We start from the raw sequence: 57,671 nt of genomic DNA, 5'->3' as shown, positions 1-57,671 counted from the left end.
GACCGCGCTCACCCTGGCCCTGTGTCTCGCGCTGCGCGACAAATACAGCCTCGGCGTGGTGACCAACGACATCTACACTGCCGAAGACGCGAAGTTCCTGGTGCACCACGCGGCGCTGCCGCAGGCGCGCATTCTCGGCGTCGAGACCGGCGGCTGCCCGCATACCGCGATTCGCGAGGACGCGTCGATCAATCTCGAGGCGGTGGCCCGCCTGACGGCGGCCTTTCCGGACATCGAGATCGTCTTCGTCGAGTCCGGCGGCGACAATCTGGCGGCGACCTTCAGCCCCGAACTCTCCGACCTGACGATCTACGTCATCGACGTCGCCGCTGGCGAAAAGATCCCGCGCAAGGGCGGTCCGGGGATTACCAAGTCCGACCTGCTGGTGATCAACAAGACCGATCTGGCTGCGCTGGTCGGTGCCTCGCTGGAAGTCATGGACCGCGACAGCCGGCGCATGCGCGGTGCGCGGCCGTTCGTTTTCAGCAACATGAAGACCGGCGCGGGGCTGGCGGAGATCATCGCCTTCATCGAGTCGCGGGGCTTGCTGGGCGCGGCCTGAAGCGCGCCGCCGTGCGAGCGTTCACTCCGGCTTGCGGTAGATCGTCGGTCTGATTGCCGACAGCTGGTCGGTGATGCCGTGCAGCGATTCGGAATGGCCGACGATGAAATGGCCGCCCGGGAGTAGCCGCGGCAGGAGGTTGGCAACGACCTTGCGCTTGGTCGCGGTATCGAAGTAGATCATCACGTTGCGCACGAGAATGACGTCGAAGCTGCCGACAGCGGGGCTGATCGGCAGGGTCAGGTTGACCTGTGCGAAGCGTACCTGCTGGCGGATGCGCGGAGCGATGCGGAAAGTCGCCTCGTCGCCGCCTTCGCCGGGCAGGCAGTACTTGCGCCGACAGGCTTCGGGGATGCCCTCGTTGCGGTTGACCGGGTAACAGGCATTGCGCGCCCTGGCCAGCACCTGCGTACTGATGTCCGACCCGAAGACCTCCCAGGGGGTGTTGGGGAGCGCTTCGGCCAGCAGCATGGCGACGCTGTAGGCCTCTTCGCCGCTCGAACTGGCGGCGCTCCAGACGCGAAAGCTGCGTCTCTGTTGGCTGGCGAGAATTTCGTCGCGCAGGAAGTCGAAGTGGCGAGCTTCGCGGAAGAAGTAGGTTTCGTTGGTGGTCAGCAGGTCGACCATCGTCTGCTGCTCGTCCGGGTGCTGGCCGCTGCTGACCAGGCGATAGTAGTCGCCGAAGCTGCCGAGCTGGCGCTCGCGGAGACGCCGCTGCAAACGACCCACGAGAAGAATCTTCTTGCTGTCGGCCAGGTTGATGCCGGCGAGTCTGTAAATGAGTCGCTGGAAAAGGGCAAACTCCTGGTCGGTGATCGACGCCTGGTCCATCCATACCTCGTTAAGCTTTCGCCGTCAGGCGGCTGGGTCGCCGCTGGCGTTGATCGACGGTCGCCGGGCGGCGGTTGCCGGCCCGGTTCGCCCTGTCGGCTCGTCGGCAGCGCTCATCTGCGCCACATGCTCCACCATGACGACGGTTGTGGCAAGTCCTGCCGGTCATCGCAGCGCGTGTGCGGGCCGGGGGCGAAAGTCATGGTGCGATTCTTTGTCGAGCTATATCAGCGTGTTATAGAATGCGCGGTGTTTTCTTTTGCGATGGCCCTAAAGAAATGCCGTGAATTGTGCGTTATTCCTCTTGCTGGGCGCATTGCAGCAAGTATTCTCGTTTCATTCACAGCGGCTTGGCGACGATCAGCTGGCGGGGTGACGCTTGGCGTCAAGAGCCGCGGCCCTGTCGCCGTGGTTACGATCTGAGCATGGGTTGCGACGCCGGCAAGCGCGAGGGTTTCGTGGCCAGTGTCAATTCAACTATACTGTGGCGCGCTTTACGATACCCGTCAGCGCAGTGTCTTGGGGATTCGCCGCATTCCGTTTCCAGGCCGGCGGCTACAAAGGAGAGGGTCATGGTTTCACGCTTGCATCATCTTATCGGCGCCGCTTTGCGTTGGCTTGCGTTGGGCGCTGTCGGCGCACTTGTCGTGGGTTGCGCGGCCAATTTTCCGCCTGCTCCGGAGGTTGCCGCTTCACCGGATTATCGCTACCTTATCGGGCCTGGCGACAACGTGAATATCATCGTCTGGCGCAACCCCGAGCTTTCCCTGTCGGTTCCCGTACGTCCGGATGGAATGATTGCCGGTCCCTTGATCGAGGACATGCCGGCAATGGGCAAGACGCCGACGATGCTGGCGCGCGATATGGAGAAGGCTTTGGGGGTCTTCATCCGCGATCCGGTGGTGACCGTTGTGGTGACCGGTTTTGTCGGCAGCCAGAGCGAGCAGATTCGCGTTATCGGCGAGGCGTCCAAGCCGCAGGCCCTTCCGTACCGCCAGAAGATGACCCTGCTTGACGTGATGATTGCGGTTGGCGGCTTGACCGATTTTGCCGATGGCAACGGCGCGACGCTGCTGCGCGCTTCCGACGACAACAAACAGTACAGCGTTCGCCTGCACGATCTGATTCGCCGTGGCGATATTTCGGCCAATGTGGATGTCAAGCCCGGCGATGTGCTGATCATTCCGCAGAGCTGGTTCTGATGGTCGCCCGACGTTTCGCTTGTTTTCTGCTTTGACATTTTTCCTCGCCTGCCGATGACCGTGCACGATGCCGTCGGCAATCCTCAAACCGATACCGATAAAGTCTGAATCCCATGGATGAACTGCTTCGACAAGCGACAACGATATTGCTCGGCATGTGGAAGCGTCGCTGGCTGGGGATCATCGTCGCCTGGGTTGTTGGTCTGGCGAGTGTGGCGGCGGTGCTGGCAATACCTGACAAATACGAGGCTTCGGCACGAATCTTTGTCGACACGCAGTCGATCCTGCGGCCGCTGATGTCCGGCTTGGTGACGCAACCCAATATCGACCAGCAGGTGATGATGCTGAGCCGCACGCTGATTACGCGACCAAACGTGGAAAAGCTGATCCGCATGGCCGATCTCGACCTCGGCATCCAGTCGAAGGGCGAGCGCGATGCGCTGGCCGAGAACCTGATGTCGTCACTCAAGATCGCCAATACCTCGCGCGATAATATCTACACCATCAACTATCGCGACACCCAGCCAGAGCATGCGAAGCGGGTGGTGCAGTCGCTGGTTTCAATATTTGTCGAATCGAACCTCGGTGACGCGCGCAAGGACTCGGAGTCGGCGCGCAAGTTCATCGACGAACAGATCACCACCTACGAGAAGAAACTCGAGGAGGCGGAGGCCAGGCTGAAGGAGTTCAAGTTGCGCAACCTGGCAACGCAGAGTGCGGAGGGCAAGGACCACTTTGCCCAGATGAGCGAGACCGGTGCGCTCCTCGAACAGAGCAAACTCGCCTTGCGCGAGGCCGAGCAGTCGCACGAGGCGCTCAAGCGTCACATCCTCGGCGACGAGCCGGCCCTCCTGCCGGCGCCGGTGCAGGAGAATATTTCCGGCGTCTCGATTCCTGAGATCGACAGCCGACTCGACATCATGCAGCGCAACCTGGACGCCATGCTGCAGCGGTTCACGGAAAAGCATCCCGATGTGGTCAGTGCCCGCCGTCTGATCAAGGATCTCGAAGAGCAGAAGCGCGAAGAGATCAAGGCGCGGAGGAAGGTGGCGCAGGCCAGCCCCGCGACTTCGATGTCGACCAATCCGGTGCACCAGCAACTGGCCATTTCCGTATCCGAGGCGGAGGCGAATATTGCCGCCCTGCAGACCCGTGTCGCGGAGTATCAGGCGCGTTACGACCGCATGAAAGAGGCGGTCAAGTTGATGCCGCAGATCGAAGCCGAGTTCGCCCAGCTCAATCGTGATTACGAGATCAACAAGAATAACTACGAGCAACTGGTCAAGCGGCGTGAATCGGCCAACATGGGCAGCGAGATCAACAACACCGTTGGCGTCGATTTCCGTCTGATCGACCCGCCGCGTGTCTCGCCCAAGCCGGTCGCCCCGAACCGCACCCTGTTCCTGCCGCTGACTCTGCTGCTGGCCCTGGGTGCCGGCATCGCCGTGACCTTCGCCGCCAGTCAGGTTCGGCCGGTGTTCTTCGATTCGCGCTCGCTGCGGGAAACCTGTGGTCTGCCCCTTCTGGGAACCGTGTCCATGCTCACCAACGACGCGACGAAACGTAGCCAGCGCCGCGACTTGATCCGCTTTGCTGCGGCCTGCATCTCGCTGGTCGGCGCCTACGGTGCGGGGCTTCTCGCCTTGTTTCTTTTTTCCGTCCGTACTGCCTGAGGAAAAGCGATGAGCCTCATTGAACAAGCGGCCAAGCGTCTTGCACAGTTGCGCAGCGCGGGTGTGGAAGTCGGCGCCCCCGTCGCCGACGTCGAGCCAGCGCCTCCCGAAGCCGAGGCTGCCGCGCGTGTCGAGGCGGTTGCCGACCTCAAGCGCCAACGTGCCGAGATGTCGGCAAGCACGGCGCCGGTAGCCAACGCGCCGGCTTCGCGGCGTATCGAGCTCGACCTGCAGGCGCTGGCCACCAGCGGTCTGATCAGCCCGGATGCGCCACGCTCGCAGATCGCCGATCAGTATCGGGTGATCAAGCGGCCCTTGATTGCCAACGCCATGGGCAAGGGTGCGGCGCCGGTCAAGCGCGGCAACCTGATCATGGTCACCAGCGCGATTTCCGGAGAGGGAAAGAGCTTCTCGGCGATCAATCTGGCGATGAGCATCGCCATGGAGATGGACAACACCGTGATGCTGGTCGACGCCGACTTGCCGAAGCCCTCGGTGCTCAAGATGCTTGGTTTGCCGCCGTCGCGCGGCCTGCTCGACGTTCTGACCGACGACTCGGTCGAGTTCTCGCAGGTGTTGATGAAGACCAACGTCGAAACACTGACCATTCTGCCGAGCGGTACGCAGCACGCGCGGGCGACCGAACTCCTGGCCAGTGACGCGATGGTCGATCTGCTCGAGGAGATGGCCACACGCTATCCGGATCGGATCATCATCTTCGACTCGCCGCCGCTGTTGATGACGACAGAATCGCGCGTGCTGGCCACGCACATGGGACAGGTAGTGGTCGTGGTGAAGGCGGAAAGCACGGTTCGCAGTGACGTCAAGCACGCCCTGGCGGCGATTGAATCGTGCCCGGTAAAAATGATGCTGCTCAACCAGGCGCGCGGCAGCAGTCAGGATGGTTATGGCTACGGCTATGGCTACGGTTATGGCTACGGTTACGGCTACGGTTATGGTTCAGACGGTGCTTGAGGGCAAGGGGGGGGCTCCGCGCGGGCGGCGGCGCCTGGCTGTCGGCGATGGCCAGCTGCGCCAGGCCCGCGTGGTCGCACTGTTGCCGGTCGTCCTGGCCTGTGCCGCGACTCCCCTGCACGCCGAGAACTGGACAATCGTGCCGTCGATCGCGGTCAGCGAGACGCTGACCGACAATGTTTTCCTCTCCTCGTCGTCGAACAAGCAGGGCGATCTGGTGACCGGCATCACGCCGTCCATCTCGGTCAACGGACAGGGTGCGCGCGCCAACCTGCGTCTCGACTATGGTTATACCGAGCAACTCTATCTGCGCGAGAAGAGCCAGAGGAATCACCAGAACGCGCTGAACGCGGTCGGCACGCTCGAGGCCATCGAGGACTTCTTCTTCATCGACGCCACGGGACGGATTTCGCAGCAGTATCTCTCGGCATTCGGCGCCGTTTCACCGAGCAACGCCAACGTTGATAGAAACCGAACCGAGACGTCGAGTTACTCTCTCTCGCCCTACCTCAGGGGCAAGTTGCTGGGCTGGGCCGATTACCGCTTGCGTTACCAGGCGACAACGACCAGCTCGCAGTCAAACCTGGCGCCGGGGCTGAATTCCTATCAGTGGAGCGGTGGGCTGAACGGATCGACGCGCTGGAATCACATCACCTGGGCGCTGGATGCGAGCAGCCTGAAGAACGACTACGAGTTTGGTCGCGACTACGACGCCACCCGCTATGACGTGACCGTCGCCTACCGTTTCAATCCCCAGTTTCAGGTATCCCTGCTCGGCGGGCGCGAATCGAATGACTACGTTAGCCTGGACCAGCAGACGAATTTTACGCGCGGTGTCGGTTTTGACTGGACGCCGAGCACTCGTACGCGGCTCAACGCGATCGTGCGCAACCGCTTTTTCGGAACCGGCTGGGATATCAACTTCAGCCATCGGCGGCCACGGTCGATGCTCACTTTCCGTTCCAGCAAGGACGTGTCGCTGCAGCCACAAGGGGTGGGCAACACCGGCCAAGGCAATAACTACGATGCCTTCTATGCGATCATCGCCGCCACCAATCCGACGTTCACCCCGGCGCAGATCGGTGCGCAGACCGCGCAATTGCTGGTTGATCGAGGTATTCCGGCCGACAGCACGGTGGTCAATGGCTACCTCAACGATCGCCCCCAGGTGCAGAACCTGCAGCAGCTGACGGCAGCCCTGATGGGTTCCCGCAACACCGTTACCTTCACGGCGACGCGCAGCGAGCAGCAGGGTCTGAGTGTCATCAATGGCCTGACCGACGATTATTCAACGCGAGATCGCATTCTGCAGGTCGGCTACGGCATCATCTGGGCGCACCAATTGTCGGGCCTGTCGTCGCTCTCGCTGTCATTCAATCAGCAGCGGAGCAGCTCGTTCATCACCAGCTCGCCGGAAACCACCACCACCGGTGGATATCTGTTGCTGTCGACGCGCATCACGCCGAAGACCAGCGCCAACATCGGCGCCCGCCGGGTCATTTCCAGTGGCGTCACCAGCTATTCCGAGAACGCGCTGACCGGCGCACTTTCCCACAGTTTTTGATCGCTCTTCATGTACGAATCCTTCTACGGTTTGACCAGCAAGCCCTTCCAGCTCAACCCCGACCCAAGCTTTTATTACGCTTCCAAGCAGCATCGGCGGGCGATGGCCTACCTTGAATATGGCCTGAATCAGAACGAGGGCTTCATCGTTGTCACGGGCGAGATCGGTGCCGGAAAGACAACGATCGTACGCGGTCTGCTCAACGACCTGGATTCGGACAAGGTCGTTGCAGCGCAGCTGGTGAGCACTCAACTCGACGCCGAGGACACGCTGCGCATGGTCGCCGCGGCGTTTGGCGTTGGCGGCAAGAATGTCGGCAAATCGGAGCTGCTGCTGGCTCTGGAAGCTTTTCTGGTCGAGGTGACGGGCCAGGGGAAACGCTGTCTGCTGATCGTTGATGAAGCGCAGAACCTGACCCCGCGTGCGGTCGAGGAGCTGCGCATGCTGTCGAATTTCCAGTTTGGCACGCAGGCCCTGCTGCAGAGCTTCCTGATCGGGCAGCCGGAGTTTCGCAAGGTCATGCAGAGCCCGGAAATGAAGCAGTTGCGTCAGCGCGTGATCGCCGCCTGCCACATTGGGCCGATGGCTCAGGACGAAACGCAGGCGTACATCGAGCACCGCCTGAAGTGCGCCGGATCGCAAGGCTCACCGCATTTTGACGCGGGCGCCTTCGAGGCCATTTTCGTGGCCAGCGGCGGCATTCCGAGACGCATCAACGCGCACTGTGATCGCCTGCTGTTGTCCGGCTTCCTGGCCGGCAAGAGCGAGTTTAACCGTGCCGATGTCGAAGAGGTGGCCAAGGAACTCAAGGAAGAAACGCAATCGCAATCGGTCATCATGCCGAACAGCCCCGGCGAAGGCGGCGAGAGCGCGGCCCATCCGCCACTGACGGAGAGCGGCATTCTGGATATCGACCTGTCGCGCCTCGATCTCGACGCCAGTACCGCAGAACGTGCGTCGCGCGCCATTGCCGAGCTGAAGAGCGGCCAGGCCGAGCAGCGGATGATACGTATAGAGCGCAGCATGGTTCGTCTCGAACGCAGCAATGCAGCGGTTATTTCGCTGATTCAGCAACTGGTTGACGCGCTGCGGGTGAAACCATGAAGGAGAGTGATCTTGGCTGACCAGCAGTGGCCTGCCGATCTCGGCCCGGTCGTCTGCGTCGTTGGCGCGCGGCCCAATTTCATGAAGATGGCGCCGATCCTGCGTGCCTTGCGCGCTCACCAGCCGGCCGTTCCGGCCCTGCTCGTGCATACCGGCCAGCACTACGACAAGGACATGAACGACCGTCTGTTCGTCGACCTGCGCCTGCCGCATCCGGATATCAACCTGGAAGTCGGTTCGGGGACGCACGCCCTGCAGACGGCCGAAGTCATGAAACGTTTCGAGCCGGTACTGGACAGCCATCGGCCGGCGTGCGTTCTGGTGGTCGGCGACGTGAATTCGACGCTCGCCTGCTCGCTGGTCGCGGTCAAGAAAGACGTGCCGGTGGTGCATGTCGAAGCCGGCCTGCGCAGCCACGATCGCGCGATGCCCGAGGAAATCAATCGCCTGCTCACCGACCAGATTGCCGATCGCCTGTACACCACCGAGCGCAGCGCGCTGGCCAACCTGACACGCGAAGGGGTGGCCGAGGAGCGCGTACGCTTCGTCGGCAACGTGATGATCGACTCGCTGCTCTCGAATCTCGAGCTGGCGCACCCGCCAGCGCGAACGCTGGAAACGGCGGGCATCGACGCGGCGCTGCTCGACGACGCGAACGGCTACGGGGTAGTGACCCTGCACCGGCCCTCCAACGTCGACCGGGTCGACACGCTGCAGCCCCTGCTGGCGGTCCTGCGCGAGGTTTCCGAGCAGCTGCCGCTGGTTTTTGCCCTGCATCCGCGGACGCGCGCGAACATCGAACGTTTCGGCCTGGGCGAGCTGCTGCGTAGCCCGCGCATCGCCCTGCTACCCGCGCAGGGCTACCTGGAAATGCTCGGCCTGATGGCCGGAGCCAAGCTCGTCCTTTCCGATTCCGGTGGGCTGCAGGAGGAAAGCACCGCACTCGGCGTCCCCTGCCTGACGATCCGCGAAAACACCGAGCGTCCGATCACCATCGAGCAGGGCACCAATACCCTGGTCGGTTGCGATGCGCAGGCGATTCGCAAGGGGGTTGCCGAGATTCTTGCCGGCGCCGGCAAGCGCGGTCGCATCCCCGAGTTCTGGGATGGCCAGGCAGCGCCGAGAATCGTCGCAGACCTCGCCGCCTGGCTGCTCGCGCGGCACGCGTTGCGCGCCGCGTAACCAGGAGACAGGCACAAGATGCCCGGCCAGCCGATCACCAACGCGCTGACGATCGACGTCGAAGACTACTTTCAGGTCTCCGCGCTCGCCCCGTACATCCCGCGCGAGCTTTGGGATTCGCGCGAGTGCCGCGTCGAACGGAACGTCGAGCGAATTCTTCTGATGCTCGACGAAGGGCAGACGCGGGCGACCTTCTTCACCCTTGGCTGGGTCGCCGAGCGTTACCCGCAGCTGGTCCGTCGCATCGTCGCCGGCGGGCACGAGCTGGCCAGTCACGGTTACGGCCATCAGCGCGCCAGCGATCTCAGCGAAGCCGAGTTCTCGGCCGATATCGGCGCCGCCAAGAAGTTGCTGGAGGACATCTCCGGAGAAGAGGTCAAGGGCTATCGGGCGCCGAGTTTTTCCATCGGCGAAGCGAATCTCTGGGCCTTCGATTGCCTCGAACGTGCCGGCTATCGCTACAGTTCGAGCATCTATCCGATTCGCCACGACCACTACGGCATGCCCGATGCACCACGCTTCGCGCACCGCGTGCGCGCCGGACTGCTGGAACTGCCGGTGACCACGCTGCGCTACTTCGACCGTAACTGGCCGGCCAGTGGTGGCGGCTACTTCCGCCTGCTGCCGTATCCACTGTCGCGCTGGCTGCTGGCGAAAGTCAATCAACGCGATCGTCAGCCGGCGATCTTCTACTTTCATCCCTGGGAAATCGACGCCGACCAACCGCGCGTTACCGGTATCAGTGCGAAGACCCGCTTTCGTCATTACGTCAACCTGCGGCACACCGAAGGTCGGATCAAGCGCCTGCTCGGCGACTTCCGCTGGGGGCGAATGGACGAGATCTTTCTGGGCCCGGCCGCGCCGCCGCTGACAGTGAACTGATGGACACGAGAATCGAGGAAATCGCCAGGCTGGTCGCGGCCAGCGCGCCGCTGGTCGTCAAGACGCTGGATCCTGCCGACCGCGTCGCGGTTCGCCAGTGGGATGCTTTCGTCGCCGCCTGTCCGGAAGCCACCTTCTTTCACAAGTCGGGCTGGCAGCAGGTCCTCAAGGAGGTTTTCGCGCATCGTACGCATTTCCTCTACGCCGAGCGTTCCGGCGTGATCGAGGGCGTATTGCCGCTGGCCCAGGTCAAGAGCGTGCTTTTCGGCAATACCCTGGTCTCGCTGCCCTTTGCCGTCTATGGCGGCGTCGCAGCGAACAGCGTGGCGGCGGTCGAGGCGCTGGAAGGCGAAGCGCAGGCGATCGCCACGCGTCTCGGTGTCGACCACCTGGAACTGCGCAACCTGCGCCACCGTCATCCGGACTGGCCGCTGCAGGATCTCTACGTGCGCTTCCGCAAGCCACTCGAACCCGCGGTCGACGACAACCTGCTGGCCATCCCGCGCAAGCAGCGGGCGATGGTTCGCAAGGGGATCAAGAACGGCTTGCGCAGCGAGATCGACCAGGATCTGGGGCGCTTCTTCGCGCTCTACGCCGACAACGTTCATCGCCACGGGACGCCGGCACTCCCCCGGCGCTACTTCGAGACCTTGCAGCGCGTCTTCGCTGCCGACTGCGAGGCGCTCACCGTGGTGGACGACAACGGTCGGCCGCTGAGTGTCGTGTTGAGTTTCTATTTTCGCGACGAAGTCCTGCCGTACTACGCCGGCGACGACGTCTCGGCGCGCCAGCTGGCGGCCAACGATTTCAAGTACTGGGAGTTGATGCGCCGCTCCTGCGAGCGCGGGCTGAAGATTTTCGACTATGGCCGTAGCAAGCAGGGTACCGGCTCGTATTCCTTCAAGAAGAACTGGGGCTTCGAGCCGCAACCGCTGTTTTATGAGCATCGCCTGTACCGCCGCGATTCCATCCCGCAAAACAACCCCTCCAACGCCAAGTACCAAATGCTGATCAAGACCTGGCGGCGCATGCCGATTGGCCTCGCCAACTGGCTTGGGCCATTCATCGTGCGCAACCTGGGTTAGCCGTTCCGGGGAAGCGGTGCTGCGCTGCGTACGCGCCGCGACGACCGCTGACCTCGACGCCTTCGATGCCTTCGATGACTCCTGAGTGTTCCTGCCTGTTGAAAGCCACTCCATGAACCAAGCCGAACCGCGTCCGACCTCCCCTGCAGCAGATCCGGCCTGGCGCGTTGCTCTCCCCGCCCTGATTCTGACCCTGCTCGTGATTCTGCTGCTCTTTCGCGAGACGGCGCTGGCCATGGCCGCTATCTGGGAGCGTTCGGATACCTATGCGCACGGTTTCATCGTGCCGCCGATCACCTTGTGGCTGATCTGGCGGATACGTTCCAGTCTCGCCGTCTTGGTGCCCAGGTACAGCTTTCTGGCGGTGCTCCTGTTTGCCGGCGCCGGCTTTGTCTGGCTGCTGGGAGAGGTGGCTGCAGTCAATGCGCTTTCCCAGTTTGCGTTGGTGGCGATGCTGATTCTGGCCGTACCTGCGGTCCTCGGCTGGGGAGTCGCACGGCGGGTTGCCTTTCCGCTGCTCTACCTCTTCTTCGCGGTGCCCTTTGGCGACTTTGCGATGCCCATGCTTATGGAATGGACGGCGCACTTCACCATTCTCGGCTTGCGCGTCTCGGGCATTCCCGTGCATGCCGAAGGCCTGCGCTTCGTCATCCCCAGCGGCAGCTGGTCGGTGGTCGAGGCCTGTAGTGGCGTTCGCTATCTGATCGCTTCGGTGACCGTCGGGACGCTGTTCGCCTACCTCACCTATCGCTCGCTGGCGCGGCGCCTGGTTTTCGTTCTGGTTTCCTTCCTGGTTCCGATCGTCGCCAACTGGATGCGGGCCTACATGATCGTCATGATCGGCCATCTGTCGGGGAACAAGCTGGCGGTCGGCGTCGACCATCTGATCTACGGCTGGGCGTTCTTCGGTATCGTCATTCTGGCCATGTTCTGGATCGGCGCGCGCTGGCGTGAGGATGAGTTGGAGGTTCAGCCACCGGCGACGCCACTGTCCACGGCGCCCGCCGTCGCGGCGACGTCGGCGTCGCTGGCCGCCGCGCTGGCTACCGTCCTGGTGGCGGGCTTGTGGACCTTCGCGCAATGGCAGATCGACGGGCGTCGTGCGCCGCAGATCGGCCAGACCGCAGCGCTCGGCGCGATCGCTGGCTGGCAGGTGACGGACCCCGGTGTGCACGCCTGGCAGCCGAGCTTCGAGAACTACGCGGCGAGCACACTTGCCACCTTCGCCAAGGACGGTCGCGAGGTCGGCGTCTTCCTCGCCTATTACCGCAACCAGGACGAGCAGCGCAAACTGGTCAGTTCCAACAACGCACTGGTCAGAAGCGACGATTCGCAATGGGTCGTGGTGGGCCACGGGACGCGGGAGGTCTCGTTCAACGGGCAGGACATAAAGGTGCGCACAGCCTTGTTGCGCGGACACCCGCCGGCACGGATGATCGTCTGGCAATGGTACTGGGTCAACGGGCGCTGGACGGCCAGCGACGCCATGGCCAAGGCCTACCTTGCCCTGTCGCGCCTGACCGGCAATGGCGATGACTCCGCGCTGATCGTCCTGTACACGCCGCTCGACGGCGCCGGAGCCGGGGCCGGCGAGGCCTCGCTCGATGACTTCGTGCGCAGCGCCGGACCGGCAGTCGATGCCGCACTTCGGCAGACCATGGACGCTCAGTGAGGCACGCCGCGGACCCGCGTCCGCTGGTCGCGCATGTGGTCTTCCGTTTCGACGTCGGTGGTCTCGAGAATGGTGTCGTCAATCTGATCAACCACATGCCGAGCGAGGCGTATCGTCACGCGGTGATTTCCCTGACCGAGATCACCGATTTCAAGCGGCGCATCGTTCGCGACGATGTCAGCTTCATTGCCCTGGCCAAACCGCCCGGTCACACGCTGTGGATCTACCCGCAGCTGTGGCGGCTGTTGCGCCGTTTGCGTCCGGCCATCGTGCACAGTCGCAACCTCGCGGCGCTGGAGGTGAGCGTCCCGGCCTGGGCGGCAGGCGTGCCGGTGCGCATCCATGGCGAGCACGGCCGCGATATCGGCGACCTCGACGGTTTGAACCGGAAAAACCAGTGGCTGCGCCGCTTTTATCGCCCATTCGTGAGCCATTACATAGCGCTGTCGCGTGATCTCGAGGATTATCTGACTTTGCGGGTCGGCATGCCGCCGGCCCGCGTTGCGCAGATATACAACGGCGTCGACGTGCAGCGGTTTCATCCGCTCGCTCAGCGCCAGGCGATTGCCGGCTGCCCGTTTACCGACCCGGGATGCTGGCTGGTCGGTAGCGTGGGGCGTATGCAGCAGGTCAAGGATCAGACGACATTGGCGCAGGCTTTCATCCGGGTGCTGGCCACCTTTCCCGAGCTGAGGAAGCGTCTGCGCCTGGTGATGATCGGCGAGGGCCCGTTGCGCGCGCAGGCGCAGGCGATGCTCGAAGAGGCCGGCGTGGCAGAGCTGGCGTGGTTGCCCGGGCAACGTGACGATATTGCGGAAATCCTGCGCGGCCTGGACTGCTTCGTCCTGCCCTCACTGGCCGAAGGGATCTCGAATACCATCCTCGAAGCGATGGCCAGCGGCCTGCCGGTGATCGCCACTGATGTCGGCGGCAACGCCGAGCTGATCGAAGCGGGCCGTTCCGGCGAACTGGTCGCGGTTTCCGATCCGCAGGCGATGGCCGAGCAGATCGCCCGCTACGCGCAGGATGCGCCGCAGGCACGTGCCGCCGGCGTGGCGGGGCGGGCCAGGGTGGAAAATGAATTCAGCCTGCAGGCGATGAGCCGAAGTTACCAGAATCTCTACGACCGGCTGCTGAGCGCGCGTGCCGGTCAGGTGGGCGGCAAGGCTTTGCTGCACCCCTAGGCGAAAACCCCAATAAGAGCGACAAGGAAACTGACCCAAGAATATGTGCGGAATAACCGGAATTTTTGATACCCGTGGCCGGCGTGACATCGATCGCCGCGTGCTCTCGCGAATGAACGAGTCGCAACACCATCGTGGCCCCGACGAGGGTGGCCTGCACGTGGAGCCGGGCGTCGGCCTGGGCCATCGCCGGCTGTCGATCATCGACCTGTCCACCGGGCAGCAGCCGCTCTACAACGAGGATCAGAGCGTCTGCGTGGTGTTCAACGGCGAAATCTACAACTACCAGGAACTGATCCCCGAACTGCAGGCACTGGGCCACGTCTTCCACACGCGCAGCGATACCGAGGTCATTGTCCACGCCTGGGAAGCCTGGGGCGAAGACTGCGTGCACCGCTTTCGCGGCATGTTTGCCTTTGCGCTCTGGGATCGCAATCGCGAGACGCTGTTCCTGGCGCGCGACCGGCTGGCCGTCAAGCCGCTCTTCTACGCCTTGCTCGCCGACGGCAGCTTCCTCTTCGGCTCCGAGCTCAAGTCGCTGCTCGCGCACGGTGGACTGGCGCGCGATATCGATCCGCTGGCCGTCGAGGAGTACTTCGCCCTCGGCTACGTCGCCGAACCCCGGACGATCTTTCGTCAGGCCCGGAAGCTGCCGCCGGCGCACATGCTCAGCGTCCGCCGCGGGCAGCCGCTGGCCGAGCCGAAAGCCTACTGGGACGTGCGCTTCAGCCTCGATCAGCCGGTGGACGTCGAGGACGCCTGCGCGCAACTCAACGACAGGCTGCGCGAGTCGATTCGCCTGCGCATGATCTCGGAAGTGCCGCTTGGCGCTTTCCTGTCCGGCGGCGTCGATTCGAGTGCCGTCGTCGCGGTGATGGCCGGGCTGTCGGCCGAGCCGGTCAATACCTGCTCGATTGCCTTCGACGACCCGGCCTTCAACGAAGCCGCCTTCGCCCAGCAGGTGGCCGACCGCTACCGCACCAACCACCACTGCGAGATGGTCGCCAGCGACGATTTCGATCTCATCGACACCCTGGCCCGGCTGTACGACGAACCCTATGCCGACAGCTCGGCGATCCCCACCTACCGCGTTTGCCAGTTGGCGCGCAAGCACGTGACGGTGGCGCTTTCGGGCGACGGCGGCGACGAGACCTTCGGCGGTTACCGGCGTTACCGAATGCACCTGATGGAAGAGCGGCTGCGTGCGGCGCTGCCGCACGGCGTGCGCCGGCGCATCTTTGGCCTCCTCGGGCGGGTCTATCCGAAAGCCGACTGGGCGCCGCGCATGTTCCGCGCCAAGACCACTTTCGAAGGCATGGCCCGAACTTCGGTCGAAGCCTATTTTCATTCCGTGTCGATCCTGCGCGGGCCGATGCGCACGCAGCTGTTCAGCGCCGCCTTCCGGCGCGAACTGGCCGGCTACAGTGCCGAGGAAGTCTTTCGCACCCATGCCGGAAAGGCCGGCACCGACGATCCGCTGGCGCTGATCCAGTACCTCGACCTGAAGACCTACCTGGTCGGCGACATCAACACCAAGGTCGACCGCGCCAGCATGGCGCACTCGCTCGAGGTGCGCGAGCCGCTGATGGATCACGAACTGGTCGAATGGATGGCGACACAGTCCTCTTCACTCAAGGTGCGCGGGCAGGAAGGCAAGTTCCTGCTCAAGAAGGCGCTCGAGCCCAGCCTGCCGCAGGACATCCTCTATCGCCCGAAAATGGGCTTTGCCGTTCCCCTGGCACGCTGGTTCCGCGGTCCATTGCGCGAACGCGTCCGCGAGGCGGTGCTCGGTGCGCGCCTGGCCGAAACCGGCTGGTTCAACCAGGACTATCTGCGCCATCTCGTCGATGCCCACCAGTCGGGAGTGCGCGACTACAGCTCGCCGCTGTGGACGGTGCTGATGTTCGAAGCCTTCCTGCGCAATGTGCTCGACGCGCCGGTGAGCGATCCGGCGCTGGTCACGGGTCTGCAGGCACCGGCATGAGCTTGCGCATCCTGCACGTCTTCGACCATTCGCTGCCACTGCACAGCGGCTACAGCTTTCGCTCGCTGGCCATCCTGCGCGAACAGCGCGCGCTCGGCTGGCAGACCGTCCATCTCACGACACCCAAGCAGGGCGCCGGCCCGGCGCTGCACGAGGAGGTCGACGGCTGGTCTTTCCAGCGCACGCCGAGCGTCGAGGGCGCTGGCCTGCTGGCCCAGATGCGCCTGACCGCAGCCCGCCTCGATCAGCTCATCGGGGAGACCCGGCCGGACCTGATCCACGCCCATTCGCCGGTGCTCAACGCCTTGCCGAGTCTCTGGGTCGGACGTCGTCGGCGGCTGCCGGTGGTCTATGAAATGCGCGCCTCGTGGGAGGATGCGGCGGTCGATCACGGCACGACGGTGGAGGGCAGTCTGCGTTATCGTGCGTCGCGTGCCCTGGAGAGCCTGGCCCTGCGCCGCGCCGATCAGGTAACGACGATCTGCGAAGGGCTGCGCCGCGACATCGCCGGGCGCGGTATCGCGGCCGAGCGCATCACGGTGATCCCCAATGCGGTCGATGTTGGCCTGTTTCAGTTCGCTGTCCAGGCCGATGCCACGCTACGCCACTCGCTGGGACTCGACGGCGCGACGGTGCTCGGCTTTGCCGGCTCGTTCTACGGCTATGAAGGTCTCGATCTGCTGATCGAGGCGGCCCGCCAGATGCTTCCCCGGCATCCGCAGCTGCGTCTGCTGCTCGTCGGTGGCGGCCCGCAGGAGGCCAATCTGAAGGCGCAGGCGCTGGCCGCCGGGCTGCACGATCGCGTCATCTTTACCGGCCGCGTCGCGCATGCCGACGTGCAACGCTATTATGAGCTGATCGACGTGCTCGCCTATCCGCGCCTGCCGATCCGGCTGACCGAGCTGGTCACCCCGCTGAAGCCCCTGGAGGCGATGGCGCAGGGACGGATGTTCGTCGCTTCCGACGTCGGCGGTCACCGCGAGCTGGTGCGCCACGGCGAGACCGGCTTCCTCTTTCCGGCCGGCGATCCCGCGGCGCTGGCGGCGGCGCTCGATGACCTTCTCGCCAAACGCTCGCAGTGGCCGCAGATTGCCGCCCAGGCGCGCCGCTTTGTCGAGGTCGAACGGACCTGGGCGAGCAGCGTTGCCCGCTATCGGGAGGTCTACCGCCGGGCGCTGGCCGGCGCTGGACGCGCTCAGTCCGCTCCAGCCATCTGACTCGGAGTCGCCATAGTGTGTGGTATTCACGGTATCTATCGTTTTGACGGCCTGAGTGTCGAGCCGCGCATGCTGTCGAGCATGGGCGATCGTATCCGGCACCGCGGTCCCGACGACGAAGGCAGTCACGTCGATGGCCCCTGCGGGATCGGCATGCGCCGCTTGTCGATCATCGACCTGGCGGGTGGTCACCAGCCGCTGTCGAATGCCGACGGCACCCTGTGGCTGGTGTGCAACGGCGAAATCTACAACTTCCGCGAGTTGCGCAGCGAGCTGCAGGGCAAGGGCTATCGCTTCAAGACCGGATCCGATTCCGAGGTCCTCCTGCACCTCTACGATGCGGAGGGCGACGACTTCGTTCTCCGCCTCAACGGGATGTTCGACTTCGCGCTCTGGGATGCGCGCCGGCGGCGCTTGCTGATCGGTCGTGACCGGCTCGGCGTGAAGCCGCTGTACGTCCTGCAGGACTGGCAGCGCCTGGCCTTCGCCAGTGAAGCCAAGGCGCTGCTGGCCTTGCCCGGGGTGAGCGCCGAACTCAACCGCGAGGTCGTCGCCGATTACCTGCATCTGGGCTACGTCGCGGCGCCCGGCTGCATCTTCAAGGGAATCCGCAAGCTGCCGCCGGCCACCCTGCTCGCCGTCGAGGACGGTGAAGTGCGCGAGTGGCGCTACTGGCGTCTGCCCGAGGAGATCGTCAGCGACCTTTCCGAGAGCCAGTGGATCGAGCGCGTCCAGGTCCAGCTCGACGAGTCGGTGCGCATGCAGATGGTCAGCGACGTGCCGATCGGTGCCTTTCTCTCCGGCGGCGTCGACTCGAGCGCCGTGGTCGGCTTGATGGCTCGCCATTCCGAGCAACCGATCCGCACCTACGCCATCGGTTTTTCCGGCGGCGAAGCCGAGGCGCTGTACAACGAGCTGCCCTATGCGCGCCAGGTGGCCAAGCTGTTCGCCACCAACCATCGCGAGATCGTCGTCCAGCCCGACGTCGTTGCCCTCTTGCCCAAGCTGCTCTGGCACATGGACGAACCGCTGTCGGATACCGCTTTCATCACCACCTATCTGGTTTCCGCGTTTGCCCGCGAGGACGTCAAGGTGATCCTCTCGGGCGTCGGCGGCGACGAGCTCTTTGGCGGTTACCGACGCTATCTCGGTGGCCACTACGCGAGGCGCTATCGCCGCTGGCCGGGCTGGTTGCGGCGCATGGCGAGCTACGCTGCGCGGCGCCTGCCGACCGACCGGCATTCCGGCCTGCTGAACAATCTGCGCCTGGCCAAGGGTTTCATGGCCAGCGCCGAAATGAGTTCCGACGAACGCTATCGGAGCTACCTGCAGGTCCTCAGTCGCCGTCACGTTTCCGCCTTGTTGCTCGAGGAGTCGGCGGCCGGTCCCTCGGACAGCCTGGCGCGCGCTTTCGCGGCGGCCGGCAACGAGGACGAGCTGAACCGGATGTTTGCCGTCGATGCCGAGACGCAGCTCCCCGACGACCTCCTGCTGCTGACCGACAAGATGAGCATGGCGGTCTCGCTCGAATGCCGGGTGCCGCTGCTCGACCATCAACTGGTCGAGCTGGCGGCGGCCATGCCGGCTGCGATCAAGGTTCGTGACGGTCGCCTCAAACACCTGCTCAAGGCGTCGCTCGCCGACCTGCTGCCGGACGAGATCCTCAACCGCAAGAAGCGTGGCTTCGGCACGCCGATGGGCGCCTGGCTGAAGCGTGAGCTGGCTCCCCTGCTGAAGCGGCTGCTCGCCGCCGACGTGGTGCAGGCGCGCGGCCTGTTCAATCAGGGGGTGGTCAATCGGCTGATCGCCGATCATCAGGCCAACCGCATCGATGGTACCGACATCCTGCTGGCGATGATGAATCTGGAAATCTGGAGCCGGATATTCCTCGATCGTCGCGATCCCGCCGATGTCGCCGAAGAACTCAAGAGCTACGTTGCATGAACATCCTCTATATCTGTCACCGCTTTCCGTTTCCGCCCAAGCGTGGCGGCAAGATCCGACCCTTCAACATGATTCGCCACCTGTCGGCGAGTGGCCACCGCGTCACCGTCTGCTCGCTCGCGCGCTCGCCGGAGGAGGCTGCGGAAGGGCAGGGGATCGCCGCCCATTGCGCGGCTTTCGAAGTGGCGCAGGTGTCCGGTCCGCTGCAGGCGCTGCGCATGGTCGCCCGGTTGCCGCTGGCGACGCCTTCGTCGATGGGTTTCTTTTTCTCGCCGTCCCTGCAGGCGAGCGTGCAGCGACTGCTCGGCGCGCAGAAATGGGATCTGATTTTCGTTCATTGCTCGTCCGTCGCCCAGTATGTGGAGCAGGTTCGCGACGTGCCGAAGATTCTCGACTTCGGCGACATGGACTCGCAGAAGTGGCTCGAGTACGCCAATTACAAGCCTTTCCCGCTGTCGCTTGGCTATCGCCTCGAGGGCACCAAGATGCTCGCTGCCGAGAAGCGTCTGGCGCAGCGCTTCGACCTGTGTACGGCGACCACGCGTGCCGAGTGGGAGACCCTCGAAAGCTATCGCACCGGTGTGCCTACGGACTGGTTTCCGAACGGCGTTGACGCCGATTTCTTCTGCCCGACCGACGAGGCCTACGACGCCGACACGCTGAGCTTCATCGGGCGCATGGACTACTACCCGAATCAGGAGTGCATGGCGCGCTTCTGCACGCAGATCTGGCCAGCACTGAAGTCGCGCCGGCCGCAGCTCAAGCTGCTCATCGTCGGCGCCGATCCGTCTCCCGAGATGCGCAAGCTCGGCGACCTGCCCGGGGTCACGGTCACCGGCTCGGTGCCGGACGTGCGTCCCTTCGTGCGGCGCTCGGCGTTGATGGTCGCGCCGCTGAACATCGCCCGCGGCACGCAGAACAAGATTCTCGAGGCCATGGCCATGGGCGTGCCGGTGGTCACCAGCCGCGTCGCTGCCGGTGGTGTCGATGCCGAGTCCGTGACACACTTCCTTGTCGCGGATACTCCCCAGGAATATTCTGACGCCATCCTGCGGATCCTGGATGATCCGGCGGAACGGCAGCGATTGGCGCTCGCCGGGCGGCAGCGCATGCTGAGCAATCATGCCTGGCCGCACTCGATGGAGAGGCTCGATCGGATCATCGATCGCGGCGTCGGGAACTTTTGGGAAAGCAAAGGAAAACTCGCATGAAGATCAGCATTTTCGGTTTGGGCTACGTTGGGGCTGTCTCGCTGGCGTGTCTGACGCGCGACGGCCATGAGGTGATCGGCGTCGATATCGACGCCACCAAGCTCGATCTGATCATGGCCGGAAAAACGCCGGTGGTCGAAGAGGGGATGGTCGACCTGATGGCCGCCGCCGCGGCCAGCGGCCGCGTCGCGGTGACCACAGACGCCCAGCGCGCAGTGCTCGAGAGCGAGATTTCCCTGGTCTGCGTCGGTACGCCTTCGGCCGCCAACGGCAGCCAGGATCAGGGCGCAATCCTGCGCCTGGCGGAAGAAATGGGGCGGGCGATTGCCGGCAAGAGCGCGCCGCACATCGTCGTCCTGCGTTCGACGCTGGTCCCGGGTACGGTCGAGGATGTCCTGCGTCCGATCATCGAGAAGCATTCGGGCAAGAAGGACGGTGAAGGCTTCTTCCTCTGCTTCCAGCCCGAGTTCCTGCGTGAGGGGTCGTCGATTCGCGACTACGACAAGCCGCCGTTCACCGTCGTCGGCGCCAATCATGCCTACCCCGTCGAGCGCCTGCGCGAGCTCTTCGGCAAGCTGCCGTGCCGCTTCATCGAGACCTCGGTGCGCTCGGCGGAGATGATGAAGTATTGCTGCAACAACTTTCACGCCCTCAAGATCACCTTCGCCAACGAAACCGCGCGGCTCTGCGAAGCCCTGGGCGTCGATCCTTTCGAGGTCATGGACCTGATCTGCCAGGACCACCAGCTCAATATCTCGCCGGCCTATCTGAAGCCCGGATTCGCTTTCGGCGGTTCGTGTCTGCCGAAGGACCTGCGCGCCACCACCTATCTGGCGAAGATGCACGACGTCGAGATTCCCATGCTGGCCGGCATCATGCAGTCGAATCGCAATCACCTCGACCTGGCGCTGCGCAAGCTGCTGGCGCTCGGCAAGCGCAGGATCGGTTTCGTCGGCCTGTCGTTCAAGACCGGCACCGACGACCTGCGCGAGAGCCCGCTGGTGACGCTGGCCGAACAGCTGATCGGCAAGGGAATGCAACTCACGATCTACGATCCCGAAGTCCACCTGGCCAGCCTCCTGGGCGCCAACCGCAGCTTCATCGAGCGTCACCTGCCGCACATCGGCGAGATGATGCGCGCCGATCTGGAAGGGGTCATCGCCGAGTCCGAGGTGTTGGTCGTCGGGCTGTCGACGCCCGAAGTCGCCGCGACGCTGGCTCGATTGTGCCGTCCCGAGCAGGTGTTGCTCGATCTGGTCAATCTGCCCCGGGGCGAAGCGATCGCCGCCCGGGTCGATGGCCTCTGCTGGTAGGAGCCGCGAGCGTGTCGGACGCTGTTCGCTTCTGGCGGCGCGGGGTGTGGGTCAGCCTGGCCGCCTTGCTGCTGGCCTTGCTGTCGCTGGCCCCCTACTTCACCAGTTCGACCGAAATGGTGCGCATGCGGCACGCCCTCCTGCTCGCCGATTCCGGCGCTCGTGGCCATGGCGGTGAAAGCGACTTCAACTGGACGCCGGCGAACGTTCCGGCCGACTTCATGCTCGAGCGCGGGGCACCCTACCCGGAGTTTGCCGACGTCGTCGATCGTCTTGGTCTGAAGGAGATGTCTTCGGACTGGGAGCGGGTGCTGGCCATCAGCCGGCACCTGCTCGGCTCGAGCCCGGTCCTGTCGGGCGGCGCGATTCAGGCGGACCTGCGGCAAACCCACCGCAGCATCGTCACCCAGGGACAAGGCTACTGCGGCGATTTCGTGCGCGCTTTCGTCGGGCTGGCCATCGCTGCCGGCCTTCCGGTACGCGCCTGGGCCTTTTCCTTCGACGGTTTCGGTGGCCATGGCCACATCTGGCCGGAGATCTGGAACCGGCAACTGGGTCGCTGGCAACTGGTGGGCATCTTCAACAACAACTACTTCCTTGGCCCGGAGGGCGTGCCGCTGTCGGCGCTCGAATTTCGCCGGGCGCTGCGCGAAGACCCCTCGTCATTGCGCATTGCGCGACTGGACCCCGCCGCACGACCCGGCTTCGTCATCGAGGAGAAAGCCTGGGACTACTATCGGCAAGGCCTCGGCCAGTGGTACATGGTATGGGGCAACAACGTCTTCTCGTACGACCGCGCGCCGCTGGTGCGCACCTTCGGAAGCGTCTCGCGATCGCTCGAGCAACTCGGTGGCATCGCGCAGGGGGTGTATCCGCCGATCAGAGTCCTCGAGGAGCCGGGCAATCGTCTGCTCGTCGAGGCTTTGCAGCGTGTGCGCGTGCACCTGTGGATCGTTGGCGGTCTGGTGATCGCTGCGCTGCTGGCGCTGCTCGTCTCGCTGCTCGGTTGCCGCCAGGCCCGCCGTTCCTCGTTGCCGGCGCCACGCGGGAGCGTGACGGGAAGCGGCGAAAGCCGGCCCGCTGGCGAGGCCGGTCAGCGGCGGACGTCCACCGCGCTGCCTGGTGCGCTGCAGCCACACCTGGTGGTGTTGACCAACCTCTTTCCCCACAGTGGCACCCCCGGCGCGGGCATGTTCATCCGGGCGCGCATGTTTCGTGTCGCCGCCGAGCTGCCGATGACCGTCGTCGTCCCGGTTCCGTGGTTCCCGCTGCAGGGGCTGATTCGCTGCTTCGTTCCGAACTACCGCCCACCGGCACCGCGAGCCGAGGTGCAGGAGGGTGTCCGCATCCTGCTGCCACGCTATTTTTCGCTGCCTGGCCTGTTCCGCGGGCTGGATAGTTTCTTTATCGCGCTCGGCTGCCTGCGGCTCGTGCAGCGGCTCACGCGAGAGTCTCCCGTGAACATCATCGATGCCCATTTCGCCTACCCTTGCGGGCACGCCGCGGTGCTTCTCGGTCGATGGCTCGGCCTGCCGGTGACGATTACCATGCGCGGCAGCGAAGTCTCGCTTTCGGCGGATCCGGTACGGCGCCGGAAAATCGTCGCCGCGCTGAATGGCGCGTCGCGCGTGTTCTCGGTGTCCGACTCGCTGCGTCGGCATGCCGGAGAGCTGGGGGCCGACACGAACCGCATCCGCGTCGTCGGCAATGGCGTCGACCTGGCCTGCTTCTTCCCCGAAGAGCAAGCCGCCGCGCGCAGCCGGCTGGGTCTTCCGCTCGATGCGCCGGTGCTGGTATCGGCCGGAGGCCTGGTTGAACGCAAGGGTTTTCACCGCGTGATCGACTGCCTGCCTGCCTTGCGCGAGCGCTTTCCCGGCTTGCGCTACCTGGTGGTTGGCGGGCCGAGCCCGGAAGGCGATATCGGTGCGCGCCTGAAACAACAGGTGGCGTCGCTCGGCCTGGACGGCGTCGTCCATTTCCTCGGTGCCTTGCCGGCGGCCGAATTGCGCTGGCCGCTATCGGCGGCCGATGTCTTCGTGCTCGCCACGAGCAACGAGGGCTGGGCCAACGTCTTCCTCGAGGCGATGGCCTGCGGCTTGCCGGTGGTGACCACCGACGTCGGCGGCAACGCGGAAGTGGTGAGCGCTCCGCATCTGGGAAGCATCGTGCCCTTCGCCGACGCCGGGGCGCTGACGCAGGCACTGGCGGAGGCGCTGGATCGCGATTGGGACCGTCAGCGGATTCGTGACTATGCAGCGGCGAATACATGGGACAGTCGCGTCGCCGTCCTGGTGACGGAGTTTCGCGCCCTGGCGCGCTCCGTGCCGGCCGCCGTCGGGGCGAGCAGCCGACGGCTGGAAACGAATGGCTGAGCCTTGCCGTCGCTGCGCATCCTGCCTGTGGCTGGCGATGGCGTGCCGCAGGGTGCACGACACCGTCGTCGTCAGGAGGCGAGCTTGAGCTTGTATACGGCAATCTGTTCGCGCTTCCTGTTTCCGCTGCACGAGCGGATCAAGGGACACGCGTCGCTGGCCCTGCGCGTGCGCCTGGAAGAAAGCCAGTGGTGGTCTGCGGAGCAGCTCGCCGACCAACGCGACCGGCGCCTGCGCGAGTTCCTGGTCGACATTGGGCAGCGCGTTCCCTATTACCGCGAGATCTTCCGGCAACGCGGCTTCGACCCGCAGTCGCTACGCTCAAGCGACGCCCTGACCGCGTTGCCGTTACTCGACAAGCCGGACATCCGGGCCAACGTCGAGCGCCTCAAGGCCGACGGGCACGGCCCGCTGACGCGCTACAACACCGGCGGGTCGTCGGGCGAGCCGCTGATCTTCTTCATGGGCAAGGGGCGCAAGAGTCACGACGTGGCGGCCAAGTGGCGGGCAACCCGCTGGTGGGACGTGGACATCGGTGACAGCGAGCTGGTGGTCTGGGGTAGCCCGGTCGAACTGGGCGCGCAGGACCGCATCCGTCGCCTGCGCGACGGGCTCATGCGCAGCCACCTGTTACCCGCCTTCGAAATGTCCCCGGCCAACCTCGATCGTTTCGTGGCTACCATCCGTGCGACTCGTCCGGCGATGCTTTTCGGTTACCCGTCGAGCCTTTCGCTGATTGCCATGCACGCTCGTGAGAAGAAGGTCGACATGAGCAGCCTGGGAATCAAGGTCGCTTTCGTGACCTCCGAAAAACTCTACGACGAGCAGCGGGCGGTGATCAGCGAGGTCTTTGGCTGTCCCGTGGCCAACGGCTACGGCGCCCGCGACGCGGGTTTCATCGCCCACGAGTGCCCGTCGGGCAGCTTGCACATCAGCGCCGAGGACATCATCGTCGAGACTGTTCGTCCGGACGGCACGCGCAGCGCGCGCGGCGAGGCTGGCGAAATCGTCGTCACCCACCTCGGGACGGCCGATTTCCCCTTTGTTCGCTACCGCACCGGCGACGTCGGTATCGTCGGCGACAGGCCTTGTCCCTGTGGCCGCGGGCTGCCGGTGCTCGAAGAGGTGCAGGGCCGGACCACCGACTTCGTCGTCGCCCAGGACGGCACGGTGATGCACGGCCTGGCTCTGATCTACACCGTCCGCGACCTGCCCGGCGTCGAACGTTTCCGCATCGAGCAGATATCGATCGACCAGACGGTCGTCAAGCTGGTCACCGGGCCCGCTTTTGACCCTGCCGGCGAGGAGCGGATCATCCGGGATTTCAAGGGACGCCTGGGCGCCAGGGTCGATGTCCGGGTCGAGCGAGTCGCCGCGATCGCCAACGAGTCGTCCGGGAAGTTCCGCTACGTCATCAGCCGGGTCAAGGCCGGCATGCCAGTGCAGGAGGCGAGTCGTGCGTGACCTCGTGATCACGGCAATCGTCATTGGCCTGCTGCCATTCATTCTGCGCAGTCCCCGTCTCGGCGCCTATGTCTGGGCGTGGATTTCAATGATGATTCCGCACCGCGCCGCCTACGGCTTTGCACGCACGATGCCCTTCGGCCAGATGGTGGCGATCGCCACGCTGGTCGCCTTCCTCTTTTCGAAGGAGCGCCGTCCGTTCCCGGTGAACGCCGTGACGGTGGTCTACCTGGCCTTGATTTTCTGGATGACCATCACCAGCTTCTTCGCCATCAACGCGCCGCAGGTGGTTCTCGACCGCTGGGTTTTCGTGGTCAAGATCCACGTCATGCTGTTCGTGACCCTGATGCTGATCCGTGGGCGCGAGCAGATCGAGCGTCTGATCTGGGTCATCGCGCTGTCGATCGGCTTCTACGGCGTCAAGGGTGGTATATGGACCGTGCTCACCGGTGGCGGCGGGCGCGTCTATGGGCCCGACGGCGGCATGGCGGCAGACAACAATGCGCTTGGCCTGGCGCTGGTGATGCTGCTTCCCTTCTTCCACTACCTGTACAAGATGGCCACTCGCCGTGTGGTTCGTCTCGGTCTTCTGTTCTGCTTCGTGACCATCACCCTGAGCATCCTGGGCTCGCAATCGCGCGGCGCCCTGCTTGCCCTGCTGGCCATGGCGACCTTCCTTGGCCTGAAAAGCAGCCGCCCGGTTCTGACCACCTTCGTGCTCGCCCTGACGGTGGCGATGGCGGTCATGTTCATGCCCGATTCGTGGTCCGGGCGGATGAAGAGCATCGAGAACTACGAGGACGATGGCTCGGCGATGTCGCGCATCTACACCTGGAAAACGCTGTGGGCGTTGGCCCTCGACCGGCCGCTGGTGGGCGGCGGATTCGTCGTCGACACGCCGCAGGTGTTTGCCATCTATGCGCCCGCGGAAGGCCTTGGCCACAATCTCGATGGCAACGTCTATGTCGCCCACAGCATCTATTTCCAGATGCTCGGGGAGCATGGCTTCCCCGGGTTGGCGCTCTATCTGCTGCTCGGCATCACTGCCTGGAAGATGGCCGGGAGGCTGGCCCGGGAAAGCAAGGAAGATCCCGAGTATGCGAACTGGCTACCACTGCTGATGCGCATGGTGCAGGTCAGTATCGCCGGTTACAGCGTCGGGGGAGCTTTTCTGAGTCTGGCCCATTTCGATGTCAGCTATTACATTGTTGGTATCGCGGTGCTTGCCGACGCTACGGTGCGTGAGCGGAAAGGCGGGCAGGCCGCCGCGGCAACCAGCGCAACGGGTCCGCCACCGTTGCCCCTTACTGCGAGCAGGCAGTGATCTGCCATTGTGCGTGCCCGGTATGCCTCCCCCTTCCCTCAGGCAGCGGCCTTGGCGGCGGGCGATGGGGCTCGCGTCGCTGACCCGCTTTTCACGGTAAACCTGAAGCCAAAACCAAAATGACCAAACTAGCCGACACCCTGCACCGCAAGTACTACGCCGACAGCGTCCACCCGTATCGCGTCTATGAGGAGCATGTCGAGAAACTCCTGACCCCCGACGCGACTCTCCTTGACGCGGGCTGCGGGCGCACGGTTCCCGTCCTGAGAAAGTTCCTTGGCCGGGCGAAGACGCTGATTGGCGTCGAGCTGGTCAGTTTTACCGATGTCCCGCCGGGGATAGAAACGCACAATGCCGACTTGGCCAAGATCCCCGTGCCCGATGCCAGCGTCGATCTGATCATGTCGCGCAGTGTTTTCGAGCATCTCACCGACCCGGCGTCGGTGTACCGGGAGTTCGCGCGTATCCTGCGTCCGGGTGGGGAGGTGGTTTTCCTGACCGCCAACATGTGGGATTACGGAACCGTGGTCGCGCGCCTGGTTCCCAACCGCTTTCACGCTCGCATCGTCAAGATGGTCGAGGGGCGCGAGGAGGAGGACACCTTCCCGACCGCGTACCGGACCAATACCAGGGGCGATGTCGAACGCCTGGCGGCGGAGGCAGGGCTGGAGATCGCGTCTTTCGAGTACTTGAGCCAGTACCCGAACTATCTGATGTTCAACGGCGTTCTTTTCTTCGTCGGTACGTGCTACGAGAAACTGATCAGCCGCTTCGAGGCCCTGCGCTTTCTGCGCGGCTGGATTCTGGTCACCCTGCGCAAGCCCGGGCGGCCCCGTTGACACCTGCCAAACCTGCTGGAAGTGCCGTGGACACACTGATCGCTGGCGCCACCCGGAGCGCGTTCGGACTCTTGCATCGCCTGACGACACCGCGTCTGTCGATCCTTATCTTTCATCGCGTCCACGCCCACACCGACGAGCTTTTTCCGCAAGAGATCGATGCCTCGCAATTTGAACGCCTGATGCGTTTTGTCGCCCGCAGCTTCCGTGTTCTTTCGCTTGCCGACGCCGTCGCCGGTCTGGAACAGGGCACATTGCCGCCGCGCGCGCTGGTCATCACTTTCGACGATGGCTACGCGGACAATGCGCAGGTGGCTTTGCCGATTCTGCAGCGCTGCGGCCTGGTGGCCAGTTTTTTCGTCTCCAGCGGCTTCCTCGACGGCGGTCGGATGTGGAACGATTCCGTGATCGAAATCGTTCGCGCCTGCACCAAGAGCGAGCTTGATCTGGCTTTTCTCGGGCAGGGACGCTGTTCGCTGGCCGGCCCGCAAGAGCGGACGGCGGCGATTCTGACGCTGCTGTCGGCGATCAAGTACCTTACCCTCGGTGAGCGCGAAGAGGCGATTTCACGGCTCCTGGCGGCGAGCGGCGTCCCGGATCTCCCCGGGGATTTGATGATGCGTTCCGAGCAGGTTCGCGAACTGCATCGTGCAGGGATGGAAATCGGCGCGCATACGGTGAACCACCCGATCCTGACCACCCTGACGCCGGCGCAGGCCGAGGGCGAGATCAGTAGCGGGCGCGATCGCCTGCAGGAGATCATCGACGCTCCGGTCGAGCTCTTTGCCTACCCCAACGGGAAGCCGATGCGCGACTACGACCAGAGCCACGTCGCCTTGCTGCGCCGCCTCGGTTTTCGCGCCGCGGTGAGCACCGCGCCGGGCGTTGCCCGCGTTGGCGACGGCCTTTTCGAGTTGCCGAGGTTTACCCCCTGGGGGCGTTCCCTGGGGACCTGGGCGACGCGCCTGCTGATGCATCAGAGCCACACCCGCTATGAACTTGCGGGGTCCACCTGAAGCCAGTGCCCGGAAAGGGCCGGGCGGGGGTCACGCCGCGAGCGACGGCGAATGCCAACACCATGGAGAGAAAACGATAATGATCAGCTATTCGAAGTTCTGGAATCCCCTTTCCCGCTTCCTCGTCGGCAGCCTGTCGTCTGTTCTGGTGCTCGCGTCCACGGCGACTTACGCCATGCAGCCGATGAATGAAACGCAGGCGGAAATGGCTCTCGCGCCAAGCTATTGCCGGGATACGCAGGGCTACGGGAACAGCGGCACACCGGATGCTCCCTCGCCAGCGGCGCAACGCTGGGTGGGGATGATGGGCAAGACCTTCTGGGCCATGCACCATTACTGCTGGGGACAGATCAACATGCAGCGCGCCATGCGCAGCGGCACCGCCCCGCAAATGCGCCAACATCTGCTGGGGAGCGTCCTCGACGACTACAATTTCGTGCTCAGGTACGCCTCCGCCAATTTCGTCCTGCTGCCGGAAATCCACACCCGCGTCGGAGAGGTCGAGTTGCTCCTCTCGCGCCCCCGCGACGCCGAAAAATCGTTCGCCAAGGCGAGAGCGCTCAAGCGTGATTACTGGCCGGCCTATTCGCATTGGGCCGAGTATCTGATCAAGGTCGGCAAGACGGCGGAAGCACGAAAGCTGGTCAAGCAGGGCCTGGAATACGCACCAGGGTCGAGGGTGCTGCGTGAGCAATACCGGGTGCTCGGCAGCCGTCCGGACGCGGTTGCGGCGCAGCCCGAGGCGAGCGAGCTTTCCGACACTGGCGACGCGAGCGCCGAGTCCGAGGCAACGCCTGGCGAGAAATCCCGGGGCTCCCGGAGTGCCGGGAGTGCGACACGGTGAGTGTGCCGACGGTGACCAAGGAGTCGAGCGTGGATCGCTCACCGTTGCGGGAGTCGTCTTGAGTTCCGTTCGTCGCTCGCTTGCTTTCTCGCTGGCAGACAGTTACGTCGGTGTGGCCCTGCAGTTGGCCAGCACGCTGCTCATCTCGCGCCTGCTGACGCCAACCGAAATCGGAATTTTTGCCGTGGCGGCGGTGCTGGCGGCGCTGGCCAGCACCTTTCGCGACTTCGGCGTCGCCGAATACCTGATCCAGGAGAAGAATCTCACCGACGACAAGATACGTTCCGCCTTCGCGGCCAACATCGCCGTGTCGTGGCTGATGGCCGGCGCCCTGTTCGCCTCCAGCGGTGCCGTCGCCGATTTCTACCGCCAGGCCGGAATCGCCGACGTGATGCGCATTCAGGCCATCAACTTCGTGCTCATTCCCTTCGGCGCGGTGACCATGGCGTATTTCAGGCGCCAGCTCAACTATCGGCCGATCTTCATTGCCGGCCTGCTGGCCAACATTACCAGCTTCATCGTCGCGGTCGGCGCTGCCCTGGCAGGCTTGAGCTACATGAGCCTTGCCTGGTCGGGACTGGCCGGGGTCATCGTCTCGGTCGCCGTCTCCATCGTCATGCGTCCGCGGGACTTCCCGGCGTGGCCGGCGTTCAAGGGGATGCGCGACGTGATCCATTTCGGCAAACACGCCAGCGGCATCTACCTGCTGGGGCAGGTGGGCAAGAATGCGCCGGAGGCGGTGATCGGGCGCGCGCTGGACATGGCCGGTGCTGCGTTCTACAGCCGCGCCAACGGCCTGATGGAGATTTTCAACCGCCTGTTCATGCGCTCCATCATGCAGGTATGCCTACCGTATTTCTCGCAGGCGGCGCGCGAGCAGCAAGGGACGAGCACTGTCTATCTGCGTGTGGCCACGCTGCTCACCGGGATCGGCTGGCCCTTCATGCTCTATGTCGGCATTGTCGCCTATTCGGCGGTCCGCCTCCTGTATGGGCCGCAATGGACGGAATCGGTCCCTCTGGCGCAGATCCTGTGTGTCGCGGCGATTCTTGAACTTCCCTACCTGCTCGCCTCCGAGGTCATGATGGCCGAGGGACGAGTGGACCAGAGCAGCCGTCTGCAGATCCCGCTCCAGGGTCTGCGTCTGCTCGGCCTGCTCCTGGTCTTCCCGTTCGGGCTGACCGGACTGTGCTACGGGCTGGTCGCCGCGGCGCTCGGGGGGGCCATCGTTTCGCATCATTTCTTGCATCGCATCATTGGCCTGCGTTTCGCCGCCATGATCAGCGCCTGTCTGCCCAGCGTCCTGGTGACCCTGATCGCGGTGACGCCGGTCGCGCTGGCCGCAATCGCCGTTGGCCAGAACGAAGAGAACTTCGTTGTTTTCTTCGCGGCTGGCAGCGTTGCCACGCCCATTGCCTGGCTCGCCGCGCTGCGGGTTCTGCGTCATCCTTTCTGGTTGGAAGTCTGCAAGCTGTTTGGGCAAGCCAGGGTTCTGCTGCGCGCGGGTCGCTGAGCCGTCGCTGTCTGGCGTGAGTTGGGGCCCTGCTGGCGCCCGCCGTCAGCAGGGTTCACGAGGCCTGTTTCAGCAGGGCAGCGGCGATGACGGCCTGAACGATACCGGGCTGATGTTCGTCCACACCGATCCATAGGGGCAGACGAACCAGGCGGTCGGAGAGATCCCAGGTGTTTGTCAACTCGCCGTGCACCCGCCCGACGCGTTGCCCGCAGGGCGCGCGATCCAGAGGGACGTAGTGAAAAACCGACTGAATGCCGTTTTTCCTCAGTTCCTCGATGAAGGTCCCACGCTGCTCCAGCCCGGGCAGCAGCAGGTAGTACATATGAGCATTGTGGGAGCAGTGGGCCGGCACGACCGGGCGGCGCACTGCTCCCTTGTTCTCGATCTCTGCAAACCACTGGTGGTAGGAATTCCAGGTCGCCAGCCGCTGTCGCGTGATCGTCTCGGCCTCTTCCATCTGGGCGTAGAGAAAGGCGGCCACCAGTTCGGAAGGGAGGTAGGACGAGCCCACGTCGATCCAGGTGTACTTATCGACCTGGCCGCGAAAGAAACGCGCACGGTTGGTCCCTTTCTCGCGAATGATCTCCGCTCGCTCGGCGAAGCCTGTGTTGTTGACCAGGAGAGCGCCACCTTCACCCGAGATGATGTTCTTGGTCTCGTGGAACGAGAGCGCCCCCAAGTCTCCGATGGAACCCAGGGGGCGACCCTTGTAGGCGGACATGATCCCCTGCGCCGCATCCTCGATCACGACCAGACCATGGCGTCTGGCGATGTCCATGATGGTGTCCATCTCACAGGCGACGCCGGCGTAATGAACGGGGACGATGGCTCGCGTTCTCTCGGTGATCGCGGCTTCGATCCTGGTTTCGTCAATGTTCAATGTGTCGGCACGGATATCGACGAAAACCGGTACCGCGCCACGCAGGACGAAAGCGTTGGCGGTGGACACAAAGGTGTAGGAAGGCATGATCACTTCGTCGCCGGGCTGGAGGTTGGCCAGAACAGCGGCCATTTCCAGCGCCGCGGTGCAGGAATGCGTCAGTAGCGCCTTGTGGGCACCGGTTCTGGCTTCGAGCCAGGCATGACACTTGAGGGTGAACGCGCCGTCGCCGGCCAGCTGCCCTGCGGCGTGGGCCTGCGCGATATACCATAGTTCCCTGCCGGTCATGTAAGGCTTATTGAAGGGAATCATTGAACTCGCCTCCTCAGTGGTTCCTCATGACAGGGTCACGGTGGGCACCAGGAGTTCCAGGAACTGCGGCGCGCGCCTCCAGACCGCTAGCCCCGGTCCCGCACGGCATGGCTGCGGGTCCTGTGTTCGAGTCATTGGGCCTTCCCGGGCAGGTGATCGACGCTTCAGCATCCATCGCGACCGGCACGAGAGTTCGGCGTTGTGAAGACGGCTGGGGACCATCAGCGCGTCATGACGATCAGGCCGCCGACGACCATCAGGGTGCCCAACAGTCGCTGCAGCGTGACCTGTTCACCGAGGAACAGCACCGAGAAGACCATGACGATGACGAACGCCAGGCTCATGAAGGGGTAGGCGTAGTTCAGATCGAAGCGAGTCATGGCCGCCATCCACGCCAGCGACGCGAGGAATGCCGACGCGAAGCCGGTCATGATCCACGGGTTGAGGAATTGCTGCAGCAGAAACCAGAGCTTGCCGCCGGTGCCCGGGGGCAGTGGACCGACGTCGCCCATCTGCCATTTGAGCACCAGCTGGCCGTAAACCGTAAACAGCAGGGTCAGCGCAATGTAGGTATGTCCAGCGAAATCAAAGCGGGCCGGCATGGGTTTCGTCCTTCGTGAATCGTGTCTGGCTAGGGCTCGTTCGCGGGTGTCGTAACTGTGTAGTCAGCGAACAATCGTTCCAGGTTGCGGTACATGATGTTCTCGATACGATGGCTCTCTATCCCTTCACTGAGCCGCTTGAAACGTTCCAGAATCGTTCTTGGAGGATACTCGGGAAAGTCGGAGCCAATCGTGATCAATTGGTCGGTTGTCGCGAACAGGTAGCGCATGTCCTCGTCGAGGCGGCTTCCTGCGTAACGCATGATGGTGAACGAGAAGTCCAGCATCAGCTTTGGGTTGGCGCGCACAATCTCGAACAGGTCGAGCATTGACGGCCCGGCGGCGTGCAGCAGCAGGATGCGCGTATCCGGGCAGGCGTTGGCAATGTAGTCGATACTGTCCGGAGCGTTGGTCGTCGCCAGACCGCGGCGGCGAAAAAGGGTGTCGAGCAGGATCACCAGCCCGTGCTCGGCGGCGGCATCGATGGCCGCAATGCATTTCGCATCGAGGGGGTCGTAGTCGTTCAGTCGCGGGTGCAACTTTATTCCGGCAAAGCCCTGCGCCGCCAGTTCAGCGACCGCCGCTTCCACCCTGCGCAATGTCGGCAAGCTGCGCGGGTTTAGGCCGGCAATGGGTACGAAGCGGTCGGGATACGCGCGCGCCGACTCGATGACGACCTCGTTGTCAACATAGTCGGCGATGGCCACCAGGCAGGCACGGTGCACGCCGCCTTCGTCCATGTCCGTGAGGAGTTTCGCCAGTGACGCGTCGTACCGTTTCTCTCCACACCAGCTGCCGTCGCGGGTGACATGGGTCAGCGAATCAAAGAATTGCATGTTGGCTTTTCCTCCTGGTCAATCAGAACACGGCCACCGGGCCGGCCGTGCCATCCATGCGGACGCTGAGCAGCGACTTCGCCCGCCGCGAAACATCGATCACCTGTGCCGCCGTATTGGCCAGGGCGACGACGTAGCCGGGCCGACAGTCCTTGTCGTCGAGGGCGCCGATCTGCTCGCCGACCTGCACGTTGAAATGAATCGCCGCGACTCCGGGAAGCGCCGCAGCTGCGTTGACTCCGAAAATTTCGGCAAGCCTGCCGGGGGGCATGCGGATGAACTCGATGTTTGCTGCCCGGGGTACCGTCGCAGGTTCGATGGCCGGCAAATCGCCCATCGCCAGCTCGATCATCGCCCGCATGACGTTGATCCCCGAGACGTGCGGGATTAGGTGCGAATAGATCATGCAACCGCCGCCACGTGCCGCGACGTCGATTGGCACAACGTCGCGGGCTTGGACGATGAACTCCGCGTGAAACACGCCATTCAGCAGGCCCAGCGCCGACAGCGTGGCGCTGGTCGCTGCTTGAATACGGTCGAGGTCGGGTCGGCGTTCTCCGTCGGGATAGTGAATCCGCGCTGACACGGTCACGGCATCGGGATACGGCTCCTTGTCGGCAACTCCGAGGATCTTCGGCTGGCCGGACACGACAAACCCGTCGACAATGATCTCGTGGCCGACGACGCAGGCCTCGATCAGCACGTCTCCCGAACGCGAGCAGCTTTTCGCCGCTTGAAAGGCCGCCTCAAGGCCGCTGTCGTTGCTGACTCGGCTTACCCCGCGCCCGGACTGGTTATCCACCGGCTTGACGATCAGCGGGTAAGCAATTTCGCTGGCTGCATTTCTCAGGGCAACGGGCGATGAGATCACACGGTAGCGGGGAACAAGCAGCCCGGCGTTCTCGGTTAACTGGCGCATGCGACCCTTGTGGGTGAAATTGAGCGCCGTCTCGTAGCCGATACCCGGAAGACCCAGGCGCTCGGCAACGAAAGCCGCCGTCGGTACGCCGACATCGGTGGTGTCGCAGATAATCCCATCGATGCGGTGGTCGAGCGAAGCTTGCAGGGTACGTTTCAGGTCGGTGATGTCCACCACCTCGTGAAAGTCGGCGAGTGCATAGGCTGGCCGCTCGGCGTAGACGTCGGTCACCAGAACCCGGTATCCGATGCTCTTCGCGAGGCGCACCGTGGGCAGCTGCCAGGGACCGGCCCCGAGGACGTGCAGGAGCTTGGGCTTCATCCGGCCACTCGCCGGGGCAGCGGCTTCGTTCTAGGATCGCGGCGCTGCATCTCGCCATCCCCAAATGTGCCATGGCGCATCTGAACCGGTATGAAACAAGAGGTCGAAGATGCTGACACCATGCTCGAACGGCGGGTGGAACTGACGGTACTCGGGGTAACCCGTGTAATCGTGCCAGGTCAGTTCAATACCCTTGTCCGCGAAGAGCGCTTCGTCGATGTAGCTCTTGGCTGCGGGTCCGGAAAGATACGCGCTTGCAGCGGATTTTTCGAGTAATTCAATGATCCGATCCTGCTTGCTGCCGGTCGCGGAATAGACCCTCGAGTCTGCAAACTCGGTTGATATACCAAGCATGTCGCGCGCAATTCGCGTGATGAGATGCTGGTTCAACTGGGAGAGGTGAGTCCAACGCTGACCGCGATAGACCTCTTCGAGCAGGGGTTGCACAGACGCGAAGAACGGGGCCTTGCCATAACATTGCTGCAGCGACTTCCAATGGATCTCCTGCCACCGGGGGTCTGGCAGTCGCACGTCACAAATCAGCTTTTCCCGGCTGCCGTCGGTCGGCACGGTAAGCCATTCGACTCCGCGTGGGGTCTTGATCCTGTTGCGGTTACGCCAGTCGCGCGCGGTGTACTGAACGTCGTCGTAAAAGATGAACAAATCGACTTCGTTGATGATGTCGAAATAGCCCTTCCAGGGGATGTAGTTGGACTGGAGAATGGCGACCTTTTTCATTTTCGATGGCCCGCATGGTGCTGGTGCATGGTATCGCGACTCCCCCTTCTAGCGCAGTCCTGCATTCTTGATAAGACCTTCAGCGGCCCTGGTAGCCGCGCGCAACCCCCGTGGTGGCTGGGATGCATATGTTCCACTCTGCGTGCAGCACTACATTAGCGATAGATGTCCTTGACGACGTAGGTTGGTCGGTTCTGAACCTGGTTGAACACTTTGCCGAGGTAGATGCCGACGATGCCGATGGCAGTCGTCAGAATGCCAAGGCTGATGGCCACCAATGCCATCACCGAGGTGAAACCGAGCAGGGTGTCGCCCCACAGGAGTTTTCTGGCGACCAGATAAAGGACGTAGGCAACGCTGGTCGCGGTGATCGCAGCGCCTACGTTGAATAGCCATACCAGCGGCTGTGACGAGAATGAGCTCACTGCATTGAGCATCAGTTCGATGCGTTTCACCAGCGTGTAGGTGCTCTCGCCGCTGCGCTGCTTCTTTTCCACGACCAGACCGACTTGCGCGAAGCCGGTCCAGCTCATCATGCCGCCCAGGAACAGATTGCGGTCGCCCATCTGCAAGAGGGCATCGACAAAACGGCGCGTCATGATTCTCTCGGTGACGATACTTTCGGGAATCTTGGTTTCGCTGAGCAGGTTGAAGCCTTTCCAGAAAAGGCCGCCGCTGATCTTTTCGAACCAGCCGCCCTTGCGCGATTCCTGGTAGCCAAAGACCAGGTCGCAGCCACTCTCCTGCTGCTTCTGGTAGAAAGCCGGCAGGGTCATCGGAGAAACCTCAAGATCGCAGTCGATCAAAAAAACCAGGTCGCCTCGGCTATGCTGCAGTCCCGCGTGCAAGGCGTGGTGGTGCCCGAAGTTGCGCGACAGGTCAACGATGACCAGTCGCGGGATATCCTGCCGTCGGCCCAGGACATACTCCAGGGAGTCGTCGGGTGAGCCATCGTTGACCAGGACAATTTCAAAGTCTTCAATCGGTATCTGGCGCAGCGCTTCCAGGCAGCTGGCAAGGAACTCCTCAAGGAACGGGCGCGACCGGTACATCGTCGATATCAAGCTGATCTGTGGCCGTGTCCGGTCGGAAAGGGCGTCAGCGGGATGCGCGCTCGGAGCGATCAGGGTAGTGGGGGGCATGGCACGGTCCCTCCAGGGTGGGCAGTGGCGCAGCCAGCTGCAGGGTAATCTCCGGTTGGAAGCATCGATGCGGGCGCTTTTCCGGGGAGCATTGTTGCGAATAATACCGTTTATGGTGGGAAGGACTTGTGCAGCAACTCACGCTTTTGTGAGAGAACTTCGCCGCTTGCCTGGAAAAACCGCGCCCGGTGCTCAAGCGGCGAATGGCATCGGCGTGTACGCTACGTCTTGTCGGCAAAGGAAGTGGCGCGCAGCTAGCGAATCGAGATCGTAAACTCGGCCGGCGGATCGTCGATACCAATGAATGGGATGGGGTCCAGATCGCTCTGAACCGGATACATCCGGGCCGGAGGGTCGATCTGCAGTCGCTCGTGATAATGGTATTTCAGGACGATCGCAGGCCCGCTGACATTCGTCGCCACGACCCGGTTATGTTCACGATGGCTGATCGTGCCCTGCCCCTTGAGGAAGAAATTGGCGTCGTGGCCGCGCACGCGATAGATCCTGAATGATCCATTGTTGGCCACCGCGTCGACCCCGGGCAGGGCATCGATGTAGTCTTTATTGGTCGCGGTATTGGCGACGATCCAGCCGACGTTATAGAGCCCCAGATAGGTGGCAAAAAGATCGCTTGGCAGGTCGCCCAGCGCTTTTCCGAAGGCCTGTCCGTCCTGGAAGCTCGCCGCGTGCATGTAAGGGTAGGGGCCGCCGATGAATTCGCGTTTGGTCCGCAGCGCCAGATAACCGGTGACCCTGCCGCCGTCATAGAGGCGGGGCAGCGAAACCTCGAACAGGATGCGCGACGATTCTTCCGTGTGCTGTCGCAGCCAGTCCTCCAGCCAGACTGTGTAAGGTCCGGCTCCGTCCACCATTGGCGGCTTCTTGCCGACGTGCCCGATGTCTGCATAGGAGACTTCGCGCGCGACTTCGTACGCCGCGTAGCTGGTCGAAATGGCCACCATGATGGCCGTCAACACGGCGGTCGCACGCAGTGCGGGCGTCGGCGAGCGCAAGGCCTGCCAGACGCGCATGAAGCCGAAGGCGGCCGGGATGGTCAGGAACAGGTAGCCTGCTGCGGCAAAGCGATTCGGTTGCAGGGACGCCAAGGGGCGCAGCGCGGCACCCACCGCGGCAAACACGAGCAGGATGATAGCGGCGGACAGGAAGCTGATCGCCAAGGGCCTTGCCGCAGGCCCTTTCTCCTTGATTGCGGCCCATAGCGCGAGCAGCGCGATCGGCGCGTACGCCTTGCAGCCCTCACCCTGTGCGAGCAGCTCCATCCACAGCTTCGAAGGGTCTACCTTGGCCTGGTAGGCAGCCATGAAATCGCCGACGGGGAACGCCTTGCTGTATTCCTGTACGGCATCGAGCCACGGCAAATTCGGGAGCAGGCTGAGCAAGGGAATGACGGTAAGCGCCGCCAGCACGCGGCGCCAAACAGTCAGCCGGAACGATACGATGAGCCAGGGTCCAATCAGGCTTGCCGCGAGGACGGGGAAAAGCGGGTGGTAGAAAAACGCCAGCGCGCCAAACGCGCCGGTGCCGCCCAATAGCCAGCCGCCACCGCGTCCGCAGGTGTAGCGGAAGAATAAGGCGGCAAATGGCAAGGCCATGTAGGCCGCGGTGACGAAGGAAACCATTCCGTGGGTGTAGTACCAGCGGAACATCGACGTCCAGAAGAGCAGCATGGCAAATACCATGGCGACGATTGCTTGCCGCTTTGGCAGGTCCAGCAGGCGTGCCGCCAGCAGAACGCTGAGGGGTGCCAGCAGCGCCGAGGCAAAGGCGTAGATCTTGTACAGCACAGCCTCGCTGATCGCTGGGGAGAACAAGGCGGCAAGCGCTGCAGGGAAATGTGCGCTGGGATCGAGGAAGACCCCGCGCGGCAGTCCGGCCGCAAAAAACGGATCGTAGGCCCATTGCGTGCCGTCGCGGGCGAGGGCGAGCGCCAGCTTCATGTGATACCAATGGTAGCCGGCATCGCTGAAAAGCACTGGCGTCTGGCTGAACAGTTCGGCAAGCGGGAAGGAGTAGGCCACGAGGAAAAACTGCAGCAGCGCGGCGAGGGCGATCGTGCCATAGTCAACGCCGCTTTCCCGGTTCGGGCAGGCGTTGCCCGGAGGCATGCCAGGGAAGCCACTCATAGGCGCATGTGCAGCGCTCGCATGCCACAGGCAGGCGTGCTGGCGACGGGATGGTGGGAGCTTGCGTGGCTGGATGGTTTCATGCGCAGGTCTGCATTCGCCATGTCTCGGTGGTGGTTAGCGCGACCGGGAGATGGTCAATTATAACGCCGTGTCGACCACGGACGGTGCGCTCATCCTCGCGGCGGGAAAACGGCCGCCAGCGGCGCTACTCGACTGCCTTCTGCGCGTCCCGGCCCTGCAGCCACTGCTCAAGCATGGTCAGAATCCACACCATCTCGCCGTAATAGCCGGGGTGTGCGGGGAGGTGCTCGGCGAGCAGCGTGGCAATGAAGTCGGCGCGTACGATTCCTCGCCTGGCCAGGCTGTGCAGCGAATCCTCGGCGAGCTGCTTGAGCGCCGGGTTGTGCGTGGCCCACACCCCGAAGGGCAGTCCGAAGCCCTTTTTCGACTTGCTGATAATCTTGTCCGGCAGGTAGCCGCGCAGTGCTTCCTTGAAGAACCAGCGCAGCTTGAAGCGGCGCAGCTTCCAGTTGGCCGGCAGGGCCATCGAGAAATCGGTCAGGCGGTCGGAGAGCAGGGGGTAGCCGACGGCCAGTCCGGCCATCTCGGTCGCCCCGCGCACTTTCGGAAGATCGCTGTCGGCGAGCGTGTAGCGCCAGTCGTAGGCGAGCATGCGATTGATCAGGCTGGGCGCCCGGCATTCGCTCCACGTCGCCTGCATGTGCCGCGACGGTTCGCCGAGATCGACCTGGGCGAGAAAATCGGCGGTCAGCACCTGCGCCGGGTCGAGCTGCATGATCAGGTTGAAACTCTGCAGCCGATCGGGCATCGGTATGCGCGAATGACGAACATAGCCGGTCGCCTGCTTGAGACCCGGGATGCGGCGCAGGACGCTGTCGTCGGAGCACAGCGGTTCGATGCGCGCGCGCACGCCGGCGGGCAGCGAGTGATAGAACTCGAACAGGCGCTGCGTCGCGTAGCGCGAATTGCCGCCGAAGAGCTCGTCGCCGCCATCGCCGGCAAGCATTTTGCTGCAGCCGTCGGCGGCGGCCATCCTGGCGCAGTAGTAGGCGGGCAGGGCCGACGAGTTGCCGAAAGGTTGGTCGTGATGCCGGGCGACGGCCGGGATGCTGGCCAGCAGGTCCGCCGGGGTCACGTAGTACTCGTGGTGCTGGCAACCGAAGTGCTTCGCCGCCAGGCGGGCATACTCCATTTCGTCGTAGCCGTCGGCGGCGAAGCCGATCGAGTAGGCAGGTGCCGCCTCGCCGGTGACGTCACAGAGCATGCCGGCGACTGTCGAGCTGTCAGTGCCTCCGGAGAGAAACGCTCCGACGCGCGACTGCCCGACGAGCTCTTCGCTGACGCCATCGCGGATCAGCTTGCGGAAAGCGTCGCGCGAAGCTTCGAACGGCTGCCGGTGGTGCTCGTCGAAACGCAGCGGCCAGTGGCGGATCTCGCGCACGCCCTGGCGGTCGACGAGCAGGCCGTTGGCGGCCGGCAGCCGGCGCACGCCCTTGAAGATCGTTCGCGGCGCCGGGATCATGTGAAAGTACAGGTAGTCGAAGATGGCCTGCGGGTCAAGCTCGTCGCCGCCCCCGTGAACGCAATCGGCACGATCCGAGAAGGTCAGGGTCTGCGCGTCGGCGCGATAGCACAGGGTCTGGATCGCGAAGCGGTCTACGGCGAGAAAAACACATTCGCGGCGCGCGTCGACGATCGCCAGGGCATAGGCGCCGTGAATCCGCGCCGCCACCTCGACCCCGTGCGTGCGCCAGCCCTTGAGCAGTTCGCGGGCAATGCCCGCAGCCGGCGCCGATGCGCTGGCAGCAGTGTCCCCGAAGGTGGGGGTGCCGATCACCGCGCATACGACGTCGTCGTCGCGTGCGACATGGTCTCCGCGCAGGGTGAGTGCCTTGATCATGGCCGGTGCTGCGCCGGGGTCGAAAAGGCTGGTCAGGTCAAGCTGGCCGGAGATTTTGTCTTTCATGCGATGTCGGCTCGAGGCGGTTGGTGAGTGTTGGCGAAGGGTGCCGCGTGGGCTTCACTGGCGCGGATATTCAGCTGCTGGCGGCCATTCTCCGTTCAGGCGAGGTGCACGCAAGATAAAACACCGGTGGCAAGCGTGGGTTGCCCGTCGACGGGTCGTCAGCAGCGCGTTGTTTCGCTTGCCGCCGCTCATCGACAGGCGGATGCTACGCTACCGTGACGACTTGCGCTGTGCGAGATTTCACTGCGCGCCAATCAGTGCGCAGCGGTTCCACGAACCGGCCATCGCTTGACGGCTCGCCGGTGGCTGCTTCCGTGCCTTGACAAGCAAATAGCGCAGCCTCGAAGATAGGGCCAGCAGGGGGAGCGGGAGGCCAGGCTGCGCGTGACAGATGCGCCCGTCGAAGAACTTTTTTCCATGGTGGTCGACAGTGAGATGCTTTTGCGCGGCTTTTAGTGTTGTTCAGACAAGGCTGTGTTTGCTGGCCTTCGTGGCGCTGTTTCAGGCCGCCGGGCGCGTTGATGCGGCAGCGGGCGGCGCCGCCGTTCCTGCCGCGCACGAACTGTCGGAGCGTCGGGTTCTCTACGAGGGCGAAGAGGGCGCATCGTGCGCGAATTTTCTCACCGGTTCCCTCGCCTGGCAGCGACGTGGCGGCGACTGGCGGGACGCGCGCGGCAAGCTGCATGGTGATGCTCCGTTTGCCGAGGAGGCGCCCGGAACGCGCGCGACCATGTGGGACGTGACGGGGCTTGTTCGCCAGTGGGCCGACGCCGGTGTCAGTCGTGCCAGCTTTTTCTTGCGCTCGGTCTCGGGGCCGGGTTTCGCGATCTTCCTCAGCCGTGAAGCCAAGAGCCCTGCAGACTGGCCGATGCTCGTCCTGGAGCTGGCCGATGGTCGTCGCGAACTGCTCAAGCCGATCGCCGATACCCACCTCGACTGCTCGACCTACCGCTCGCTGGGTCGTTCCGAGACCCTGACGGTCTTCGGGACCGTCCCTGCCCTGCTGCAGTTTCAGTTGCCGGCCAAGCTCTCGGGCAGCCGTCTCAAGCGCGCGCAACTGGTGTTGTCGAGCGCGTCTGCGCCAGGCGGTGGAGCGATGCGCATCGGCGTCTTCGAAATCGCCGTGCCGGCGTTCCCGGCGCCGCCGGTGAGCCCCGGCCTGGCCGCCGACTATCCGGCCGACAAGGGAATCGAGAGCCACCCCGACGTCGTTTTTGCCGCTGGCTTCGACGAGTGGCTGCGCTGGCGCTGGGCCTGGGCCAAGGATTCGGCGGGTGAGTTCGACGTCGTCGGCGATGATTCGGTGCGCCACTTCGAACCGCTCGTTGGGAGTGCCTTGCGCGTCAATGTCAAGAAAGGCGACAACCTTGGCGTCGATCTGCGGCTCCTGCTCAAGGATCACGGCGGCGAACCGGACGAGCTGTACTTTCGCTACTATCTGCGTCTGGGTGACGACTGGGATCCGACCGTCGAAGCCGGCAAAATGCCCGGCCTGGCGGGTACCTACGGGACGGCGGGCTGGGGCGGCAGGCGTTCGGACGGCACCAACGGCTGGTCCTTGCGTGGCAGTTTCGGACGGGCATTCGCCAGCGACCATCCGCTGCACGGACTGACCCAGCTGGGGACCTACGCCTACCATGCCGACATGACCAGTGCCTACGGCGAAACCTGGATCTGGCCCGGCGCTCTTCTGCAGCGCAATCGCTGGTACTCGATAGAACAGCAGGTGCGCCTGAACAAACCCGGCGCAGCCGACGGACTGTTTCGCGTCTGGGTCGACGGGCGCCTGCTGCTCGAGCGTCAGCAGATTCGCATGCGCACCGTTGATCGCCTGCACATCGAAAGCGCCTGGCTGAACGTCTTCCATGGCGGCGTCGCTCGCTCACCTTACGACCAGCATCTGTACATCGACAACGTCGTCGTGGCGCGCCGCTACATTGGTCCGCTCGCCGCCAAGCCCGGCGGGGCGGCTGGGGCCGGCAAGTAAGACCGGCGTGTGCGGGCATCATTGGGCGGGCCGCGTCGCTTGTCGTCGCGGCAAGCATTCACAGAGTTGATTGGACCGCGGTCGAGGTCGTTTGCTAAGTTGACCGCCTGACTGCGATGCATCCGGCGCGTACGCCAGCGTCTCTACGGGGAGACCGACGATGAGCAGCTTGCCCAAAGACAATGGTTTTATTGGCGAATCCGTTGCTTTCCAGGAGATGCTGTCGATCCTCGCCAGGGTGGCGCGCTACGACACGACCGTCCTGATCAGCGGCGAAACCGGCAGCGGCAAGGAAATGGCGGCGCGTGCCATTCACTATCAGGGTCAACGCCGGGATCGACCATTCATCCCGGTCAATTGCGGCGCCTTGCCGGATCACCTGGTGGAAAACGAGCTTTTCGGACACGCCAGGGGCGCCTACACCGATGCCCGCGAGAGCCAGATCGGCCTGATCGCGCAGGCTGAGGGGGGAACACTGTTCCTCGACGAAGTCGATACGCTGACCGCCAAGGCGCAGGTCAGCCTGCTGCGCTTCCTGCAGGACGGTCAATACCGCCGTCTCGGCGGCAGCCTGATCGAAAAGGCCGACGTGCGCGTCGTTGCCGCTTGCAACAGCGATCTGTCGCAGGCGATCGACGAGGGCGTTTTTCGCGCCGACCTCTACTATCGGCTCGCGGCCATGGAACTGCAGGTGCCGCCGCTGCGCGCACGCGGGCAGGACGCCGTGCTCCTGGCGCGGCACGTCGTTGCCGAAGCGGCCCGTCAATACCACCTGGCGGTCAAGGAGCTGCACGCCGACACCGTGAATTGGCTGCTGGGCTACGCCTGGCCGGGCAATGTCCGCGAACTGCAGAATCGAATCCAGCGCGAGTTCCTGCTCTGTGAGGAGCCGGAAATCAGGGTCTGCGAAACAGCGCCGGACAGCGACCGCCGACAGCAGCCCGATCGTCGCCTGGCCTGCCCGACGACACTCAATTTCAATGAAGCCAAGCAGCAGGTGCTGCAGGCGTTCGAGCGTGGCCAGCTGCTGCGCCTGATGTCTGAAAGCGCCGGCAACGTTTCCAGCGCCGCCCGTCTGGCCGGCAAGGAGCGGCGTGCGCTCGGCAAGCTGCTCAAGAAGCACGGCATCGCACCGGAAAATTTCCGCCACAGCTGAACGGCGTTCGACCGTTCCCACCGGGTCGAGCAGCAGGCCGCGCTGCGGCAGCTGACTTGCCGGGGTGACGCTGATCGTCGCTCCTCTCCCCTTTACACCTTTCCCCAGCGCTTGCGGCTGCCGATTGCCGAGAGCGCTTTCTCCATAGCACGAAGATTGCTTACGGATGGGTGTCGTCCCGGGGAAAGGAAGCAATGCAGCCGCAGCCGCGCCTTAGCGAGGTGGTCGACGCCATCCTCCGCTACCTGTACAGCCATCCAGATGCTGCCGACACGGTCGATGGCATCTGCGAGTGGTGGCTGCCCAGGCATTGGCGTGTCGACGCCCGGTGCGTCGAAGCGGCCCTCCTGCGCATGCTGGCGCAAGGCCTGGTGCGTCGGCGCGAAAACGCCGACCGGCACGTCGTCTATTTGCGTGCCGACAAGGCCTCCCGAAGTTCCCCCGTCCAATAGCGCGTTTTTCTCTGACGCCAGGGAAGGATCTGGCCCATCGGGCGCGTGCCGGGTGGGGCAAAGCGGACCCACCCGGGTCACTGCGTACCCATTGCCATTAGATCAATCCCTTGCCGTTCTGGCCAACGCTATTGGTGCCATGGCAGGCGGCCAGCCGCAGGGTCGGCGACAAGCGTGCCGTATCCGACGTCTTTTCTGGCCTGGGTAGGCGCAGACCCATGTCGCCTGCCGCACTGGCCAGCTATTCCAGAAACATCTGCCGATACATGCGCTTAACCCGCCCGCCGGAGCTGGCACGAGCCTTGCTGCAGGGGATTGGCAAGGGCCTTGAGAAAAACAGGGCAAAGCGTTGCCGGGCGTGCGACAAGGCGGCCCGTGTAGCAGGTGATTACGCGCAGGAGGACGACGGCAAACGGATGGCAAACGTATTCGCGGTGCATTCGGTGGGAAGTTCGATCGCGACTTTCCTGCGCAACACCTATCCGGCGGAGATCGGCGGGCGCGCGTTGCCGGCCTGCGATTTCGAACTGGTGAGCGCCGGACAACTGGCCGGCGACGGCGAAGAGCGCAACCGCATCACGCTCTTTCTCTATCGCCTGTCGGTGAATGAGCACTCGCGGCAAAGTGCGCATCTGCGTGCTTCCGACAGTCGGCTGGTACCCCTCGGTCTGGATCTGCACTACCTCATGAGCAGCTGGGGAATGACCCCGCAGGACGAGCAGGTGGCGCTCACCTGGGCGCTGCGGCAGCTGCATGAATTCCCCGTGCTCGATGCGTCGTCGCTGACTCCCGACGCCGGATGGGCAAGCGACGAGGTCATCCAGATCGTTCCCTCCGAGTTGGCGACCGAGGACCTGATGCGCATCTGGGATGCCGTCACGCCTTCCTATCGGCTGTCGGTGTCCTACGTCGCGAGGCTGGTGCGGATCGACCCGGAAAGCGACGACGCGCAGTTCCGTCCGGTGCTCAGCGGGCGCTTTGCTTTCGGGGAGGAGGCGTCGTGAGGGTGCCTGCCTTGCACGAACTGGAGCGCCTTGAATGGCGCGTGCTCGGCGCCCTGCGGGCGGTCGACGGAACGACCGGCATCGCTCTGCGCGGGCGGCTCGAAGCCTCCGCTGCCGGGGCACGCATCGAGCGCAATCGCAGTGGCCTCTACGTGATCCACGAATGGTCGCGCCTGGCGACGCACGCCGCCGCTTTCGCGGCGCCCCCGGCGCTGCCTGCGCCGGGCAGCGAGCAGCTGGCGATCACGCTGCGCGATCCCGCCGGGCGTTATCTGCCGCGACTGGCCACTCTCGCGCTGCCGCGCGACCCGCAGGCGGCGGGTGCGGATTCGCTGTTTGCGGCGGTCGACGTTCCGCTCTATCCGAGCGCCGCTGCCGGGCTGGGGACCAACTGGACAGCCGTGCGCGTGAGCGTCACCGACAACGCCGACGGCGCAGCCCTGGGTGGCGCGCTGCTGCGTGTGGTGGCGGGCGCGGCGGTGCTCGCGCGCGGCATGAGTGACTGGCGTGGCGAGGCCCTGGTGCCGGTGGTCGGCGTGCCGGTGACCACCTGGTCGGAGGACGAGGATGCGGTGGTGGTGACCACTATCGCGGCCATTGTCGAAGTCTATTTCGACCCCGCACTGGGTACGCGCACGCCCATCGTCGATGTCCGTGCCGGTCGTCAGCCGGTGGTGACGCCGCTGGTGGACCCGGCTGATCTCGAAACCCGTCGTGCGGCCCTGGCGACGACGCAGCAGAACGTCAGCCTCGCCGCGCGGGGCGCCCTGAATCTCAACCTGGGCCTTGATCTGCCGTAGGCAGAGGGTCCGAAATCCGGGCATCCATGGCCCGGCACGCTCGATCGAAGGAGACCTGCCATGCCCGAGTACCTAGCTCCCGGCGTCTATGTCGAGGAAACCAGCTTCCGCGCCAAGTCAATCGAGGGCGTGGGGACCAGCACTACGGCGTTCGTGGGGCCGACCCGCAAGGGGCCGTTCCGCGCCAATAGCGACGATCAGGAGGTGCCCGAACTGCTCACCAGCTTCGGCGACTTCGAGCGCATCTACGGCGGCATCTCGGATCTGGCGCTTTCCGGACCCTCGCCCGACACCAACTACCTTGCCCACGCCGTGCGCGCGTTCTACAACGAGGGCGGTTCGCGACTCTACGTCTCGCGCGCAGTCGGCGCCGGGGCGGCAACGGCCAGCGGTCAGGTGAGCGCGGATGGCACCGCGGCCGACGAGGCGGTACATTTCGTCGCGCGTTTTCCGGGCAGTATCGGCAATGGGCAGGTCGTCGTGCGCGAGCAACGCGCCCCGGTGGCGTTGACGGCGATGGCCAACGCTCCGACAGGCAGCCTGCTGGTCACCGGCGCCGGCGCCGGTACGGCCTTCCACGTCAAGGTCGGCAACAACTGGCATCCCGCCACCGACCCGAGCGCTGCCGCCGAGGTGGCGACCGCGCTGGCTGCCGACACGCCGCGCCTGGTCAGCCTGCTGGTGGTGGCCATCGACGCCGACGGCGAGGACCTGAGCTTCGACGGTCTTGGCTTTGATCGCGGCCATCCGACCTGGGTCGGGCATGTGATGTCGGCCACCCCGGCGCGTCGCGCCGATCACCTGCAGAATATGTTCGCCATCACCATTGGCGCCAACGTCAGCGCCCTCGAGCTGCGCAACGCCCTGTTTACCGGCGCGGTCACCAACGCCGCCGGCGAGCTCGAGCGGGTCGTCGCGTTGATCGGCGGGCTCGATGGTGCCGCGCCGGTCGCTGCCAACTACGCGCTGGCGCTCGGCGAGCTGTCCGGCCTCGAAGACATCTCGATCGTCGCCGCGCCGGGTTCCTCGGCTTACGCCGAGGCGCAGGCGATCAACAACGTCGTCATCTCGCACGCCGAGTCGCGCCGCGCCTACCGCATCGCGGTACTCGACCTGCCGCGCGATCAGACCCCCGGACAGGCCCGTACCCTGCGCGGTCTCATCGATTCGCGTTACGCGGCGGTGTACTACCCCTGGGTGGTGGTGCCCAATCCGCTCGCCCGGCCCGGTCGAGAGGACATCCCGCGCGAGCTGGCGCTGCCGCCTTCGGGCTTCGTCAGCGGCATCTACGCGCGTAACGATGTCGAGCGCGGGGTCTGGAAGGCGCCGGCCAACGAAGTGGTCCGCGGCGCACTGCGCTTCGAGTTGGACATCAACTTCGCCCAGCAGGAAATGCTCAACCCGGTCGGCGTGAATTGCCTGCGCTACCTCTCGGGGCGCGGTTTCCGTGTCTGGGGCGCGCGACTGGCTTCGTCCGACCCCGAGTGGAAGTACGTGAACGTGCGCCGCTACTTCAACTACCTCGAGTCGTCGATCGACCGCGGCACGCAGTGGGCGGTGTTCGAACCCAACGGCGAGCGCCTGTGGGCCAACGTGCGGCAGACGATTTCCGACTACCTCTACAACGAATGGCGCAACGGGGCGCTGCTCGGGACCAAGACCGAGGAGGCCTACTTCGTCCGCTGCGACCGCAGCACCATGACCCAGAACGACCTCGACAACGGTCGCCTGGTTTGCCTGATCGGCGTGGCGGTGATCAAGCCGGCCGAATTCGTCATCTTCCGCATCGGCCAGAAAACCGCCGATGCCCGTGCCTGAGCGAGGGGGACTGAACCATGGCTGAGCGAATCACACCCTATGGCGCCTTCAACTTCGTCGTCAATTTCGACGGCGGCGAAGAGTTTGGCGGCTTCTCCGACGTTTCCGGCATCGGTACCGAGGTCACCGTCGCCGAATACCGCTCCGGCAACGACAAGGAAAATCACGTGCGCAAGGTGGCCGGCGTACACAAGGTCAGTGACGTCACCCTCAAGCGCGGCATCGTCAACTTCGACAGCCTGTGGTCGTGGCTCGACGAGACGCGCACCGCCGGGCCGGCGGCACAGAAGACGGTCGCCGTGACGCTGCTCGACGAAGCCCATAATCCGGTGCGCACCTGGCTCTTGCGCGGCTGCATCCCGATGAAGTACACCGGCCCGACCCTGGCCGGAAAGGGCGGTGGCGACGTGGCGATGGAAGAGATCGTCCTGGCCGCCGAAGGCTTCGAGATCCAGGCCTAGGCGAGACGGCTGCGATGATGCGCACACGTCTGCCGGCGGTATCGCTTGAACCTGGCTTGTTCGCGGGGGAAGGTGCATGAACGGCCTGTCCTTCGAACTGGCTCCACCGGCGGTTGCCCCCGATCCGAACCGGGTCGATGTGGCCTGTTTCGTGGGCTACGTCGGACGACGGGCGACCACCCTGCCGGCCGGCGTGCGCACGGCCCTGGCCGAGGCACGCTGGATCGCCGGGCCGTGGGCGCGGCCGCCTGCGGAGGTCGAGGCCTTGCTGCAGCTGCCGGTGGTGGTCGACAGCTGGAACGCCTTCGACGCCTTGTTTGCCTGGGACAGGCGGCCGGTCATGGGGCCTGTCGGCAGCGGCGAGCGGCGCTGCGCCAGCTATCTTGGCGCTGCCGTGCGCAGCTTCTTTGCCAATGGCGGGCGCCGTGCCTTGATCGTCCGCTGCGGCGATCCCTGGCCCTATATCGAGGCCGCCGGAAATCGTGCGGCGCAGCGTGCGACGCGGCTGGCGGCGTTGCTGGCGCCCGCTGCCAGCCCGATGGATCCGGCGAGCTGGATCGGCATCGGCCATCTCTCCGGCCTTCCCGAAGTGACGCTGCTGTGCCTGCCGGATCTGGCCGATATCTGCGCGACGGAAGCGGCGATCGTCGATGTCGAGGTCGAGCCGCCCAGCTCGCCCGAGGTCTTCGTCGACTGTTCGAACAACGCCGCGGCAGCGGTCGAGCAGGATGTCGGTCTGCGCGATCTGGCGCCGCCGCGTGCCGATGACGAGGCTTTCATCGCCTGGCGCAACGCCGTTGGCACGGTCCGCGAGCGCCTTGCCCGGCAGCACCGCGAGATGCTGCTCGTCGCCGCGCTGCCGCTGCCGATGGCCAACGCGCGCAACGCCGACACCTGGGCGCAGGCCGATTTCCACGGTTATCTCGAAAACGCCAGCGTGCTCGCTGCACCCGATAGCAGCAATGCCGGTCGCGCCGCGGCCAGCGCTTTCGTACAACTGGCCTGGCCGTGGCTGCGAACTGCCCACAGCGCCGACCTGCCGGGCGCGCTCGAAGCGCCAGACGGCCTGCTCGCCGGCCTTCTGGCGATCAATGCGCTGGCGCGGGGTACTTTTCGCTCGCTCGCCGGCACGCCTCTCGCCGCGGTTTCGGGCAGCGAGCCCGTGCTGGCCTGGAGCGGCATCGCCGAAACGCCGTCCGACCGCCTCGCGCGGCGGGTGTGCGTGATCGCGCCCTCGCCTGTGGGCTGGGCGCTGCATTCGGATGTCACGGCCAGCGCCGACGAAGCCTGGCGTGCCGGCGGCGTCAGCCGCTTGCTGGGGGCGATCTTGCGTGCTGCCCGGCGCAGTGGCGAAGCGGCCCTCTTCGAGGCCAGCGGGCCGGCTCTGTGGCAGCGCATCGAGCGCAGCCTCGGGCACTTGCTGACCGCCTTCTGGCGAGAGGGGGCTCTCGGCGGGGCTTCGCCGGAGGAGGCCTTCAGCGTGCGTTGCGACCGCAGCACCATGAGCCAGGCCGATCTCGACAACGGCCGTCTGCGCGCCGAAGTCAGCATCCTGCCGCTGGCGGCGGTCGAGCGTATCCGGGTGGTGCTCGACCTCAGCGGTGGTGGCGCCGCCGAAGCGCTGCGCGAGGTGGCGTGATGAACGACATCCCCTTGCACGTCTTCCGCTTCCAGGTCAGCTTCAGCCAGCAGGCGCTGGCCAATCCGACTGGCGCCAGCGTGCCGCTGTGCCGCGGCGCGTTCTCCGAGTGCACCGGGCTCGAAGCGACCATGGAACCTAAGGTGATCAAGGTCGGCGGCAGCAACTACGGCGCGGTGCAACGGGCCGGCCAGGTGAGTTTCGCCACCGTCGTTCTCAAACGCGGCATGACCGACACCCGCGACCTGTGGAACTGGTTCGCCAGCGTTGCCGGCGGCGCCTACGCCTACCGCCTGCACGTCGAGATCGAGATGCGCAACAGCGCTGACCAGGCGGTTGTCGCCTGGGCGCTGCGCCGTGCGCTGCCGGTCAAGTTCAAGGCCGCCGACCTCAATGCCAAGGGCAGCGAGATCGGCATCGAGGAACTGCATCTGGCCCACGAGGGCCTGGTGCTCGTTAGCTGAGGCCAGCCATGCCCGAATTCCCCGCACAGCTTGCCGAGGCGCCCGCTACCTTCGAGACGATGACCGGTCCGAGCGTACAGGTGAGCGTGCATTTCAATCCCGCCAGCCTGCAGCACACAGTCTCGAACACCCTCAAGGAAGAGGGCCGGGGGGCCAAGAAGAAGCAGTACGTCAGCCAGACGACGGCCAAGCTGACCATGGATCTGGTCTTCGACACCACCGGCACCGGCGCGGACGTTCGCATCACGACCAACGAGATGGCGAAACTCCTGCAGCCGATCCCCGAGGGCCAGAGCAAGAAGGTGCCGCCGGTGGTGAAGTTCAGCTGGGGCGCGTACTCGTTCACCGGCATGGTCGAGCAGTACAAGGAGACGATCGACTTCTTCGCCAGCGGCGGCCTGCCGCTGCGCTCGTCGATCAATCTGACGCTGTCGAGTCAGGACGTCACTTTCGAGGGCGGTACCAGCAACAACCGGGCCACGGTGGATGACGTGCGTGGCCCCGAGCCGGTGGTCATTGCCGACGATGATGGCCCGCGCGGCGGTGCGCAGGGCGCGGCCAACAAGGCCGGCGACCCGCGCGCGGCACGCGGAATCGCCGCCGCCAATGGCGCGGCGAGCCTGCGTTTCGGTGCCGGCGGCGGACTTGCGGTAGGGGCTTCGGCAAGCGTCGGTTTCTCGGCCGGGGCGTCGGTCGGGGCCGGGTTCTCGGCCGGTATCGGGGCGTCGGCGGGCGGTGGCTTTTCGGCTTCGGCGGCGGCCTCGGCCGGAGGCAGCGCGAATCTGCTGCCGGCGGCGGCCTTCGCCGCCGGAGGCGGGGCCGGACTGAGTGTCGGCGCCGGTGCTGGGCTGGCTGTTGGCGGTGGGGCAGGACTGGCAATTGGCGGCGGGGCAGGGCTGAGCGTTGGCGGTGGCGCCGGTTTGAGTATGGGTGGCAGCGCCTCGGCTTCCTTCGCGGCTGGCGCCGGGGCTTCGGCAAGCGCCGGTTTCTCCGGGCTGCGGGTGGAGAGCAAAGTGAGTTCGCGACCGCTGTCGGTGAGCAGTCTGTTGCCGGCTTCAGCAAGCATTTCCAGCGCCGGCACGGTCGCCGTCGGCGGGCGTCTGATCGACGCCGGGGGCAGCGGTTTGAAGGTCAATGTGAGCGCTGACGCCGACTTCGTCATCGGCGCGCGCCAGGGCTAAGGGAGCGAGTCATGCCGATCATGATCGAAGAGATGCAGGCCGAGGTCAGACCGGAGCAGGAGGCGCCGCAGTCGGCGAGCGCCGCGCCGACGCCCGACGCCGCGCGCGAGGCCGAGGCGGTCGAAGCGACGCTGCGCGAACTCGCCCTGCGCAACGAGCGCCGCCAGCGATGGCACGCGGATTAGGAGGCCATCAGCATGCCTAGCGAAACCTCGGTCAGCCAGTCCGCCGTCTATCGTGCCCGGCCCACGCTCCGGCTCGCCGGGCAGGAGGATCTGCGCGTTTCGGAGCTGCTCATCGCCCTGCGCATCGAGGAGTCCGAGGGGGGGATGAGCCGGGCAGAACTGCGTTTCTCGAACTGGGCGAGTACCACCGACGGCGGTGCGGAGTACGCCTTCGAGGACGGTTCCCGGATCGCGCTGGGCACGGCCATCGAGGTCTACGCCGGTGACGAGACGCAGGCACGCGAGATCTTCCGCGGTGTGGTCAGCGGTCTCGAGGCCGAATTCGCACAGGGGTCGCCGCCCGAACTGGTGGTGCTTGCCGAAGATCCGCTCGGTCGCGCGCGCATGGCCCGGCGCAGCAAGGTCTACAGCGACATGTCGCCGGCCGACGTGGTCGATGCCGTGGCCAACGAACTGGGGCTGCGCCCGTCGGTGCAGGGTTTGAGCGAGCCGATCGGCACCTGGGCGCAACTCAACGAAAGCGATCTCGCCTTCCTGCGCCGCCTGCTCGGGCGTTTCGACGCCGATCTGCAGATCGTTGGCGACGAGTTGCAGGTGGCCCCGCGGGGAGACGTCCGGCGCGGTGAACTGAGCCTCGAGCTGCACGGTCAGCTGGCCCGCGCCCGGGTGGTCGCCGATCTCGCGCAACAGGTGAGCAGCATCACCGCCGCGGGCTGGGATGCGGTTGCCGGCAGCGCCGTCAGCGCCGAGGTCAGCAGTCTCAGTCACGGCGGACCGGGCAGCGGCACCAGCGGCGCCGACTGGCTGCGTCGCGCGCTCGACCGGCGTAGCGAACACCTCGGTCACCTGGCGCTGGCGACCGACGGTGAAGCCCGGGCAGTGGCCGCAGCGGCTTTCGATCAACGCGCGCGGCGCTTCGTGCGTCTCGACGGCGTCGCCGAGGGCAACGCGCAGCTTCGCGTCGGCACGACGGTGGCGGTCAGCGGTTTGTCCGGGCGCTGGGACAACAGCTATTACGTCGTCGAGGCACGCCACCGTTACGACGTGCACGCAGGCTATCGCACCGAGTTCGTCGGCGAGTGTGCGTATCTCGGGGAGGCTTCCTGATGGATCGCGCGCCGCATTTCCAGCCTGCCGCCGGATGGCTCAACGGCGCCCAGCTCGCCCGCGTGGTCGATATCGCCGACCCCGAACGGCGCAACCGGGTGCAACTGCGCCTGCTCGCCTTCGATGCCGTCGACGGTCAGGATGCGCCCTTGTGGGCGCGCGTGGTGTGCCCCTTTGCCGGTGCCGATCGCGGCGCCTTCCTGATGCCCGACGTCGACGACGAAGTGCTGGTCGTCTTCCTGCACGGCGATCCGCGCTATCCGCTGGTCGTCGGCGGCCTGTGGAGCGGCGCCAACGCGGCACCGGCCGAGCTCGGCGACGAGGGCAACCGCTTCAAGCGCATCCGCTCGAAGAACGGCGTCACCGTCACCCTCGACGACCAGCAGGGTCAGGAGCTATTGCTGCTTGAAACGCGGGCGGGCAGAAGCTCACCCTCTCCGACGGGCCGGGCAAGGTCACCGTCGAGGATGCCAACGGCAATCGGGTGGTCATGGAGGCGGCGCGGATCAGCATCACGGCCAGCGCCGAGGTCAAGGTCGAGGCGCCGCAGGTGAAGGTCAGCGCCGGCATGGTCACCGTCGATACCGCCATGGCCAAGTTCTCCGGCATCGTCAAGTGCGAGGTCCTGCAGGCGACGTCGGTGGTGTCCACCAGCTACACACCGGGAGCGGGAAACATATGGTGAGCCATCACGAGGTGATCCTCTCGGCCCCGCGCGACCTCGCCGTCGGCGGCGCGCCGGCGATCCTGCAGCGCAGCGACGAAGACTTCATCGAGGCGGTACTGACCCGTCTGCGCGACGCCGACGGGCGCATCGGCCTGCGCGCCAGTCTGGCGCGCTCGGTCAGCGTTGCCGGCGGCACCGATACGCGGCCGAGCAGCAAGCGCAACAGCGGCCGCGGGCTGTTCAACAAGCTGCGCGATGCCAGCCGCCAATTGGGTCTCGCCGGCGGGCGGGTGGCCGCACCGCCGGTGCTGGAGAGCGCGCCGGGGAGTGACCAGCAACTCGTCGAAGGGATTCGCCGTAGCGCCGAAGGGGCGCAGGTTCTCAAGCTCTTCCATGCCGATCCAGCGCCAGTTCAACCTGGCGGTGATGGAAGCGCGTTGCGACACGCCGGGCGAACCGCGCATCGACCCGACGCGCGTGGACAGCGCCGGCATGGTCATCCGCCGGCTGGTGCGCGATTCCCAGGGGCGTGAAGTGAAGCAGGGCTGGATGCGCGCCGGCGAAAGCCTCAAGGGCTGGGCCCGCGTCGGCGCGGCGGCCGACGGCATTGCCCGCGGCAACCGCCACGACCCCGAAGCGCTGCGTCGGCTTAGCCGGCCGAACGACCGGCCAGCCGGTCCTCGACCACGAGTTACTCGCAGCTGCTGGCGGCCCAGGAAGACGCGCTGCTCAACGAGTCGGTGGTGCCGATGTTCGTCGCTCCGACCGACGTCTGCAAGGCCGCGGCGGGCCACGCTGTTCTACGGCCTGATCCCGACGACCAGCAGCGAAAAGGACCGAAGGCGGCGCACCCGGGTTTCGACGAGGCGGCGTTCGGCCCGACGACGGCGGATTTCAAGGCGCACCTGGTTGGCCCGCTGCGCGGCGTCGCCGACAGCTTGCCGCGGCCGGGCCGCGCCCTGACCCCCCGATATGGCGGGCATTGCCGGCAACGCCGCCGACTCGGAGCGCAGCGCGATGAAGCGCTTTCTACTCCTGCTGCGCCAGCTGGCGGTAGAGTTCGACGCCTTCGCCGACAGCGCCGAGGCCGATGCGCTGATGGTGGTGCTCAACGGCATCGCCCTGCCGCTCGCCGACGCCGATGGCAAGCCGGTCGCCGGCAGCCGCCCGGCGGGCGATTTCCTCGCCGCGGCGAGCCGAATCCTGCTCATGAGGAATCGATCTCGCCGGCGCCGACCATCCCGGCTCGCTGGCCGGCGCTCGACACCGGTACCAGCGAGGCACTGGCGCGCGCACTGTCGGCGTGCCTGCGCGTACGCTTCGAGGCGGTGAGTGGCGTCGCCGGGCGCTTCGACGACCCGGAAGCCCGCTACGTGCTGCGCGCCTTCGTCCGCCTGAAGCCGGAAGGCGTCTGCCCGGCACGCACCGGTGTGGGGCGACTACAGCCCGGCTTTCGTGATTGCGCCGTGGTACGAAGGCAGTGGTGCGCCGCCGGTGCAGGTTGCCCCTGCACGACCCGGGCGACAAGGAAATGCTCAAGAAGCTCAAGCCCAACGTCGCGTTCACCGTTCCGGCGTCGATGCAGAACCTGCTCAGTGGCGATCCCCTCGATCGGATGGACGGCAAGAAGCCGGCCGACAGCGGCCTCAAGCTGGGCTGGATCTGCAGCTTCAACATTCCGATCATCACCATCTGCGCGTTCATCGTGCTGAATATCTTCCTGTCGCTGTTCGACCTGTTCTTCCGCTGGATGATGTTCATCAAGATCTGCATCCCCTTCCCCAAGAAGGGCGGAGGTGAGTCATGAGCGCGAGTCAGCTCCCTCGCCCGCTGGTCGGCTGGCCGCTGTTCGCATTGCCCGACGAACGCGGCCAACTCGACTGGCCGGATCTCTCGAAGCCAGCGTGCGCCAGGGAATCCGCGTGATTCCTCAGCACCCGGCCCGGTGAGCAGCTGATGCGCCCCGAGTTCGGCGCCGGACTCGACCGCCTGCTGCACGCGCCCAACAACCTCGCCACGCGTCGCCAGATTCGCGACTGGGTGATGGAATCGCTCGGCCGCTGGGAGCGGCGCATCGTCCTCGACCGGGTGGAGGTGTTCGAAGTAAGCCGACGAGCCCTCCGACCTGCGGGTCGAGATCGCCTATCGACTGGCCCGCTCCCCGGAACGCCCGGCGCGCTGGCCGTGACCGTTCGACTGGAGGTAAGGCTGATGCCGATCCTGCCGCCCCGTCTCGATGACCGCAGCTTCGACGATCTGCTCGAAGACCTGCTGGCCCCGCGTCCCGGCGCACACGCCGGAATGGACCAACCCACGCCTCGGCGATCCCGGTCGCACCCTGCTCGAGCTCTTTGCCTGGCTCGGCGACGCGCTGCTCTATCGCGCCAACCTGATCCCCGAGCGCCAGCGGCTGGTGTTCCTCAAGCTGCTTGGCCAGGGCTTGCGGCCGGCACGGCCGGCCGGCGGAATCGTCAGTCTGGCCTTTGCCCAGCCGAGCGAACTCTCCGCCGTGACGCTTGCCCCCCGGTGCGCGAATCAAGGCGCCACTGCCCTTCGAAACGCTGGCCGAAACCACCCTCCTGCCGGTGGCCGCCGAGGTCTGGTACAAGCAGCCGCTGGCCGACGCCGACGCGGCGCGCATGGAAGCGGTGATCGCCGGTCTGCAGAAAGTGCATCGCCTCGACGGCGCCGCCAAGGGCTATCTCGCGTCACCACTCTTTGCCGGCGGTCAGGCGGCCAGCGGTGAGGGGTGTGGACGTCTTCGCCCTGGGCGCCGATCGCGCGCTGTGGCTGGCCCTCCTGGCGCCCGCCGCGCAGCGCCCGAACAGCAGGCGGCGACCAATATTGCCGCACGCACTGCGCTGGGCGGCGGCGACAGCGGGGCGACCGCGATGCTCTCGGTCGGCGTGGTGCCGGCGCTGGCTGCACCGGCGCTGTTCGAGGAAGTCGGCCAGCGCGCGCGCGTGTCGGTCTTGTGGGAGGTGGTCACCCGCGGTGCGGACGGCGTCAATGCCGACTACCTGACCGTCGAGCCCTTCCCCGGCGACGCCAACGACAGCACCGCCGGGCTGACGCGACCAGGCGTGCTGCGCCTGCCGATGCCCGACGAATCGCTGATCTGGGCGCCGGTCAACGACGTCGGCGAGAACCCGCGCGCCGGCGTCGGCGATAATCCGCCGCGCGTCGACGACGCGGAAAAAGCCGCCCGGCTGATCGGCTGGCTGCGTCTGCGGCCCAAGCCCGCAGCGGGGTTGAAGCATCCCCTCGCTGGCCTGGTGTGCGTCCCAATGCCGTCGCCTTCGATCAGCGCAGCAACCCTCGAAGCTCGCGTGCTGGGATGTATCCACCGTGCCCGGCCGACCAGGGTCTTCCCTTTGCCGGCCGCTTCGGGGGTCGACGCCGCGACCCTGCAGCATGCCAGGTCGAGGAGCCCGGTCCGGCTATCAGCCGTGGCAGCGGTCGACGATCTGGCGCCATCTCGTGCCGACCGCGCTGTGGGCGCGCGAGCGCCGGTCTATCGACTCGACCCGTGCTGGCAGCCTGCGTTTCGGGGACGGCGTGCGCGTGCCGGGCGTTCCCGAGCGCCAGATGCTATCCTCCTGTCCTAGATCGGCCGTTTCGGTGCGGCCGTGCCGGCATCCTGCCGGCTCCAGCCTGAAGCGAGCTTTGCGTCGGGGCCTGACTCGTCGGTGGTGGCTCGGACGATGCCGGCGATCAAGGTGCGTGGCAGGCCGCTGCCACCGAAGCGGCGAAGTACGGTCGAAAGTCTGGCCCGCGCCGAACAGCGCATTTCCGTCGCTGCTGCGGCCATCGTTGATCGCCGCGTGACGCCGACTATTACCGCCGCCTGGCGCAGGAGGTGCCCGCAACCGACTTTTCGCGGCGTCGAGGTGCTGCCGCGTTCAA

Annotated in this window: 52 protein-coding genes and 2 pseudogenes (1 of these 54 running past the window's edge); 44 read left to right on the top strand and 10 right to left on the bottom strand. The window is 65.1% G+C overall.

The window, feature by feature from the left end; translation table 11 throughout:
- Positions 1–562, top strand: the 3' portion of a protein-coding gene (gene ureG / locus QZ613_RS20240; RefSeq protein WP_043566877.1) for an urease accessory protein UreG. The gene continues 77 nt to the left of window position 1, outside the view; 562 of the gene's 639 nt are visible here — the last part of the coding sequence; its start codon lies off the left edge, out of view; it ends in the stop codon at positions 560–562.
- Between the two features lie 21 nt (positions 563–583).
- Here the strand turns inward: ureG and QZ613_RS20235 are convergent, their stop codons facing one another.
- Positions 584–1,393 carry a CheR family methyltransferase gene (locus QZ613_RS20235; protein ID WP_043566874.1) on the bottom strand — a complete coding sequence of 270 codons (810 nt, stop codon included), beginning with the start codon at positions 1,391–1,393 and terminating at the stop codon, positions 584–586.
- Between the two features lie 572 nt (positions 1,394–1,965).
- Between QZ613_RS20235 and QZ613_RS20230 the strand changes: the two genes are divergently transcribed.
- From QZ613_RS20230 to QZ613_RS20120, 23 genes and pseudogenes are all read left to right on the top strand, one after another.
- Positions 1,966–2,595 carry an XrtA/PEP-CTERM system exopolysaccharide export protein gene (locus QZ613_RS20230; protein WP_043566871.1) on the top strand — a complete coding sequence of 210 codons (630 nt, stop codon included), beginning with the start codon at positions 1,966–1,968 and terminating at the stop codon, positions 2,593–2,595.
- A 113-nt stretch (positions 2,596–2,708) separates the two neighbouring features.
- The gene (locus QZ613_RS20225) at positions 2,709–4,268 is read left to right on the top strand and encodes an XrtA system polysaccharide chain length determinant (protein ID WP_043566869.1); all 1,560 of its coding nucleotides are present in this window, start codon (positions 2,709–2,711) and stop codon (positions 4,266–4,268) included.
- A gap of 9 nt (positions 4,269–4,277) precedes the next feature.
- A complete protein-coding gene (locus QZ613_RS20220; protein ID WP_043566866.1) occupies positions 4,278–5,243 on the top strand; it encodes an XrtA-associated tyrosine autokinase in 966 nt (321 codons plus the stop codon).
- Positions 5,224–6,807 carry a TIGR03016 family PEP-CTERM system-associated outer membrane protein gene (locus QZ613_RS20215; RefSeq protein ID WP_043566864.1) on the top strand — a complete coding sequence of 528 codons (1,584 nt, stop codon included), beginning with the start codon at positions 5,224–5,226 and terminating at the stop codon, positions 6,805–6,807. Before QZ613_RS20220 ends, QZ613_RS20215 begins: the two co-directional genes overlap by 20 nt.
- A 9-nt stretch (positions 6,808–6,816) precedes the next feature.
- The gene (locus tag QZ613_RS20210) at positions 6,817–7,911 is read left to right on the top strand and encodes an XrtA/PEP-CTERM system-associated ATPase (protein WP_043566861.1); all 1,095 of its coding nucleotides are present in this window, start codon (positions 6,817–6,819) and stop codon (positions 7,909–7,911) included.
- Positions 7,912–7,923: 12 nt separating this feature from the next.
- Positions 7,924–9,093 carry a UDP-N-acetylglucosamine 2-epimerase (non-hydrolyzing) gene (wecB, locus tag QZ613_RS20205; protein WP_043566858.1) on the top strand — a complete coding sequence of 390 codons (1,170 nt, stop codon included), beginning with the start codon at positions 7,924–7,926 and terminating at the stop codon, positions 9,091–9,093.
- Between the two features lie 18 nt (positions 9,094–9,111).
- On the top strand, positions 9,112–9,975 hold the full coding sequence (locus QZ613_RS20200) for an XrtA system polysaccharide deacetylase (protein WP_043566856.1): 864 nt from the start codon (positions 9,112–9,114) through the stop codon (positions 9,973–9,975).
- Positions 9,975–11,060 (top strand): FemAB family XrtA/PEP-CTERM system-associated protein, encoded by a 1,086-nt coding sequence (locus QZ613_RS20195; protein ID WP_043566853.1) that lies wholly within the window; start codon positions 9,975–9,977, stop codon positions 11,058–11,060. The genes QZ613_RS20200 and QZ613_RS20195 overlap by 1 nt, the downstream gene beginning before the upstream one ends.
- Before the next feature lie 112 nt (positions 11,061–11,172).
- The gene (xrtA, locus tag QZ613_RS20190) at positions 11,173–12,732 is read left to right on the top strand and encodes an exosortase A (protein ID WP_043566849.1); all 1,560 of its coding nucleotides are present in this window, start codon (positions 11,173–11,175) and stop codon (positions 12,730–12,732) included.
- Positions 12,729–13,916, top strand: coding sequence for a TIGR03088 family PEP-CTERM/XrtA system glycosyltransferase (locus QZ613_RS20185; RefSeq protein ID WP_043566847.1), 1,188 nt, complete (start codon positions 12,729–12,731; stop codon positions 13,914–13,916). Before xrtA ends, QZ613_RS20185 begins: the two co-directional genes overlap by 4 nt.
- Before the next feature lie 43 nt (positions 13,917–13,959).
- A complete protein-coding gene (locus tag QZ613_RS20180; RefSeq protein WP_043566845.1) occupies positions 13,960–15,900 on the top strand; it encodes an XrtA/PEP-CTERM system amidotransferase in 1,941 nt (646 codons plus the stop codon).
- A complete protein-coding gene (locus QZ613_RS20175; RefSeq protein WP_291868746.1) occupies positions 15,897–17,117 on the top strand; it encodes a TIGR04063 family PEP-CTERM/XrtA system glycosyltransferase in 1,221 nt (406 codons plus the stop codon). The genes QZ613_RS20180 and QZ613_RS20175 overlap by 4 nt, the downstream gene beginning before the upstream one ends.
- Before the next feature lie 15 nt (positions 17,118–17,132).
- Positions 17,133–19,061 carry an asparagine synthase (glutamine-hydrolyzing) gene (gene asnB / locus QZ613_RS20170; RefSeq protein WP_043566842.1) on the top strand — a complete coding sequence of 643 codons (1,929 nt, stop codon included), beginning with the start codon at positions 17,133–17,135 and terminating at the stop codon, positions 19,059–19,061.
- Positions 19,058–20,272 carry a TIGR03087 family PEP-CTERM/XrtA system glycosyltransferase gene (locus QZ613_RS20165; protein ID WP_043566839.1) on the top strand — a complete coding sequence of 405 codons (1,215 nt, stop codon included), beginning with the start codon at positions 19,058–19,060 and terminating at the stop codon, positions 20,270–20,272. Before asnB ends, QZ613_RS20165 begins: the two co-directional genes overlap by 4 nt.
- On the top strand, positions 20,269–21,585 hold the full coding sequence (locus tag QZ613_RS20160; protein WP_043566837.1) for a nucleotide sugar dehydrogenase: 1,317 nt from the start codon (positions 20,269–20,271) through the stop codon (positions 21,583–21,585). The genes QZ613_RS20165 and QZ613_RS20160 overlap by 4 nt, the downstream gene beginning before the upstream one ends.
- Before the next feature lie 116 nt (positions 21,586–21,701).
- A pseudogene (locus QZ613_RS21250) lies at positions 21,702–22,139 on the top strand (transglutaminase domain-containing protein); the annotation flags it as partial.
- A gap of 561 nt (positions 22,140–22,700) precedes the next feature.
- Positions 22,701–23,957 (top strand): glycosyltransferase, encoded by a 1,257-nt coding sequence (locus tag QZ613_RS20150; protein WP_291983774.1) that lies wholly within the window; start codon positions 22,701–22,703, stop codon positions 23,955–23,957.
- Positions 23,958–24,041: 84 nt separating this feature from the next.
- Positions 24,042–25,421 carry a phenylacetate--CoA ligase family protein gene (locus tag QZ613_RS20145; RefSeq protein WP_291983759.1) on the top strand — a complete coding sequence of 460 codons (1,380 nt, stop codon included), beginning with the start codon at positions 24,042–24,044 and terminating at the stop codon, positions 25,419–25,421.
- Positions 25,414–26,745, top strand: coding sequence for a putative O-glycosylation ligase, exosortase A system-associated (locus QZ613_RS20140; RefSeq protein ID WP_043566834.1), 1,332 nt, complete (start codon positions 25,414–25,416; stop codon positions 26,743–26,745). Before QZ613_RS20145 ends, QZ613_RS20140 begins: the two co-directional genes overlap by 8 nt.
- A 119-nt stretch (positions 26,746–26,864) precedes the next feature.
- Entirely contained in the window at positions 26,865–27,584 is a 720-nt protein-coding gene (locus tag QZ613_RS20135; RefSeq protein WP_291983757.1) for a class I SAM-dependent methyltransferase, read from the top strand.
- Positions 27,585–27,610: 26 nt separating this feature from the next.
- Positions 27,611–28,600 carry a polysaccharide deacetylase family protein gene (locus QZ613_RS20130; protein WP_291903117.1) on the top strand — a complete coding sequence of 330 codons (990 nt, stop codon included), beginning with the start codon at positions 27,611–27,613 and terminating at the stop codon, positions 28,598–28,600.
- Positions 28,601–28,679: 79 nt separating this feature from the next.
- On the top strand, positions 28,680–29,444 hold the full coding sequence (locus QZ613_RS20125; RefSeq protein WP_043566829.1) for a hypothetical protein: 765 nt from the start codon (positions 28,680–28,682) through the stop codon (positions 29,442–29,444).
- Between the two features lie 58 nt (positions 29,445–29,502).
- Positions 29,503–30,957, top strand: coding sequence for a lipopolysaccharide biosynthesis protein (locus QZ613_RS20120; RefSeq protein WP_291903120.1), 1,455 nt, complete (start codon positions 29,503–29,505; stop codon positions 30,955–30,957).
- Positions 30,958–31,012: 55 nt separating this feature from the next.
- Here QZ613_RS20120 and rffA read toward each other — a convergent pair whose 3' ends face one another.
- The 8 genes from rffA to QZ613_RS20080 all read right to left on the bottom strand — a co-directional run bounded on the left by rffA (position 31,013) and on the right by QZ613_RS20080 (position 40,844).
- Positions 31,013–32,152: a dTDP-4-amino-4,6-dideoxygalactose transaminase gene (rffA, locus tag QZ613_RS20115; RefSeq protein ID WP_043566822.1), complete on the bottom strand. Its 1,140-nt coding sequence runs from the start codon at positions 32,150–32,152 to the stop codon at positions 31,013–31,015.
- 221 nt (positions 32,153–32,373) lie between these two features.
- The gene (locus QZ613_RS20110; protein WP_043566819.1) at positions 32,374–32,754 is read right to left on the bottom strand and encodes an EamA family transporter; all 381 of its coding nucleotides are present in this window, start codon (positions 32,752–32,754) and stop codon (positions 32,374–32,376) included.
- A 29-nt stretch (positions 32,755–32,783) separates the two neighbouring features.
- Positions 32,784–33,590: an amidohydrolase family protein gene (locus QZ613_RS20105; protein WP_043566817.1), complete on the bottom strand. Its 807-nt coding sequence runs from the start codon at positions 33,588–33,590 to the stop codon at positions 32,784–32,786.
- Positions 33,591–33,612: 22 nt separating this feature from the next.
- Positions 33,613–34,830, bottom strand: coding sequence for an ATP-grasp domain-containing protein (locus QZ613_RS20100; protein ID WP_291983754.1), 1,218 nt, complete (start codon positions 34,828–34,830; stop codon positions 33,613–33,615).
- Between the two features lie 30 nt (positions 34,831–34,860).
- Positions 34,861–35,568 carry a WbqC family protein gene (locus QZ613_RS20095; protein ID WP_291983751.1) on the bottom strand — a complete coding sequence of 236 codons (708 nt, stop codon included), beginning with the start codon at positions 35,566–35,568 and terminating at the stop codon, positions 34,861–34,863.
- 155 nt (positions 35,569–35,723) lie between these two features.
- Positions 35,724–36,710 carry a glycosyltransferase family 2 protein gene (locus tag QZ613_RS20090; RefSeq protein ID WP_291903133.1) on the bottom strand — a complete coding sequence of 329 codons (987 nt, stop codon included), beginning with the start codon at positions 36,708–36,710 and terminating at the stop codon, positions 35,724–35,726.
- Positions 36,711–36,964: 254 nt separating this feature from the next.
- Positions 36,965–38,854: a hypothetical protein gene (locus tag QZ613_RS20085; RefSeq protein WP_291903136.1), complete on the bottom strand. Its 1,890-nt coding sequence runs from the start codon at positions 38,852–38,854 to the stop codon at positions 36,965–36,967.
- A gap of 208 nt (positions 38,855–39,062) precedes the next feature.
- Positions 39,063–40,844 carry an asparagine synthase-related protein gene (locus tag QZ613_RS20080; RefSeq protein ID WP_291903138.1) on the bottom strand — a complete coding sequence of 594 codons (1,782 nt, stop codon included), beginning with the start codon at positions 40,842–40,844 and terminating at the stop codon, positions 39,063–39,065.
- Positions 40,845–41,322: 478 nt separating this feature from the next.
- Here QZ613_RS20080 and QZ613_RS20075 point away from each other — a divergent pair, with 478 nt between their 5' ends.
- The 20 genes and pseudogenes from QZ613_RS20075 to QZ613_RS19980 all read left to right on the top strand — a co-directional run bounded on the left by QZ613_RS20075 (position 41,323) and on the right by QZ613_RS19980 (position 57,373).
- Positions 41,323–42,831: a polysaccharide lyase gene (locus QZ613_RS20075; RefSeq protein WP_291903141.1), complete on the top strand. Its 1,509-nt coding sequence runs from the start codon at positions 41,323–41,325 to the stop codon at positions 42,829–42,831.
- A gap of 160 nt (positions 42,832–42,991) precedes the next feature.
- The gene (locus tag QZ613_RS20070; protein WP_291903144.1) at positions 42,992–43,987 is read left to right on the top strand and encodes a sigma-54 dependent transcriptional regulator; all 996 of its coding nucleotides are present in this window, start codon (positions 42,992–42,994) and stop codon (positions 43,985–43,987) included.
- A gap of 194 nt (positions 43,988–44,181) precedes the next feature.
- Entirely contained in the window at positions 44,182–44,439 is a 258-nt protein-coding gene (locus tag QZ613_RS20065) for a hypothetical protein (RefSeq protein WP_042335555.1), read from the top strand.
- Between the two features lie 416 nt (positions 44,440–44,855).
- Complete coding sequence (locus QZ613_RS20060; protein ID WP_291903147.1) at positions 44,856–45,443, top strand: DUF4255 domain-containing protein; 588 nt, start codon at positions 44,856–44,858, stop codon at positions 45,441–45,443.
- Positions 45,440–46,243 (top strand): hypothetical protein, encoded by an 804-nt coding sequence (locus QZ613_RS20055; protein ID WP_291983749.1) that lies wholly within the window; start codon positions 45,440–45,442, stop codon positions 46,241–46,243. Before QZ613_RS20060 ends, QZ613_RS20055 begins: the two co-directional genes overlap by 4 nt.
- 60 nt (positions 46,244–46,303) lie before the next feature.
- Positions 46,304–48,061 carry a phage tail sheath subtilisin-like domain-containing protein gene (locus QZ613_RS20050; protein ID WP_043566788.1) on the top strand — a complete coding sequence of 586 codons (1,758 nt, stop codon included), beginning with the start codon at positions 46,304–46,306 and terminating at the stop codon, positions 48,059–48,061.
- Positions 48,062–48,078: 17 nt separating this feature from the next.
- Positions 48,079–48,522 (top strand): phage tail protein, encoded by a 444-nt coding sequence (locus QZ613_RS20045; protein WP_043566786.1) that lies wholly within the window; start codon positions 48,079–48,081, stop codon positions 48,520–48,522.
- Positions 48,523–48,598: 76 nt separating this feature from the next.
- Complete coding sequence (locus tag QZ613_RS20040; RefSeq protein WP_043566783.1) at positions 48,599–50,161, top strand: hypothetical protein; 1,563 nt, start codon at positions 48,599–48,601, stop codon at positions 50,159–50,161.
- Positions 50,161–50,625 carry a phage tail protein gene (locus tag QZ613_RS20035; RefSeq protein WP_043566780.1) on the top strand — a complete coding sequence of 155 codons (465 nt, stop codon included), beginning with the start codon at positions 50,161–50,163 and terminating at the stop codon, positions 50,623–50,625. Before QZ613_RS20040 ends, QZ613_RS20035 begins: the two co-directional genes overlap by 1 nt.
- 8 nt (positions 50,626–50,633) lie before the next feature.
- Complete coding sequence (locus tag QZ613_RS20030; RefSeq protein ID WP_291903154.1) at positions 50,634–51,806, top strand: hypothetical protein; 1,173 nt, start codon at positions 50,634–50,636, stop codon at positions 51,804–51,806.
- Between the two features lie 11 nt (positions 51,807–51,817).
- On the top strand, positions 51,818–51,991 hold the full coding sequence (locus tag QZ613_RS20025; protein WP_291903156.1) for a hypothetical protein: 174 nt from the start codon (positions 51,818–51,820) through the stop codon (positions 51,989–51,991).
- 12 nt (positions 51,992–52,003) lie between these two features.
- On the top strand, positions 52,004–53,098 hold the full coding sequence (locus QZ613_RS20020; RefSeq protein WP_291903159.1) for a contractile injection system protein, VgrG/Pvc8 family: 1,095 nt from the start codon (positions 52,004–52,006) through the stop codon (positions 53,096–53,098).
- The gene (locus QZ613_RS20015; protein WP_291983748.1) at positions 53,098–53,652 is read left to right on the top strand and encodes a phage baseplate assembly protein V; all 555 of its coding nucleotides are present in this window, start codon (positions 53,098–53,100) and stop codon (positions 53,650–53,652) included. The genes QZ613_RS20020 and QZ613_RS20015 overlap by 1 nt, the downstream gene beginning before the upstream one ends.
- Positions 53,649–53,783: a hypothetical protein gene (locus QZ613_RS20010; RefSeq protein WP_291983746.1), complete on the top strand. Its 135-nt coding sequence runs from the start codon at positions 53,649–53,651 to the stop codon at positions 53,781–53,783. Before QZ613_RS20015 ends, QZ613_RS20010 begins: the two co-directional genes overlap by 4 nt.
- On the top strand, positions 53,777–54,298 hold the full coding sequence (locus QZ613_RS20005; protein ID WP_291983742.1) for a hypothetical protein: 522 nt from the start codon (positions 53,777–53,779) through the stop codon (positions 54,296–54,298). The genes QZ613_RS20010 and QZ613_RS20005 overlap by 7 nt, the downstream gene beginning before the upstream one ends.
- A gap of 484 nt (positions 54,299–54,782) precedes the next feature.
- Entirely contained in the window at positions 54,783–55,097 is a 315-nt protein-coding gene (locus QZ613_RS20000) for a hypothetical protein (RefSeq protein ID WP_291983741.1), read from the top strand.
- A gap of 169 nt (positions 55,098–55,266) precedes the next feature.
- Positions 55,267–55,572: a hypothetical protein gene (locus QZ613_RS19995; RefSeq protein ID WP_291983739.1), complete on the top strand. Its 306-nt coding sequence runs from the start codon at positions 55,267–55,269 to the stop codon at positions 55,570–55,572.
- Positions 55,569–55,691, top strand: a complete 123-nt coding sequence (locus QZ613_RS19990) for a hypothetical protein (protein ID WP_291983737.1) — start codon at positions 55,569–55,571, stop codon at positions 55,689–55,691. Before QZ613_RS19995 ends, QZ613_RS19990 begins: the two co-directional genes overlap by 4 nt.
- A gap of 30 nt (positions 55,692–55,721) precedes the next feature.
- Positions 55,722–55,802, top strand: a pseudogene (locus QZ613_RS19985) (baseplate assembly protein); the annotation flags it as partial.
- A 479-nt stretch (positions 55,803–56,281) separates the two neighbouring features.
- Positions 56,282–57,373 (top strand): hypothetical protein, encoded by a 1,092-nt coding sequence (locus QZ613_RS19980; RefSeq protein ID WP_291983735.1) that lies wholly within the window; start codon positions 56,282–56,284, stop codon positions 57,371–57,373.
- Here the strand turns inward: QZ613_RS19980 and QZ613_RS19975 are convergent.
- On the bottom strand, positions 57,370–57,671 hold a 302-nt coding region (locus QZ613_RS19975), incomplete at its 5' end, for a hypothetical protein (protein ID WP_291983733.1). The two genes, QZ613_RS19980 and QZ613_RS19975, sit on opposite strands and share 4 nt — an antisense overlap.

It is taken from the genome of Candidatus Accumulibacter sp. ACC005 (assembly GCF_907163215.1).
GTDB lineage: Bacteria > Pseudomonadota > Gammaproteobacteria > Burkholderiales > Rhodocyclaceae > Accumulibacter > Accumulibacter regalis.
Note: the sequence above shows the minus strand (reverse complement) of the source record. Positions and strands in the feature narration are given on the sequence as shown.

Bases quoted from the DNA above. Each gene is read 5' to 3' on its own strand.
- QZ613_RS20060 (WP_291903147.1), top strand. From the start codon at position 44,856: ATGGCAAACGTATTCGCGGTGCATTCGGTGGGAAGTTCGATCGCGACT.
- QZ613_RS20105 (WP_043566817.1), bottom strand. From the start codon at position 33,590: ATGCAATTCTTTGATTCGCTGACCCATGTCACCCGCGACGGCAGCTGG.
- QZ613_RS20180 (WP_043566845.1), top strand. From the start codon at position 13,960: ATGTGCGGAATAACCGGAATTTTTGATACCCGTGGCCGGCGTGACATC.
- QZ613_RS20045 (WP_043566786.1), top strand. From the start codon at position 48,079: ATGGCTGAGCGAATCACACCCTATGGCGCCTTCAACTTCGTCGTCAAT.
- QZ613_RS20065 (WP_042335555.1), top strand. From the start codon at position 44,182: ATGCAGCCGCAGCCGCGCCTTAGCGAGGTGGTCGACGCCATCCTCCGC.
- QZ613_RS20080 (WP_291903138.1), bottom strand. From the start codon at position 40,844: ATGAAAGACAAAATCTCCGGCCAGCTTGACCTGACCAGCCTTTTCGAC.
- QZ613_RS20020 (WP_291903159.1), top strand. From the start codon at position 52,004: ATGCCTAGCGAAACCTCGGTCAGCCAGTCCGCCGTCTATCGTGCCCGG.
- QZ613_RS20125 (WP_043566829.1), top strand. From the start codon at position 28,680: ATGATCAGCTATTCGAAGTTCTGGAATCCCCTTTCCCGCTTCCTCGTC.
- QZ613_RS20050 (WP_043566788.1), top strand. From the start codon at position 46,304: ATGCCCGAGTACCTAGCTCCCGGCGTCTATGTCGAGGAAACCAGCTTC.
- QZ613_RS20160 (WP_043566837.1), top strand. From the start codon at position 20,269: ATGAAGATCAGCATTTTCGGTTTGGGCTACGTTGGGGCTGTCTCGCTG.
- QZ613_RS20095 (WP_291983751.1), bottom strand. From the start codon at position 35,568: ATGAAAAAGGTCGCCATTCTCCAGTCCAACTACATCCCCTGGAAGGGC.
- QZ613_RS20215 (WP_043566864.1), top strand. From the start codon at position 5,224: ATGGTTCAGACGGTGCTTGAGGGCAAGGGGGGGGCTCCGCGCGGGCGG.
- QZ613_RS20000 (WP_291983741.1), top strand. From the start codon at position 54,783: ATGAAGCGCTTTCTACTCCTGCTGCGCCAGCTGGCGGTAGAGTTCGAC.
- QZ613_RS20225 (WP_043566869.1), top strand. From the start codon at position 2,709: ATGGATGAACTGCTTCGACAAGCGACAACGATATTGCTCGGCATGTGG.
- QZ613_RS20235 (WP_043566874.1), bottom strand. From the start codon at position 1,393: ATGGACCAGGCGTCGATCACCGACCAGGAGTTTGCCCTTTTCCAGCGA.
- QZ613_RS20200 (WP_043566856.1), top strand. From the start codon at position 9,112: ATGCCCGGCCAGCCGATCACCAACGCGCTGACGATCGACGTCGAAGAC.
- QZ613_RS20030 (WP_291903154.1), top strand. From the start codon at position 50,634: ATGCCCGAATTCCCCGCACAGCTTGCCGAGGCGCCCGCTACCTTCGAG.
- QZ613_RS20085 (WP_291903136.1), bottom strand. From the start codon at position 38,854: ATGAGTGGCTTCCCTGGCATGCCTCCGGGCAACGCCTGCCCGAACCGG.
- rffA (WP_043566822.1), bottom strand. From the start codon at position 32,152: ATGATTCCCTTCAATAAGCCTTACATGACCGGCAGGGAACTATGGTAT.
- QZ613_RS20025 (WP_291903156.1), top strand. From the start codon at position 51,818: ATGCCGATCATGATCGAAGAGATGCAGGCCGAGGTCAGACCGGAGCAG.
- QZ613_RS20195 (WP_043566853.1), top strand. From the start codon at position 9,975: ATGGACACGAGAATCGAGGAAATCGCCAGGCTGGTCGCGGCCAGCGCG.
- QZ613_RS20175 (WP_291868746.1), top strand. From the start codon at position 15,897: ATGAGCTTGCGCATCCTGCACGTCTTCGACCATTCGCTGCCACTGCAC.
- QZ613_RS20110 (WP_043566819.1), bottom strand. From the start codon at position 32,754: ATGCCGGCCCGCTTTGATTTCGCTGGACATACCTACATTGCGCTGACC.
- QZ613_RS20005 (WP_291983742.1), top strand. From the start codon at position 53,777: ATGGTGAGCCATCACGAGGTGATCCTCTCGGCCCCGCGCGACCTCGCC.
- QZ613_RS20090 (WP_291903133.1), bottom strand. From the start codon at position 36,710: ATGCCCCCCACTACCCTGATCGCTCCGAGCGCGCATCCCGCTGACGCC.
- QZ613_RS20165 (WP_043566839.1), top strand. From the start codon at position 19,058: ATGAACATCCTCTATATCTGTCACCGCTTTCCGTTTCCGCCCAAGCGT.
- QZ613_RS20015 (WP_291983748.1), top strand. From the start codon at position 53,098: ATGGATCGCGCGCCGCATTTCCAGCCTGCCGCCGGATGGCTCAACGGC.
- QZ613_RS20210 (WP_043566861.1), top strand. From the start codon at position 6,817: ATGTACGAATCCTTCTACGGTTTGACCAGCAAGCCCTTCCAGCTCAAC.
- QZ613_RS20220 (WP_043566866.1), top strand. From the start codon at position 4,278: ATGAGCCTCATTGAACAAGCGGCCAAGCGTCTTGCACAGTTGCGCAGC.
- QZ613_RS20070 (WP_291903144.1), top strand. From the start codon at position 42,992: ATGAGCAGCTTGCCCAAAGACAATGGTTTTATTGGCGAATCCGTTGCT.
- QZ613_RS20230 (WP_043566871.1), top strand. From the start codon at position 1,966: ATGGTTTCACGCTTGCATCATCTTATCGGCGCCGCTTTGCGTTGGCTT.
- QZ613_RS20035 (WP_043566780.1), top strand. From the start codon at position 50,161: ATGAACGACATCCCCTTGCACGTCTTCCGCTTCCAGGTCAGCTTCAGC.
- QZ613_RS19990 (WP_291983737.1), top strand. From the start codon at position 55,569: ATGAGCGCGAGTCAGCTCCCTCGCCCGCTGGTCGGCTGGCCGCTGTTC.
- QZ613_RS20040 (WP_043566783.1), top strand. From the start codon at position 48,599: ATGAACGGCCTGTCCTTCGAACTGGCTCCACCGGCGGTTGCCCCCGAT.
- xrtA (WP_043566849.1), top strand. From the start codon at position 11,173: ATGAACCAAGCCGAACCGCGTCCGACCTCCCCTGCAGCAGATCCGGCC.
- QZ613_RS20135 (WP_291983757.1), top strand. From the start codon at position 26,865: ATGACCAAACTAGCCGACACCCTGCACCGCAAGTACTACGCCGACAGC.
- QZ613_RS20100 (WP_291983754.1), bottom strand. From the start codon at position 34,830: ATGAAGCCCAAGCTCCTGCACGTCCTCGGGGCCGGTCCCTGGCAGCTG.